The sequence below is a fragment of the Cupriavidus oxalaticus genome (assembly GCF_016894385.1).
Lineage (GTDB): Bacteria > Pseudomonadota > Gammaproteobacteria > Burkholderiales > Burkholderiaceae > Cupriavidus > Cupriavidus oxalaticus.
Window position 1 is genome coordinate 2,651,193 of the sequence record NZ_CP069812.1, and the last position, 57,671, is coordinate 2,708,863.

47 protein-coding genes and 1 tRNA gene (2 of these 48 cut by a window edge) are annotated in these 57,671 nt (G+C 67.2%); 23 read left to right on the plus strand and 25 right to left on the minus strand.

What is annotated here, in order from left to right; genetic code table 11:
- From JTE92_RS24705 to JTE92_RS24735, 7 genes are all read left to right on the plus strand, one after another.
- Positions 1-687 carry the 3' portion of a malate dehydrogenase gene (locus tag JTE92_RS24705; RefSeq protein ID WP_063238349.1) on the plus strand. Its footprint begins 297 nt before the window's first position, so the window shows 687 of its 984 coding nt (coding positions 298-984); its start codon lies beyond the left edge, outside the window; the stop codon is at positions 685-687.
- A 127-nt stretch (positions 688-814) separates the two neighbouring features.
- Complete coding sequence (locus JTE92_RS24710) at positions 815-1,795, plus strand: HpcH/HpaI aldolase/citrate lyase family protein (RefSeq protein ID WP_063238350.1); 981 nt, start codon at positions 815-817, stop codon at positions 1,793-1,795.
- Positions 1,796-1,840: 45 nt separating this feature from the next.
- Entirely contained in the window at positions 1,841-3,022 is a 1,182-nt protein-coding gene (prpC, locus tag JTE92_RS24715; RefSeq protein WP_204620465.1) for a bifunctional 2-methylcitrate synthase/citrate synthase, read from the plus strand.
- Positions 3,023-3,189: 167 nt separating this feature from the next.
- Positions 3,190-3,771 (plus strand): hypothetical protein, encoded by a 582-nt coding sequence (locus tag JTE92_RS24720; RefSeq protein ID WP_063242058.1) that lies wholly within the window; start codon positions 3,190-3,192, stop codon positions 3,769-3,771.
- Positions 3,772-4,061: 290 nt separating this feature from the next.
- A complete protein-coding gene (gene acnA, locus JTE92_RS24725) occupies positions 4,062-6,767 on the plus strand; it encodes an aconitate hydratase AcnA (protein WP_063242057.1) in 2,706 nt (901 codons plus the stop codon).
- A gap of 214 nt (positions 6,768-6,981) precedes the next feature.
- Positions 6,982-7,131 carry a hypothetical protein gene (locus JTE92_RS24730; protein ID WP_167525712.1) on the plus strand — a complete coding sequence of 50 codons (150 nt, stop codon included), beginning with the start codon at positions 6,982-6,984 and terminating at the stop codon, positions 7,129-7,131.
- 106 nt (positions 7,132-7,237) lie between these two features.
- Complete coding sequence (locus JTE92_RS24735) at positions 7,238-8,440, plus strand: DUF2863 family protein (protein WP_063242056.1); 1,203 nt, start codon at positions 7,238-7,240, stop codon at positions 8,438-8,440.
- A 63-nt stretch (positions 8,441-8,503) separates the two neighbouring features.
- On the opposite strand, the gene trmB is transcribed toward JTE92_RS24735, so the two are convergent.
- Positions 8,504-9,190 carry a tRNA (guanine(46)-N(7))-methyltransferase TrmB gene (gene trmB / locus JTE92_RS24740; RefSeq protein ID WP_063242055.1) on the minus strand — a complete coding sequence of 229 codons (687 nt, stop codon included), beginning with the start codon at positions 9,188-9,190 and terminating at the stop codon, positions 8,504-8,506.
- A 127-nt stretch (positions 9,191-9,317) separates the two neighbouring features.
- On the opposite strand from trmB, the gene JTE92_RS24745 reads away from it, so the two are divergent.
- Complete coding sequence (locus JTE92_RS24745; protein ID WP_063242054.1) at positions 9,318-10,943, plus strand: ABC transporter substrate-binding protein; 1,626 nt, start codon at positions 9,318-9,320, stop codon at positions 10,941-10,943.
- A 92-nt stretch (positions 10,944-11,035) separates the two neighbouring features.
- Here the strand turns inward: JTE92_RS24745 and JTE92_RS24750 are convergent, their stop codons facing one another.
- From JTE92_RS24750 to JTE92_RS24780, 7 genes are all read right to left on the minus strand, one after another.
- Positions 11,036-11,908: a class I SAM-dependent methyltransferase gene (locus JTE92_RS24750; RefSeq protein WP_063242053.1), complete on the minus strand. Its 873-nt coding sequence runs from the start codon at positions 11,906-11,908 to the stop codon at positions 11,036-11,038.
- A gap of 50 nt (positions 11,909-11,958) precedes the next feature.
- Entirely contained in the window at positions 11,959-12,711 is a 753-nt protein-coding gene (locus JTE92_RS24755) for a tetratricopeptide repeat protein (protein ID WP_063242052.1), read from the minus strand.
- Between the two features lie 109 nt (positions 12,712-12,820).
- Positions 12,821-13,951 carry a PLP-dependent cysteine synthase family protein gene (locus tag JTE92_RS24760; protein ID WP_063242051.1) on the minus strand — a complete coding sequence of 377 codons (1,131 nt, stop codon included), beginning with the start codon at positions 13,949-13,951 and terminating at the stop codon, positions 12,821-12,823.
- A gap of 126 nt (positions 13,952-14,077) precedes the next feature.
- Entirely contained in the window at positions 14,078-14,515 is a 438-nt protein-coding gene (locus tag JTE92_RS24765; RefSeq protein WP_063242050.1) for a universal stress protein, read from the minus strand.
- A gap of 214 nt (positions 14,516-14,729) precedes the next feature.
- Positions 14,730-15,233: a DNA-deoxyinosine glycosylase gene (locus tag JTE92_RS24770; RefSeq protein WP_063242049.1), complete on the minus strand. Its 504-nt coding sequence runs from the start codon at positions 15,231-15,233 to the stop codon at positions 14,730-14,732.
- 106 nt (positions 15,234-15,339) lie between these two features.
- Complete coding sequence (gene htpG, locus JTE92_RS24775) at positions 15,340-17,241, minus strand: molecular chaperone HtpG (protein ID WP_063242048.1); 1,902 nt, start codon at positions 17,239-17,241, stop codon at positions 15,340-15,342.
- Positions 17,242-17,380: 139 nt separating this feature from the next.
- On the minus strand, positions 17,381-18,919 hold the full coding sequence (locus JTE92_RS24780) for an aminotransferase-like domain-containing protein (protein ID WP_063242047.1): 1,539 nt from the start codon (positions 18,917-18,919) through the stop codon (positions 17,381-17,383).
- Positions 18,920-19,069: 150 nt separating this feature from the next.
- On the opposite strand from JTE92_RS24780, the gene JTE92_RS30680 reads away from it, so the two are divergent.
- The 8 genes from JTE92_RS30680 to JTE92_RS24815 all read left to right on the plus strand — a co-directional run bounded on the left by JTE92_RS30680 (position 19,070) and on the right by JTE92_RS24815 (position 27,394).
- Complete coding sequence (locus tag JTE92_RS30680) at positions 19,070-19,204, plus strand: hypothetical protein (protein WP_255286420.1); 135 nt, start codon at positions 19,070-19,072, stop codon at positions 19,202-19,204.
- Positions 19,201-19,848, plus strand: coding sequence for a LysE family translocator (locus JTE92_RS24785; RefSeq protein ID WP_063242046.1), 648 nt, complete (start codon positions 19,201-19,203; stop codon positions 19,846-19,848). The genes JTE92_RS30680 and JTE92_RS24785 overlap by 4 nt, the downstream gene beginning before the upstream one ends.
- Positions 19,849-19,986: 138 nt before the next feature.
- Complete coding sequence (locus JTE92_RS24790; RefSeq protein ID WP_063242045.1) at positions 19,987-20,910, plus strand: DMT family transporter; 924 nt, start codon at positions 19,987-19,989, stop codon at positions 20,908-20,910.
- Positions 20,911-20,925: 15 nt separating this feature from the next.
- Positions 20,926-21,381: a RidA family protein gene (locus JTE92_RS24795; RefSeq protein WP_063242044.1), complete on the plus strand. Its 456-nt coding sequence runs from the start codon at positions 20,926-20,928 to the stop codon at positions 21,379-21,381.
- A gap of 77 nt (positions 21,382-21,458) precedes the next feature.
- A complete protein-coding gene (locus JTE92_RS24800) occupies positions 21,459-22,649 on the plus strand; it encodes an aminotransferase-like domain-containing protein (protein WP_063242043.1) in 1,191 nt (396 codons plus the stop codon).
- A gap of 33 nt (positions 22,650-22,682) precedes the next feature.
- A complete protein-coding gene (locus JTE92_RS24805; RefSeq protein ID WP_063242042.1) occupies positions 22,683-23,327 on the plus strand; it encodes a glutathione S-transferase family protein in 645 nt (214 codons plus the stop codon).
- Positions 23,328-23,708: 381 nt separating this feature from the next.
- The gene (locus JTE92_RS24810; RefSeq protein WP_063242041.1) at positions 23,709-25,391 is read left to right on the plus strand and encodes an L-lactate permease; all 1,683 of its coding nucleotides are present in this window, start codon (positions 23,709-23,711) and stop codon (positions 25,389-25,391) included.
- A 173-nt stretch (positions 25,392-25,564) separates the two neighbouring features.
- On the plus strand, positions 25,565-27,394 hold the full coding sequence (locus JTE92_RS24815) for an ABC transporter ATP-binding protein (RefSeq protein ID WP_063242040.1): 1,830 nt from the start codon (positions 25,565-25,567) through the stop codon (positions 27,392-27,394).
- A gap of 75 nt (positions 27,395-27,469) precedes the next feature.
- Here JTE92_RS24815 and parC read toward each other — a convergent pair whose 3' ends face one another.
- From parC to JTE92_RS24830, 3 genes are all read right to left on the minus strand, one after another.
- Positions 27,470-29,809 (minus strand): DNA topoisomerase IV subunit A, encoded by a 2,340-nt coding sequence (parC, locus tag JTE92_RS24820; RefSeq protein WP_063242039.1) that lies wholly within the window; start codon positions 29,807-29,809, stop codon positions 27,470-27,472.
- A 69-nt stretch (positions 29,810-29,878) separates the two neighbouring features.
- Complete coding sequence (locus tag JTE92_RS24825; RefSeq protein WP_063242038.1) at positions 29,879-30,691, minus strand: lytic transglycosylase domain-containing protein; 813 nt, start codon at positions 30,689-30,691, stop codon at positions 29,879-29,881.
- A gap of 163 nt (positions 30,692-30,854) precedes the next feature.
- Positions 30,855-32,846, minus strand: coding sequence for a DNA topoisomerase IV subunit B (locus JTE92_RS24830; protein WP_063242037.1), 1,992 nt, complete (start codon positions 32,844-32,846; stop codon positions 30,855-30,857).
- A 344-nt stretch (positions 32,847-33,190) separates the two neighbouring features.
- On the opposite strand from JTE92_RS24830, the gene JTE92_RS24835 reads away from it, so the two are divergent.
- On the plus strand, positions 33,191-34,402 hold the full coding sequence (locus tag JTE92_RS24835; RefSeq protein WP_063242060.1) for an MFS transporter: 1,212 nt from the start codon (positions 33,191-33,193) through the stop codon (positions 34,400-34,402).
- Between the two features lie 446 nt (positions 34,403-34,848).
- Positions 34,849-35,874 carry an IS110 family RNA-guided transposase gene (locus JTE92_RS24840; protein ID WP_063242165.1) on the plus strand — a complete coding sequence of 342 codons (1,026 nt, stop codon included), beginning with the start codon at positions 34,849-34,851 and terminating at the stop codon, positions 35,872-35,874.
- A gap of 1,002 nt (positions 35,875-36,876) precedes the next feature.
- On the opposite strand, the gene JTE92_RS24845 is transcribed toward JTE92_RS24840, so the two are convergent.
- Positions 36,877-38,808 (minus strand): ATP-binding cassette domain-containing protein, encoded by a 1,932-nt coding sequence (locus tag JTE92_RS24845; RefSeq protein ID WP_063241803.1) that lies wholly within the window; start codon positions 38,806-38,808, stop codon positions 36,877-36,879.
- A 603-nt stretch (positions 38,809-39,411) separates the two neighbouring features.
- On the opposite strand from JTE92_RS24845, the gene JTE92_RS24850 reads away from it, so the two are divergent.
- Positions 39,412-40,305: an amino acid ABC transporter substrate-binding protein gene (locus JTE92_RS24850; protein ID WP_084254803.1), complete on the plus strand. Its 894-nt coding sequence runs from the start codon at positions 39,412-39,414 to the stop codon at positions 40,303-40,305.
- A gap of 124 nt (positions 40,306-40,429) precedes the next feature.
- Entirely contained in the window at positions 40,430-41,608 is a 1,179-nt protein-coding gene (locus tag JTE92_RS24855; protein ID WP_063241805.1) for a benzoate/H(+) symporter BenE family transporter, read from the plus strand.
- Between the two features lie 25 nt (positions 41,609-41,633).
- Here the strand turns inward: JTE92_RS24855 and JTE92_RS24860 are convergent, their stop codons facing one another.
- Complete coding sequence (locus JTE92_RS24860) at positions 41,634-42,137, minus strand: hypothetical protein (protein ID WP_063241802.1); 504 nt, start codon at positions 42,135-42,137, stop codon at positions 41,634-41,636.
- A gap of 255 nt (positions 42,138-42,392) precedes the next feature.
- Between JTE92_RS24860 and JTE92_RS24865 the strand changes: the two genes are divergently transcribed.
- On the plus strand, positions 42,393-42,725 hold the full coding sequence (locus JTE92_RS24865) for a DMT family transporter (protein WP_063241801.1): 333 nt from the start codon (positions 42,393-42,395) through the stop codon (positions 42,723-42,725).
- 350 nt (positions 42,726-43,075) lie between these two features.
- On the opposite strand, the gene JTE92_RS24870 is transcribed toward JTE92_RS24865, so the two are convergent.
- Positions 43,076-43,150, minus strand: a tRNA-Arg gene (locus JTE92_RS24870).
- Positions 43,151-43,251: 101 nt separating this feature from the next.
- Positions 43,252-43,425, minus strand: a complete 174-nt coding sequence (locus JTE92_RS24875) for a hypothetical protein (protein WP_157096942.1) — start codon at positions 43,423-43,425, stop codon at positions 43,252-43,254.
- A gap of 340 nt (positions 43,426-43,765) precedes the next feature.
- Here JTE92_RS24875 and JTE92_RS24880 point away from each other — a divergent pair, with 340 nt between their 5' ends.
- Entirely contained in the window at positions 43,766-44,059 is a 294-nt protein-coding gene (locus JTE92_RS24880) for a hypothetical protein (protein WP_063241800.1), read from the plus strand.
- A gap of 97 nt (positions 44,060-44,156) precedes the next feature.
- Positions 44,157-44,933: a PP2C family protein-serine/threonine phosphatase gene (locus JTE92_RS24885; RefSeq protein WP_084254802.1), complete on the plus strand. Its 777-nt coding sequence runs from the start codon at positions 44,157-44,159 to the stop codon at positions 44,931-44,933.
- Positions 44,934-44,942: 9 nt separating this feature from the next.
- Here JTE92_RS24885 and JTE92_RS24890 read toward each other — a convergent pair whose 3' ends face one another.
- The 10 genes from JTE92_RS24890 to JTE92_RS24935 form a co-directional block, all read right to left on the minus strand.
- Complete coding sequence (locus JTE92_RS24890; RefSeq protein ID WP_063241798.1) at positions 44,943-46,289, minus strand: sigma-54 interaction domain-containing protein; 1,347 nt, start codon at positions 46,287-46,289, stop codon at positions 44,943-44,945.
- Positions 46,286-49,417, minus strand: coding sequence for a peptidase domain-containing ABC transporter (locus tag JTE92_RS24895; protein ID WP_232353316.1), 3,132 nt, complete (start codon positions 49,415-49,417; stop codon positions 46,286-46,288). Before JTE92_RS24895 ends, JTE92_RS24890 begins: the two co-directional genes overlap by 4 nt.
- Positions 49,398-50,150 carry a peptidylprolyl isomerase gene (locus tag JTE92_RS24900; protein WP_063241797.1) on the minus strand — a complete coding sequence of 251 codons (753 nt, stop codon included), beginning with the start codon at positions 50,148-50,150 and terminating at the stop codon, positions 49,398-49,400. The genes JTE92_RS24895 and JTE92_RS24900 overlap by 20 nt, the downstream gene beginning before the upstream one ends.
- A gap of 59 nt (positions 50,151-50,209) precedes the next feature.
- Positions 50,210-51,589: a beta-barrel domain-containing protein gene (locus JTE92_RS24905; RefSeq protein ID WP_063241796.1), complete on the minus strand. Its 1,380-nt coding sequence runs from the start codon at positions 51,587-51,589 to the stop codon at positions 50,210-50,212.
- Positions 51,586-54,228 (minus strand): FHA domain-containing protein, encoded by a 2,643-nt coding sequence (locus JTE92_RS24910; protein WP_063241795.1) that lies wholly within the window; start codon positions 54,226-54,228, stop codon positions 51,586-51,588. The genes JTE92_RS24905 and JTE92_RS24910 overlap by 4 nt, the downstream gene beginning before the upstream one ends.
- 251 nt (positions 54,229-54,479) lie before the next feature.
- On the minus strand, positions 54,480-55,907 hold the full coding sequence (locus tag JTE92_RS24915; protein ID WP_063241794.1) for an efflux transporter outer membrane subunit: 1,428 nt from the start codon (positions 55,905-55,907) through the stop codon (positions 54,480-54,482).
- Between the two features lie 236 nt (positions 55,908-56,143).
- Positions 56,144-56,413 carry a hypothetical protein gene (locus JTE92_RS24920; RefSeq protein ID WP_063241793.1) on the minus strand — a complete coding sequence of 90 codons (270 nt, stop codon included), beginning with the start codon at positions 56,411-56,413 and terminating at the stop codon, positions 56,144-56,146.
- 50 nt (positions 56,414-56,463) lie between these two features.
- Entirely contained in the window at positions 56,464-56,733 is a 270-nt protein-coding gene (locus tag JTE92_RS24925) for a hypothetical protein (protein WP_063241792.1), read from the minus strand.
- Positions 56,734-57,146: 413 nt separating this feature from the next.
- On the minus strand, positions 57,147-57,575 hold the full coding sequence (locus JTE92_RS24930; RefSeq protein ID WP_063241791.1) for a DUF4399 domain-containing protein: 429 nt from the start codon (positions 57,573-57,575) through the stop codon (positions 57,147-57,149).
- A 50-nt stretch (positions 57,576-57,625) separates the two neighbouring features.
- Positions 57,626-57,671: the 3' end of a DUF4399 domain-containing protein gene (locus JTE92_RS24935; protein ID WP_063241790.1), read on the minus strand. 380 nt of this gene lie beyond the right edge of the window; 46 of the gene's 426 nt are visible here — the last part of the coding sequence; the start codon falls outside the window, past its right edge; it ends in the stop codon at positions 57,626-57,628.

Genomic DNA, 57,671 nt, shown 5'->3' on the forward strand with positions numbered 1-57,671 from the left:
AAGGACCTGCTCGAAGCCAACGCCCAGATCTTCACGGTGCAGGGCAAGGCACTGGACGAAGTCGCCAGCCGCAACGTCAAGGTGCTGGTGGTCGGCAACCCGGCCAACACCAACGCCTACATCGCCATGAAGTCGGCACCGAACCTGCCGCGCGAGAACTTCACCGCCATGCTGCGCCTGGACCACAACCGTGCCCTGTCGCAGATCGCCGCCAAGACCGGCAAGCCGGTGTCGTCGATCGAGAAGATGTTCGTGTGGGGCAACCACAGCCCGACCATGTACGCCGACTACCGCTACGCGACCGTCGACGGCCAGAGCGTCAAGGACATGATCAACGACCCGGTGTGGAACAACGACGTGTTCCTGCCGACCGTCGGCAAGCGCGGCGCCGCCATCATCGAGGCGCGTGGCCTGTCGTCGGCCGCCTCGGCCGCCAACGCCGCCATCGACCACGTGCATGACTGGGTGCTGGGCACCAACGGCAAGGTCGTCACCATGGGCATCCCGTCGAACGGCGAATACGGCATCCCGGCCGACACCATGTTCGGCTACCCGGTGACCTGCGCCAACGGCAAGTACGAGATCGTCAAGGGTCTGGAGATCGACGCCTACAGCCAGGAAAAGATCAACATCACCCTGAACGAACTGGAAGAAGAGAAGGCCGGCGTGCAGCACCTGCTGGGCTGATCTTCAGCGCGTTCCAGGAAAGACCGGGGTTCCGCAACGATTCAAGAATCGGCGCGGACCCCGGTTTTTTTCATATCGGGGCGCTATGATGTGCCCTCCCGTCCAACCCCAACCCAACTGAATTCCCGTGCATCCATCCGAGGTCTTGTTCCAGGGCGAAGCCATCCCGGTCCAGTTGCCGGTGTGTGACCACTATGCGGGCAGCGAAAAGCTGATGCGCAAGTCGCTTGCCCTGCAGCAAGAGCTTGGGCCGGTCTTCGACATCACCTTCGACTGCGAGGACGGCGCCGCCGTTGGCCAGGAGCGCGAGCATGCCGAGTTGTGCGCGCAGCTGGTCAACAGCACGCTGAACGCGCACAACCGCGTCGGCGTGCGCATCCATGACCCCTCCCACCCGAGCTGGCGCCAGGATGTCGACGTGCTGGTGCGTGCCGCCGGCGCCCGGCTGGCCTACGTGGTCGTGCCCAAGGTGACCGACGTGGTCGAGGTCGCGCGCGTGACCGACCATGTCAACCAGGTGGCGCGCAATGCCGGCATCGCCCGCCATATCCCGATCCATGTGCTGATCGAGACACACGCCGCGCTCGAGCAGGCCTTCGATATCGCCGCGCTGGTGCAGGTGGAATGCCTGAGCTTCGGCCTGATGGATTTCGTCTCGGCGCACCACGGCGCGATTCCCGGCGATGCCATGCGCTCGCCGCAGCAGTTCGAGCATCCGCTGATCCGCCGCGCCATGCTCGAAATCTCCGCTGCCTGCCATCGCCACGGCAAAGTGCCGTCGCACAATGTCAGCACCGATGTGCAGGCGCCGCAGCGGGCGGGCGACGATGCGCTGCGCGCGCGCGCCGAGTTCGGCTACCTGCGCAAGTGGAGCATCCATCCGGGCCAGATCGAGCCGATTGTCACCGCCTTCCGGCCGGGTGCGGAAGAAATCGGCGCCGCCAGCCAGATCCTGCTGGCGGCCCACGAGAACAACTGGGCGCCGATCCGCCACGACGGCCAGTTGCACGACCGTGCCAGCTACCGCTATTACTGGTCGCTGCTGCAGCGCGCCCAGGCCACCGGCACGCCGCTGCCGGACAATGTGGAAGCGCTGTTCTTCGCCTGACACCGCCACAATAACAAGTCACGGACGCGACCGAAGGAGACCCGGATGTCCGCTTCGAAGACCGCAGCACCGGCCGCCACAACAGGGCCCACGGCACCGAAAGCCAAGAAATCCGTCGCGCTGTCCGGCGTCACCGCCGGCAATACCGCGCTGTGCACCGTCGGCCGTACCGGCAACGACCTGCACTACCGCGGCTATGACATCCTCGATATCGCCGAGACCTGCGAGTTCGAAGAAATCGCCCACCTGCTGGTGCACGGCAAGCTGCCGACCAAGTCCGAACTGGCCGCCTACAAGGCCAGGCTGAAGTCGCTGCGCGGCCTGCCCGCCAACGTCAAGGCCGCGCTCGAATGGGTGCCCGCCAGCGCCCACCCGATGGACGTGATGCGCACCGGCGTGTCGGTGCTGGGCACCGTGCTGCCGGAAAAGGACGACCACAACACCCCGGGCGCGCGCGACATTGCCGACCGCCTGATGGCCAGCCTCGGTTCGATGCTGCTGTACTGGTACCACTACAGCCACAATGGCAAGCGCATCGAAGTGGAAACCGACGATGACTCCATCGGCGGCCACTTCCTGCACCTGCTGCACGGCGAGAAGCCGTCGGCACTGTGGGAAAGCGCCATGAACACGTCGCTCAACCTGTACGCCGAGCACGAGTTCAACGCCTCGACCTTCACCGCCCGCGTGATCGCCGGCACGGGTTCGGACATGTACTCGTCGATCGCCGGCGCGATCGGTGCGCTGCGCGGCCCCAAGCACGGCGGCGCCAACGAAGTCGCGTTCGAGATCCAGAAGCGCTACGACAACCCGGACGAGGCCCAGGCCGACATCACCCGCCGCGTCGAGAACAAGGAAGTCGTGATCGGCTTTGGCCACCCGGTGTACACCATCAGCGACCCGCGCAACCAGGTGATCAAGGAAGTGGCGAAGAAGCTGTCGAAGGATGCCGGCTCGATGAAGATGTTCGACATCGCCGAGCGCCTGGAAACGGTCATGTGGGACATCAAGAAGATGTTCCCGAACCTGGACTGGTTCAGCGCGGTGAGCTACCACATGATGGGTGTGCCGACGGCGATGTTCACGCCGCTGTTCGTGATCGCACGCACTTCGGGCTGGGCCGCGCACATCATCGAGCAACGCATCGACAACAAGATCATCCGCCCCAGCGCCAGCTACGTGGGCCCCGAAAACCGCAAATTCGTGCCGATCGGCAAGCGTAAGTGAACCCGGACTAACCGGACACCCGGATTATGTAACCAAAGGCCAGCGCACTTCGCCGGCCCAGGCAAATCGTAGAGAATAGCGGCGGACTTCCATCCCAGGCGCCGCCCGATGTGACGGCGGCGAACGACAAACAGACCAGATTTCAGAATCCGAGAGGCACTCACAAAATGAAACATCTCGTACTTGCAGCCTGCATCGGCGCGTTCAGCCTGACCACTGCCACCGCCGTGATGGCGCAGGAGCCGGCCAAGAAGCCCACGGCTGCCAAGAAAAAGTCCTCGACCAAGAAGAAGGCAGCAGCCGGCACCGCCGCCGCTGCCGGCGCCGCCGCCGCTGTCACCCCGACCGGTGAAAAGTGGCAGTGCGAACTGGGCAACAGCCTCTATATCTCGGGCGACATGCTGCGCGACGAAATCCTGACCGTGCACTGGCAAGGCCGCGACTACAAGCTGCCGCGCCAGTCCACCGTGACCGGCGCCGACCGCTACTATGACGCCCGCACCGGCCTGGACCTGGTGGTGATCCCGGGCAAGGCCATGCTGTTCAACAAGAACCTGGGCCAGCGCCTGGCCGACGACTGCCAGAACGCCGCCATGCAGGCAGGCGCCGCAGCCCCGACCCAGGCCGGCGGCCTGCGCGCCCCGGTTGGCGCCCCGTTGCTGGTCACGCCCCCGGGCGGCCCGACGATCCAGCCGCAGCAGGCGCAACAGCCTGACGCGACCCAGCAGAGCGCGGCGCCGAAGCAGTAAATCCCTGCAGGGTGCCGGCGGCCGCCTGAATTCCGGCCGCCGGCACCCTTTTGCCTTGCGGGCGGGGCCACCCGCCGGGGGACGCTGTCGCGCCGCAAGAGGCACGGCCGCGGCCCGGCCGATCGAGACCGGGTGGCGGCAAAGCCGCGCGGCGGTTAGAGTATGCAGTTGCAGTGCGCTGCCGACCTCGGACCGCGGTCACATGCCGCGGCAGCGCACCGGGGGTCTGAATCCAGTTTCAGAGGTCCGAGCCAAATGCCATCGCATCATCCTTCGATCGGAGTACGGCAATGCCCCACAACCTCAAGAACACGCTAAAAGAATTCAAGATCGGCGCTTCCGGCAAGGGCCAGTTCTATTCCCTGCCGCAACTGGCGCAAGAACTGGACCTGGACATCGGGCGCCTGCCGGTATCGATCCGCGTCGTGCTGGAAGCCGTGCTGCGCAACTGCGACGGCAAGAAAGTTACCGAAGAACACGTCCGGCAGCTCGCCGGCTGGAAGCCGAATGCCGAGCGTGTCGACGAGATCCCGTTCGTCGTGGCCCGCGTGGTGCTGCAGGACTTCACCGGCGTGCCGCTGCTGGCCGACCTGGCCGCGATGCGCAACGTGGCCGAGAAGATGGGCCAGGATCCCAAGAAGATCGAGCCGCTGGTGCCGGTCGACCTGGTGGTCGACCACTCGGTGCAGGTCGACCATTTCCGCGAAAAGAAGGCGCTGGACCTGAACATGCAGCTGGAATTCCAGCGCAACAACGAGCGCTACCAGTTCATGAAGTGGGGCATGCAGGCGTTCGACACCTTTGGCGTGGTGCAGCCGGGCTTCGGCATCGTGCACCAGGTCAACCTGGAATACCTGGCGCGCGGCGTTCATAAGAAGGATGGGGTCTACTACCCTGACACGCTGGTCGGCACCGATTCGCACACCACCATGATCAACGGCATCGGCGTGGTCGGCTGGGGCGTCGGCGGCATCGAGGCCGAGGCCGGCATGCTGGGCCAGCCGGTGTACTTCCTGACGCCGGACGTGGTCGGCGTGGAGCTGACCGGCCGCCTGCGCGAAGGCGTCACCGCCACCGACCTGGTGCTGACCATCACCGAGATGCTGCGCAAGGAGAAAGTGGTCGGCAAGTTCGTCGAGTTCTTCGGCGAAGGCACGGCCAGCCTGTCGGTGCCGGATCGCGCCACCATCGGCAACATGGCGCCGGAATACGGCGCCACCATGGGCTTTTTCCCGGTCGACGAAAAGACCATCGATTATTTCCGCGGCACCGGCCGCACCGACGAAGAAATCGACGCCTTTGAAGGCTACTTCCGCGCCCAGCAGATGTTCGGTGTCCCCCGGGCCGGCGACATCGACTTCAGCACGACGCTGAAGCTGGACCTGTCCACGGTGGCGCCGTCGCTGGCCGGGCCCAAGCGCCCGCAAGACCGCATCGAGATCGGCAACGTCAAGAGCACCTTCGCGTCGCTGTTCAGCAAGCCGGTGGCCGAGAACGGCTTCAACAAGGATCCGGCCGAGCTGGACCAGCCCTACCGCACCAGCAACGGCATCGAAGTGAAGAACGGCGACGTGCTGATCGCCGCCATCACCTCGTGCACCAACACCTCCAACCCCAGCGTGCTGCTGGCGGCCGGCCTGCTGGCCAGGAAGGCGGTGGAAGCCGGGCTGGAAGTGGCGCCGCACATCAAGACCTCGCTGGCGCCGGGCAGCCGCGTGGTCACCGAATACCTGAAGGCCGCGGGCCTGCTGCCGTACCTGGAAAAGCTGGGCTTCGGCGTGACCGCGTACGGCTGCACCACGTGCATCGGCAATGCCGGCGACCTGACGCCCGAGCTGAACGAGGCGATCGTCCAGAACGACCTGGTGGCGGCCGCGGTGCTGTCCGGCAACCGCAACTTCGAGGCGCGCATCCACCCGAACATCCGCGCCAACTTCCTGGCTTCGCCGCCGCTGGTGGTGGCCTACGCCATCGCCGGCAATGTCACGCGCGACCTGATGACCGAGCCGGTCGGCAAGGGCAAGGGCGGCCGCGACATCTGGCTGGGCGACATCTGGCCGACCTCGGAGGAAATCCACGCGCTGATGAAGTTCGCGATGGACGCCAAGACCTTCAAGGGCAACTACGAGCAGGTCAAGAAGCCGAGCAAGCTATGGGGCGCGATCCAGGGCACCAAGGGCCAGGTCTACGACTGGCCCAGGTCGACCTATATCGCCGAGCCGCCCTTCTTCCAGGACTTCAGCCTGGAGCCGCCGGGCGCCACGGCCAGCGTGCGCGGCGCGCGCGCGCTGGGCATCTTCGGCGATTCGGTGACCACCGACCATATCTCGCCGGCCGGCTCGATCAAGGACACCTCACCCGCGGGCAAGTACCTGCAGGAGCATGGCGTGCTCAAGGCCGACTTCAACAGCTACGGCTCGCGCCGCGGCAACCATGAGGTGATGATGCGCGGCACCTTCGCCAACGTGCGCATCAAGAACCTGATGATCCCGCCCAAGCCGGACGGCGCGCGCGTGGAAGGCGGCCTCACCATCCACCAGCCCACCGGCGAGCAGATGTCGATCTACGACGCGGCCATGAAATACATCGCCGAGGGCACGCCCACGGTGGTGTTCGGCGGCGAGGAGTACGGCACCGGCTCGTCGCGCGACTGGGCGGCCAAGGGCACGCAGCTGCTGGGCGTGAAGGCCGTGGTGGCGCGCAGCTTCGAGCGGATCCACCGCTCCAACCTGGTCGGCATGGGCGTGCTGCCGCTGCAGTTCAAGGGCAGCGACAGCGCACAGACGCTGGGTATCACCGGCAACGAGACCTTCGACATCGAAGGGATCGAGGGCGATCTCAAGCCGCAGCAGGATCTGGTGCTGGTGATCAAGCGCGCGAACGGCGATGTGCAACGCGTGCCGGTGCTGCTGCGCATCGACACGCCGATCGAGGTCGACTACTACAACCACGGCGGCATCCTGCCCTTCGTGCTGCGCCAGTTGCTGGCCGCCTGACGCCCGCGGTTCGCACAAGCAAGCGCCGCCTGCCGGCCCGATATGTGGGGCCGCGGCAGGCGGTGTTTGTCATGGCGCGCCGTGTGAGCCGGGAATCACGCGCGAGCGTGTAAGTTCCACGCAAGGCAGTGCTGCCACACTTTGTCCCAAAGAACAGTGGTCGCAATGACCCGGAGGCGGGACCACCCCGCTTCAGACAGACACTGGAGACAACATGGCAAAGATCATCATCGCGTTCATCGTCATTGCCGGCGCGGCCCTCTACCTGCTGACCAAGGGCGGCAGCGACGTTTCGATGTCCGGCGAGCAGCACGGCGTCGAGACCCACGCACCGGCGGCGCCGGCAGCCAGCGAACAGAAATAAGATCGATTCTCCGGCCTCGCCAGCGGCAAGCGCACGCATCGTGCGGCCCGCTTGTCAACGCAACGAGTAGAATACCGTTTTACGCATAAACGGACGGTTTCTTTCTATGGCAGGTTTTCGCCCCAAGGCTTCCCCACGTCTTTCGCCCGACGCCGAGCGGTTGGTGGCCGATGCGCTCGCCCTCGACGCATCGGGCAGCCGCATGGAGGATGGTTACTGGGAACGGCGGCTGTCGCAGCGCCTGGGCCGCCTGTTGAAGAACGGTAGCCAGACCGCGCTGGACGCGGCGCTGGAACACCTGTTCAAGCACAACGCCGACGCCTCGGACGTGCTGGCCGAGCAGGCCGAGACGCTGGCCGAATCGGCCACCATCGAGGTCGATGGCCAGCGCTACGACGCGCTGCTGATCGCCGCGCCGATCCTGGCGCACACGCGCTACGCCATCCCCTCGGGCGCGCTCAAGCCGGAACTGGCCCAGACGCTGGCCGTGCACTTGCAGGCACATGTGCTGGCTTCCGCCACCAAGGTGGCGCTGTCGCCGTACCTGTACAGCATCGACCAGCTGCCGCGCACCCACAGCGACACGTTTGCGCTGACGCACAAGCTGGCCGCGGCCGCGCTGGCCGGCTCGGTGCCCAAGGTCGACCTGCGCGACCTGCCCGAGACCGCGCCGATCCTGGCCGACCCGCGCTACCTGCTGGCCGTGGTGGTGGCCCCGCACGAGCAGGCGCTGTTCCGCTGGCAGGAAGATGCCAAGGAGCACCATGCCGAGCGCTCGGTTTGCCTGGAGCAATGGCGCAGCCAGGTCCAGCCGTCGGTGGCGCTGCTGCTGCCGGGCTGCGAGTTCGAGCTGCTGCTGCCCGACGCCTTCTTCCTGTCGTGCCGTGAATCGGACAAGAGCATCCGCCCGCTGACGGTGCGCGCCGCCGTCAACTACCTGGCCGGCACGCTGGATATCTCCGCCGGCCAGCTGGCAGCGGTGGTGGCGGCGTTCGGCGAGGAAGTGGTCGAGGAATACCGCGTCGGCTTCACCATGCGCGGCGAGAAGGACGTGATCTACGGCATCGTCTGGCCAGTCTATGGCCGCGAAGCCGGCGAAGTCGATGCCGACGAGAAAGGCAACCCGCTCGAGCAGATCTGCGAAGAATTGCGCAATGCCGGCGTGGAAGACATCTTCCGCCACGCGGCATTGTTCGATCCGGAATACTGCGAGGATTGCGGCACGCCGCTGTATGCCGACCGCAATGGCGAGATCGTGCATGCGGAACTGCCGGAAGACGCGCCGACGCAGCAGCCGCTGTTCCATTGAGCGCCTTCCGCCCAAGCAAGCAAACGGCCCACATCGTGGGCCGTTTTTGTTTCCTGGCTGTCTTCAGGCGCCGCGCTCGCTGACGCAGCGCCAGAGCCCATGTCCCGACGCCGCGTACTTGCGCTCGAACGGCGTCATCGCCTGCGCCGGCTGCCAGGGCTCGACCAATTGCGCCGGACGCCCCACCAGCGCCAGCGCCTGCGCGAACTCGTCGATATAGACCTGCCAGTTGCTGCGGCACTCCAGGTAATCGCCGCACGCCGCCAGCGCCGGGAACACCGCATGGCCCTGCCAGCGCCGCCCCAGGTGGCCGATCTTTGGCCACGGGTTCGGATACAGCACGTAGTGGCGCGCCACCGGCACCGCGTCGGCCTGCAGCATGCGCCAGACATCGACCAGGTCGGCCCGCGCCCAGCAGAAATTGGCCGGCATCGCCGCCTCGCCCCACCAGTCCTTGCCGGCGGCCAGGCGCTTTTCGGACTGGTCGACGCCGATCACGTAATGGTCCGCAAACGCCGTCGCCAGGCGCAGCGTGCTTTCGCCCACGCCGCAGCCGGCATCCAGGATCAGCGGCGCGCCGCCGGCCTGCTGCCAGTTGTCGAGCGCTATGCTCAGCGCGCGCCGGCTGGCTTCGCCGACGGGCTTGCGGAACGGTTCGGCCAGGTGGCGCGCGACACGCGCGGCCAGGTGTTCGTGGACATCGGACTGCGCCGAGACAATGGTGCGGGAATTGGCAAACATGGCCTCCATTCTACCGGCGCCAAACCCGGCAGCTTTGCATCGGAGGCTGCAACCATGCCACTTTAGCGGCACAATGCGGGACAAACCGCCTGAGAACCCGTCCACAAGCGCCGGACCCGTACGAGGAGCCAGTCCCATGCCATCGACCACCGCCACGCCCCGCCAGCCCGCCCGCCGCACCCTGTTCCACGCCACCGCCGCGCTGGTGCTGGGCAGTGCCGCCTGTGCCGCCCTGGCGCTGGTGCCCGCCGGCGCCGCCCACGCCGAGGACCTGCGCATCGGGCTGGCCGCCGACGTCACCTCGATGGACCCGCACTGGAACAATTCCGGCCCCAACAACGCGATCGCGCTGCATGTCTTCGAATCGCTGGTGTTCATGGACAAGAACGCCCGCTATATCCCCGGCCTGGCGCTGTCGTGGAAGCCGGTCAATGCCATCACCTGGGAAATCAAGCTGCGCCCCAATGTGAAGTGGCACGACGGCTCGCCCTTCACCAGCGAAGACGTCAAGGCCTCGCTGGAGCGCCCGGACAAGCTGACCAACAGCCCCGGCTCGTTCACCAGCTACACCAAGCCGATCGCCCGCATCGACACGCCCGATCCGCTGACGGTGCGCCTGACTATGAGCGTGCCCAACTACGCCAACCTGGCCAACGACCTGAACAGCGTGCCGATCATGCCGAAAAAGGTTGCCGCCACGCTGACGCAGGCCGATTTCGACTCGGGCAAGGCCATGATCGGCACGGGGCCGTTCAAGTTCGTGCGTTTCGCGCGCGGGCAGGAAATCGTGATGGAGCGCAATCCCAACTACTGGGGGCCCAAGCCGGAGTGGGACCGCGCCGTGTTCCGCATCATCACCGACAACGGCGCGCGCAGCTCGGCGCTGCTGGCAGGCGATGTCGACGTGATCGAAAGCGTGCCGTCGGCCGACGTGGCCAGGCTCAGGCAGAATCCGAAGTTCAAGGTCGAGCAGCAGGTCTCGTGGCGCACCATCTTCTGGCAGATGGACCAGTCGCGCGACAACCCGCCCTTCGTCACCGACAAGGCCGGCAAGCCGCTGGGCAAGAACCCGTTCAAGGACGCGCGCGTGCGTGCCGCGATCAGCAAGTCGCTGAACCGCGACGCCATCGTCAACCGCATCATGGAGGGGCTGGCGGTGCCGGCGTCGTCGATCGTGTCGCCGCAGATCTTCGGGCATCCGGGCACCAAGCCCGAAGCCTATGATCCGGAAGGCGCCAAAAAGCTGCTGGCCGCCGCGGGCTACCCGGACGGCTTCGGGCTGACGCTGCACGCCACCAACAACCGCTACCTGAACGACGCCGCGGTGGCGCAGGCCACCGCCAGCATGCTGACGCGCATCGGCATCCAGACCAGGGTCGAGACCCTGCCGGTGGCGGCCTATTTCACGCGCGCGCGGCAGGGCGACTTTGCCTTCCAGATGCTAGGGTGGGGTTCGGCGGCGGCAGATGTGGCGCTGCGCTCGATCACGGGCACGCCCAATCCCAAGACGGGATATGGCACGTGGAACTGGGGCAAGTACAGCAACCCGCAGCTGGACCAGCTGATCGAGAAATCGCTGACCACCGTTTCCAGCGAGAAGGCGCGCGAGGAGAACGCACGCACGGCGGCCAAGTTTGCGCTGGCCGACCACGCGATCATTCCGTCGCACAGCCAGCTGGCGATGTGGGCGATGAAGAAGGGACTGAAGTATGAGGCGCGGACGGACGAGTGGTCGCTGGCGCAGTTTTTCCACAAGGAGTGAGGGCATCCGCCTGCTGGCGGTTTGCTCTTGCTTGGGCTAGCTCGGGCGGCTTGGGCGCACCCAACACCGCTCTCCCCTTTTTGCGTTTTTGCTTAGATCCTCAACCGCTCTTCCTGCCGCGCATTCGCCGCGTGCAGCTTCCGCACCCAGTCCCGCGCCGGCAGCCCCGTGGTGGGCTCGACCACGTCGGCGCGCGCTTCCAGCACTTCCCACGCCACATCGATCTCCGGGCCGTTGAACGCCATTGCAATGATGTTGCCGTCATGCACCTCCGGAAACACCAGCACCCGGTTGTCGAAGGCTTCGCAGATGCGCTCGATATTCTTCGGGAAGCTGTCGTGGTCGCCGAACAGGTTGATGGTCATCACGCCCGGCGCCTTCAGCGTGCGGCGGCAGGCGCGGTAGAACGCGGTGGTGTCGAGCACCGGGCCGCGCGCGGTGGCGTCGTACAGGTCCACCTGCAGCACGTCGATGGCATCGGCGTGGGTGCCGTCCATCACGTAGTCCCACGCGTCCTGCTCGCGCACGGTCAGGCGCGCGTCGTCCTGGCGCAGGCCGAACATGCTGCGCCCGGCGATGATCACCGCCGGGTTCAGCTCGACCGCGGTCACGCGCGCGCGGCTGAACTGGCGGTGGCAGAACTTGGTCAGCGCCGCGGCCCCCAGGCCGAGCTGCACCACGTGGAACTCATCCACCGAAGGCGACAGGAACAGCAGCCACGCCATCATCTGCTGCGCGTATTCGAGTTCGATCGCATCCGGCTTGCGCAGGCGCATCGCGCCCTGCACCCACTCCGTGCCGAAATGCAGGTAGCGCACGCCGTCCAGTTCCGAGAAGGTCACCGGCGCAAAGCGCGGCGTCATGCGTTTTTCTTCGCGCGCAGGTGTCTCGCCACGGTTGCGGGTGCCACGTGCCGGACGGCGCGAGGCCACGGCTTCAATCGATTTGCGTTTCAGTAGGGTCATAGTGTCGAGAAATACATCGGCTGCCGTACACGGGGCGCTGGGCAAGCGCCTCACTTGCCCAGCGCCGCCTGCGCGCGCTGCAGCCACTCGCGGTTGTGTTCGCGGGCATGGCGCGGCCAGTGGCGGGCGTCGTGGACGATTTCGGCATAGAGCTCGCGCGCGCGTTCGCGGTCGGCGGCATCGGGCTGCTTTGCCAGCCAGTCGGCAAACAGGCAGCGCGGCGCAACATCGCTGGCGCTGGTCAGCGCCTGCTCGAACGCCGCGCGCGTACCCGGCGCGCCGGTGGCAGCCAGCGCGCGAGCATACAGCAAGGCGGGGCCGGGCTGCTGGCGCGCATGCGGGCTGGCGGCAAAAAGCCTTTCCAGCGTCAGCAGCGCGGCGGCCGCGTCGCCGGTGGCGAACTGCGCCTGCGCCAGCCCCTGCAGCAGCGCCGGATCGGAGGCAAACGGGCCGTTGGCCGCGGCCTGGTAGTGCTGCAGCGCCTCGGCCGGCTCGCCGGCTTCGAGCAGTGCGGCGCCCAGGCGCATGCGGTGCGCCACGGTCGGGGCACGGTCAAAGTCGGTGCGGGCCTCGCGCACCGCGCGGTTGGGGTCGACCAGCTGCGAGATGGCACGCGTGGCCACGCGCGCGCCGCGCGACTGGCGCAGCTCGGGCAGGAAGATCGCAAAGAAATAGACCAGGCTGCCCAGCCCAGGGAACAGGAACAGGATCAGCAGCCAGTACATGTTCTGGTGCGTGCGCACCGCATGCACGGCGAAGAACAACGCAACGATGATATGGATGCTGATACCGAAGATACGCATGAATAAGTCACCCTATGGGGTCATTGGGTCATCAGTGGAGCAAGGATCGGCGCCGAAGCGCTGGCCGCCGGCATTTTGACAGAAAGACGGCGGCACGATTCCCCTGCATTCAGCCCGGAATGCCGGCGCCGGCCGGCTGCAGCCCCGCCACCACCTGCGGCGTAAGCACCGCCTCACCCTTCACCGCGCGCGCCACCAGCGCATCGGCGGCGTCGATGGCGATGCGCTGCTCGGCATACCAGTCTTCGTCGTAATAGGTATTGCCATAGCGATCGCCGCTGTCGCACAGCAGCGCGACGATGGCACCGGCCTGCCCTGCCGCCCGCATCTGCTGCGCCAGGTACAGCACGCCGACGAAGTTGGTGCCGGTCGAGCCGCCGACGCGGCGGCCGAAGCGCCTGGCCAGGTAGCGCATGGCGGCAAACGACAGCGCATCGGGCACCTTCAGCATGGCGTCGATGCAGCTGGGGATAAACGAGCGTTCCACGCGCGGCCGGCCGATGCCCTCGATGCGCGAGCCGGTCGGCAGCGACAGGTCCGGCTCCGGCTTGCCCGCCAGGCTGCTGCGGAAATAATCGAAGAACACCGAGTTTTCCGGATCGACGCACAGCACGCGCGTCTTGTGGCGGCGATAGGCGACGTAGCGGCCGAGCGTGGCGATGGTGCCGCCGGTGCCGCCGCTGGACACCAGCCAGGCCGGCACCGGGTGCTCCTCCTCGGCCATCTGCTTGAAGATGGATTCGGCGATATTGTTGTTGGCGCGCCAGTCGGTGGCGCGCTCGGCGTAGGTGAACTGGTCCATGAAATGGCCGCCGGTCTCCTGCGCGATGCGGTGCGACGCGGCATAGATCTCCGACGGGCTGTCGACAAGGTGGCAGCGCCCGCCATAGAACTCGATCGCCTCGAACTTGGCGCGCGAGGTGCCGGCCGGGATCACCGCCACGAACGGCAGCCCCAGCAGCCTGGCGAAATACGCCTCGGAAATCGCGGTCGAGCCGCTGGAAGCCTCCACCACCGTGCTGCCCTCACGCAGCCAGCCATTGCACAGCGCATACAGGAACAGCGAGCGCGCCAGCCGGTGCTTCAGGCTGCCGGTCGGGTGGCTGGATTCATCCTTGAAGTAGACGCGGATGTCGGGGTAGCCCGGCAAATCCAGCGGGATCAGGTGGGTGTCCGCGGAGCGGTTGAAATCCGCCTCGATCTTGCGGATGGCTTCATGGGTCCAGTCGGAAAGTGGCATGGCGGCTTGCGGGCACGGTGGCCGGGCATTGGGACAGGCCGTCAGCATGCCAGAAGCGACCACGACCGGCAAAAATACGGCCCCGCGCCAGCCCGCAAGCCGGCGGTTGGCCGCAAGGCCGCAAGCTTACCGGTAGACCAGCACCGGGATCTTGCTGTGCGTCAGCACCTTCAGGGTTTCGCTGCCGATCAGCAGCCCCTGGACCCCGCGTCGTCCGTGCGAGGCCATCACGATCAGGTCGCAGTCCTTTTCTTCGGCGGCCTTGATGATGGCTTCGTAGGGATGGTCGTTGACGGCGTACGTGGTATCGCACTTCACGCCTGCGGCGCCGGCCTCGTCGGCCAGGCCGCGCAGGTAGCGGGTGGCATCTTCCCAGGCCTTCTTCACGTAGGTTTCGCGGGTGCCCTCCAGCATTTCGACCTGATAGGTCAGCACGTGGTAGTTCGGACAGACACGCACCACGGTGATCTGCGCGTCCGTTTCCCGCGCCAGCACGATTGCCTTGCGAAAGGCAGATTCAGACAGGTCGGAGCCATCGACCGCCAGCAGGAGATGCTTGAACATGATTGCCCCCTTGCTCGCCTATTACGCTCACTTTCGATGCATCATCGCCCTGCGGCCGAAAGTGTGAGCCGCAAGGCGCACGACAAGGAGCGATCGATACCCCCGGTTTCGAATGATTCGTCACTCGATTGCAGTATAGGGGCACCATGGCCCACGGCAATACGGGATGCATCACACGTGCGCGGTCCCAAGCCGAGGAGGAAGGCGAGCCGGGCTACGCCACCAAGGCGCGCCACAGCGCCAGCTTCTGCTCGAAATTGCGCGCCGCGTGCGCGGGACTGGATGAAGGCAGCACCACCGTCTGATAGCCCTGCGCGGCAAACTGCGGCGCGAAACGCCCGGATGTGCCGCCGTTGAAGCCGACGCGCTCGAGCGCCGGCGCCAGCTGGCGCAGCCGCGTGAAATCGTTGGCCTGCGGGTAGCGGATATTGCTGTCCAGGCTGCCTTCGCGCATGCACGCGCCAAGCACGTCCCAGACGCCGATGCGATGGGCCAGCAGCCGCACCAGCCGTTCGGCATACGGCAGCGCCGGCATCGGCTCGCCGGTGAGCGCGGCCATCAGCGGCCAGAACTGGTTGCGGGGATGGGCGTAATACTGGCGCGCGGCAAGCGAGGCGGCGCCGGGAAAGCTGCCCAGCACCAGCACGCGGGTGTGGGTGTCGATGACGGGCGGCAGGCCCTGGTGCAGGTCGGCCTGGGGCGGGATGGTGTCTGGCATGGCAAAGAGCTCGGGCTGCCGGCAGCGCGAACGGCAGCGAGGGTTGTCTCCCCTCTCCCATTTATGGGAGAGGCGGGGGAGCGGGGAGCAAACCAGCAGCAATGCCTCAGGCCAGCAGCTTGTTGACGCGCTGCACGTAGGCGGCCGGGTCTTCCAGCATGCCGCCTTCGGCCAGCAGCGCCTGGTCGAACAGCACCTGCAGGCGGTCGCTGAAGGCATCGCCCTCCGGAAGATCGCGCAGCTTCTTGACCAGCGCGTGCTCCGGGTTCAGCTCCAGGATCGGCTGGGCGTCCGGCGCCTTCTGGCCGGCCTGCTTGAGCAGGCGCTGCAGGTAGCCACTCATGTCGCCCTCGTCCGACACCAGGCACGATGCCGACTCGGTCAGGCGCAGCGTCACGCGCACGTCCTTGGCCTTGCCGGCCAGCACGGTCTTGGCGCGCTCGACCACGTCCTTCCAGTCGGCCTCGGCCTTCTCCTGCTCGGCCTTCTCGGCTTCATCGGCCAGCTTGCCCAGGTCGAGGTCGCCGCGCGCCACCGACACCAGTTCCTTGCCGTCGAATTCGCGCAGGAACGACAGCATCCACTCGTCGACGCGGTCGGTCAGCAGCAGGACTTCGATGCCCTTCTTGCGGAACACTTCCAGGTGCGGGCTGTTCTTGGCCGCGGACCAGGTGTCGGCCGTGACGTAGTAGATCTTGTCCTGGCCTTCCTTCATGCGGCCGACGTAGGCGGCCAGCGCCACGTTCTGCTCGGCGGTGTCGTTGTGCGTCGAGGCGAAGCGCAGCAGCCTGGCCACGCGCTCCTGGTTGGCCTGGTCTTCGCCTGCGCCTTCCTTCAGCGCCTGGCCGAACTGCTGCCAGAAGGTGTCGTACTTGGCGCGTTCGGCTTCGTCCTCGCTGTCGGCCAGCGACTCCAGCATCGACAGCACGCGCTTGGTGCAGCCTTCGCGGATCGCCTTGACGTCGCGGCTTTCCTGCAGCAGCTCGCGCGACACGTTCAGCGGCAGGTCGGCGGAATCGACCACGCCCTTGACCCAGCGCAGGTAGCCCGGCAGCAGTTGCTCGGCGTCGTCCATGATGAAGACGCGCTTGACGTACAGCTTCAGGCCGGCCTTGTGGTTGCGGTCCCACAGGTCGAACGGCGCGCGCGCCGGGATGTACAGCAGCTGGGTGTATTCGCTGCGGCCTTCGACGCGGTTATGGGTCCAGGCCAGCGGCGTCTCGTTGTCGTGCGCGATGTGCTGGTAGAACGCGGTGTACTGCTCGTCGGTGATGTCGGACTTGCTGCGGGTCCACAGCGCGCTGGCCTGGTTGACGCTTTCCCACTCGTCGGTGCGCTTGTAGCTGCTGGCCTCGGCATCCCACACTTCCTTGGGCATGCGGATCGGCAGCGAGATATGGTCCGAGTATTTCTGGATGATGCTCTTCAGGCGCCAGGCCGACAGGAAATCGTCCTCGCCCTCGCGCAGGTGCAGCGTGATGGTGGTGCCGCGCTCGGCACGCGCGATCGCGTCGACGCTGAACTCGCCGTCGCCGGTGCTTTCCCAGCGCACGGCCTCCTCGGCGCCCACGCCGGCGCGGCGGGTTTCCACCGTGACCTTGTCGGCGACGATAAAGGCCGAGTAGAAGCCCACGCCGAACTGGCCGATCAGCGCGGCGTCCTTCTGCTGGTCGCCGGACAACTGCTGGAAGAATTCCTTGGTGCCCGAACGGGCGATGGTGCCGAGGTTGCGGATCGCCTCGTCGCGGCTCATGCCGATGCCGTTGTCGGTGATCTTCAGCGTGCGCGCCGCGGCGTCGGCCTCGATGCGGATGGCCAGGTCGGCGTCGTTTTCCAGCAGGGAGGGATTGGCGATCGCCTCGAAGCGCAGCTTGTCAGTGGCGTCCGAAGCATTCGAGACCAGCTCGCGCAGGAAGATTTCCTTGTTGCTGTACAGCGAGTGGATCATCAGGTGCAGCAGTTGCTTCACTTCCGCCTGGAAGCTCATCGTCTCGTGCGGTGCGGTCATGGTTCTCCTCTTGAATCTCGAAAAACAGGGGAATCTGGGATGGTCGGGTGGCCGTCGGGGGCCGGTGACGGCAGAAATAGGGCCGCCCGGGCCATTTTTCAAGGCCCGGGGAATGTAACGCGTGCAGGGCAACGAGGGCTCAGAGCCGCTCCAGCTGGCGCGCGAGGAAGCGCAGCATGTCCGGGTCGCCGCTGCTGGCGACATTGAAGCGCATCCATCCCGACGGCATCTGCGACGGCGAGAACAGGCTGCCGGGGGCGAACAGGTAGCCCTCTTCATGCCCGGCGGTGGCAATCGCGTTGGTATCGCGGCCGGTATCCGCCCACAGGTACATGCCGGCGTGCTGGCCCGGGAACAGGCGCAGGCCCAGCCGCTCCAGTTCGCGCCGGGTTTCGTCGCGGGCGCGGTCCAGCCGGGTGCGCACGCGCTCGACATGCTTGCGGTAATGCCCCTCGGTCAGCACCTTGTACAGCACCCGCTCGTTGATCTCGGGCGAGGCCAGGCCCGCCAGCAGCTTGCTGTCGGTCAGCGCCGATGCCATCTCCGGGGGCGCGGCGATAAAGCCCACGCGCAGGTTGGCCGCCAGCGTCTTGGAGAAGCTGCCCAGGTAGATCACCCGGCGCAACTGGTCCAGGCTGGCCAGCCGGGTAGCGGCGTGGCCGGGCGGGCACAGGTCGCAGTAGATATCGTCCTCGACGATCAGGAAGTCGTACTGCTCGGCCAGCTTCAGCAGCTGGAACGCCTTGGCGGCGGACAGCGAGGTGCCGGTCGGGTTGTGCAGCACCGAGTTGATCACGAACAGCTTCGGCCGCCGCGCCTGCACGATGCGCTCCAGCGCCTCCAGGTCCGGCCCCTCGGCGGTGTACGGCACGCCGATCACCTGCGCGCCCTGCGCGGCAAAGCGCGCGAACATCACGAACCACGCCGGGTCACCGACCAGCACGGCGTCGCCGGGCTGCAGGTAAAGCCGGGCGATCAGGTCGAGCGCCTGGGTAATGCCGGAGGTCAGCACGATCTGCTCGGCGCCCGCGCGGATCTCCAGCTCCTCCAGCCGGGTGCGCAGCTGCTGGCGCAGCGGCAGGAAGCCCTGCGGCGTGCCGCTGGCCAGGAAATGATTGCCCGGCTGGCGCCCCAGCCCGCGCAGCGCGCTGGCGATCAGTTCGCCGTCGAGCCACTCGTTGGGCAAGAAGCCCAGCCCCGGCGCCTTGTGCGCCTCGGCGGTATGGAACATGCTGCGCAGCAGCCAGGTGACGTCGATATTGCGCGCCTCGGCCGCGTTGGACGACACCGGCGCGGCGGGGACGGCCGGCGTACGCTCGCGCACGTAGAAGCCCGAGCCACGGCGCGATTCGAGGTAGCCAAGCGCCACCAGCCGCTCATAGGCCTCGACCACGGTAAAGCGCGAGATGCCTTTTTCCTGCGCCAGCTGGCGGATCGACGGCATGCGCATGCCGGCGCGGAACACGCGTTCGTCGATGCGCATGCGGGCCCATTCGGTCAGTTGCTCGACCAGCGTCATCTGTGCCGAGGGGATGGGGTCGGGCAACCGCTCCGTGGGCGGCAGAACCAGGCGCAGCGGGCGTCCCTCGGATGGTGCGGTGGTGCCGCGCGCGCCGCTTCCGCCATGCTGCTGGGGGTTCGCGGCGGTAGTGGCCGCGTCCCGGGTGTTCGTATCCATGTGCTGCTCCTGCAACTGTACTGAAGACGATCCGCACAACTGTACCGGTACTGTACCGACTACCTTGGCTACCATCAAGCCTGACGCTGGCGCACTGTCAGCCCGAAACTGAAACCCCCGCAAGAAACAAGAATCCCCAAGGAGACACCGATGTCCGCGACCCGCAAGCGTTCCGAAGACGATCGCTGCCTCGGTCCCCGCACAGCTGCCACGCTCGCTGCCAGCCCCGAAGGCATCGGAAGGAAGCGCCGCGCCAACCGCCGCGTGCTGGAGGCGTTCGCATGACCGCCGCAACCTCTGGCCTGCTTACCGGTTTGACGGCGGCGCAGTTCCTGGCCCTGCTGACGCTGCTGACGGTCGGCCTGTTCACGCCCGGCCCCAACACCACCATTGCCGCGGTGACCGGCGCCAACTTCGGCCTGCGCGCGACGCTGCCGCACTGCCTGGGCGTGGCGTTCGGCTTTGCCAGCATCCTGGCCCTGTGCGCGGTGGGCGTGGGCGCGCTGATCCTTGGGCAACCGACGCTGTCGTCGGTGGTGCACCTGGCCGGCGTGGCCTACCTGCTGTGGCTGGCGTGGAAGATCGCGCGCAGCACGGCGCTGGCCGAAAAGCAGGTGCTGCGCCCGCTGAACGTGTGGCAGTCCGCCGTGCTGCAGTACGCCAACATCAAGGCGTGGATGCTGGCGCTGGCGGTGGCGGCGTCCTACATGGCAGGCGCCCCCGCGCCGCTGCAGCGCATGCTGCTGGTGTGCGGCGTGTTCGCACTGCTGGGCTTCGTCAGCAACGGCGTGTACGGCGTGCTGGGCGCGGCGCTGCGGCAATGGCTGCGCCAGGGCGAGCGCGTGCGCTGGTTCAACCGTGCCATGGGCGCGGCACTGGCGCTGACCGCGCTGTGGATCGCCGTCAGCGCCCGGCCCGGCGTGCATTGAATCGAACGACAAGAAACACAGGAACACAAGAGGCCAACCATGCCCGCTTCCTCCCGCACTTCTCCGCACACTTCCCTGCACACTTCTCCGCACACCTCCTCGCCTGCTTCGATACCCGCCGCGCCCCCTTCCGGAGGCATGCTGCTCGGCTTCATCGGCGTGGCCATCTTCAGCCAGACGCTGCCGTTCACGCGCCTGGCGGTGGCCGAGCTGGACCCGATTTTTGTCGCGCTGGCGCGCGCCGTCCTGGCCGCGCTGCCGGCGCTGGCGCTGCTGGCCATGCGCGGTGCGCTGGCCGCGGCACGCCGCCCGCGCGGCGGCCAGTGGCCGCGGCTGGCCGTGACGGCGCTGGGCGTGGTGGTGGGCTTCCCGGTGTTCTCGTCGCTGGCGATGCGCGAGGTGCCGGCCAGCCACGGTGCCATCGTGGTCGGCCTGCTGCCGCTCGCCACGGCCGTGTTCGCGGCCTGGTTCGGGCGCGAGCGGCCGTCGGCGGGGTTCTGGCTGTCGGCCGTGGCCGGCAGCGCGCTGGTGGTCGGCTTTGCCGTCTGGCAGGGCGCCGGCGGCCTGCAGCACGCCGACTGGTACCTGTTCGCCGCGGTGGTGCTGGGCGCACTGGGCTATGCCGAGGGCGGCAAGCTGTCGCGCGAGCTGGGCGGGCTGGAAACGATCAGCTGGGCGCTGGTGGCATCGCTGCCGGTGCTGGTGCCGGCGGTGGCCTGGCTGGCGCTGCGCGACCTGCCGGCGATCGCCGCGGCGTCGCCGCGTGCCTGGGCCGGCATGGCCTATGTTTCGGTGTTCTCGATGTTTATCGGCTTCCTTTTCTGGTACGCCGGCCTCGCAAAAGGCGGCGTGGCCCGCGTCGGGCAGATACAATTGCTGCAGCCGTTCCTGACGCTGGCGGGCGGTGCGCTGATCCTGGCCGAGCCGCTTGACGCCCCCACCATCGCCTTCGCGGTGGCGGTGATCGCCGTCGTGGCCGTCGGCCGCCGCGCCGCCGTGCGCCAGAGCGCACCTGCCCCCGCCCCGGAAACGTCCCCGGTCCTTCCAGGACGCATTCACTGACCAGGAGTCCAACGCATGTCCGTCTACGACACCCTTGCCCGCCTCGGCGTCGAACTTCCGACCGCCAATGCCCCTGCCGCCGCCTATGTGATGGCCGCGCAGACCGGCAACACCGTATTCCTGTCGGGCCATATCGCCCGCAAGGACGGCAAGGTATGGACCGGCAAGCTGGGCCAGGACATCGACACCGAATCCGGCAAGGCCGCCGCGCGCGCCATCGCCATCGACCTGCTGGCCACGCTGCACGCGCACGTGGGCGACCTGAACCGCGTCACCCGCATCGTCAAGGTGATGAGCCTGGTCAACTCCACCCCGGAATTCACCGAGCAGCACCTGGTGACCAACGGCGCGTCGGAATTCCTGGCCGAAGTCTTCGGCGACCAGGGCAAGCACGCGCGCAGCGCCTTCGGCGTGGCGCAGATCCCGCTGGGCGCCTGCGTCGAGATCGAGATGATCGTCGAAGTGCAGTAATTTCCGCCGGCCGGGCGACCGCGACCGGCCGGCCTTGCCACACAGAAACACCCTTCCCAGACCACAAGAGACACATCATGAAATGGGCCATTTCCCGCCGGGCGCAGCAACTGACCAGCTCGGCCATCCGCGAAATCCTCAAGGTCACCGAGCGTCCGGAAGTCATTTCCTTCGCCGGCGGCCTGCCCTCGCCGGCATCGTTCCCGGTAGCGGCCATGGAGGCAGCGACGGCCCGCGTATTTGCCGACAACCCGCAGGCGGCATTGCAATACGCCGCGACCGAAGGCTACCTGCCGCTGCGTGAATTCGTCGCCAGGCGCCACGGCGTGGACGTCGAGCGCGTGCTGATCGTCACCGGTTCGCAGCAGGCGCTGGACCTGATCGCCAAGGTGATGATCGACCCGGGCAGCAAGGTGATGGTGGAAACCCCCAGCTACCTCGGCGCGCTGCAAGCGTTCTCGCTGTTCGAACCCGAGTTCGTCTCGATCCCGACCGACGACAAGGGCCTGGTGCCCGAGGCGCTGACGCCCGAGCTGACCGCCGGCGCGCGCTTCCTGTACGCCCTGCCCAACTTCCAGAACCCGACCGGCCGCCGCCTGCCGCTGGAGCGCCGCCAGGCACTGGTGGCACGCGCGCAGGAACTGGGCGTGCTGGTGGTGGAAGACGATCCGTACGGCGCGCTCAGCTACACCGGCGACCAGCTGCCGACGCTGCTGTCGATGAACCCGGACGGCGTGATCTACATGGGCTCGTTCTCCAAGATCCTGGCCCCCGGCATGCGCCTGGGCTACGTGATCGCCCCGCCCGAGCTGCACTTCAAGCTGTGCCAGGCCAAGCAGGCATCGGACCTGCACACGCCCACCTTCACGCAGCGCGTGGCCTACGAGACCGTGCGCGATGGCCTGCTCGACCGCCATATCCCGACCATCCGCGAGCTCTACAGCAAGCAGTGCCAGACCATGCTGGACGCGCTCAAGCGCCACATGCCCGAAGGCGTGACCTGGAACACGCCCGAAGGCGGCATGTTCATCTGGATGGAGCTGCCCGAGGGCCTGGACAGCATGGCTATCCTCGAAGAGGCGGTGAAGCGCAACGTGGCCTATGTGCCGGGCGCGCCGTTCTACGCCAGCAACCCGAAGCGCAATGCGCTGCGCCTGGCGTTCGTCACGGTGCCGCCCGAGCGCATCGAGCAGGGCGTGGCGATCCTGGGCGAGCTGTTCCGCGAGTCCATCGCCGCCGCTGCCGCCAGGCAAGCGCGCGCGGCCTGACGCCGACCGGGCACGCGTATTCCAGGAGCCGACATGCTGCGTATCTGGGGCCGACTCTCCTCCATCAACGTGCAGAAGGTGGTCTGGTGCGCGCGCGAGCTGCACCTGGACCATGAGCGCGTCGATATCGGCGTCAACAAGGGCGACCTCGACACCGAGGCCTACGTCCGCCTGAACCCGAACCGCCAGATCCCGGTAATTGAGGACTTCCGCGGCACGGACGTGGGCGGCGAGCCCTTCGTGCTGTGGGAATCGAATGCGATCGTGCGCTACCTGTGCGCGCGCTATGGCGAGGGCACGCTGTGGCCCGAAGACGTCAAGGCGCGCGCCTCGGCCGACCGCTGGATGGACTGGCAGACCACGGCCTTCAGCCCGGCGATGGTGACGGCATTCCTAAACCTGGTGCGCAAATCCGCGGACGAGCGCGACGAGGCCGCGATCCAGGCCTCGTGCGTGCGCACCGAGCCGCTGGCCGACTTGCTCGACAAGGCGCTGGCGGGCCGCGAGTTCATCGGCGGCGACCGCTTCACCATGGCTGATATCTCGCTGGCCTGCGCCGCGCACCGCTGGATGGGCCTGCCGCGCCAGCACCAGCCGCGGCCGAACCTGGAGCGGTGGCTGTCGGCAATGCGCGCCCGCCCCGCCGCCGGCGGCATCCTGGAACTGCCGCTGCGCTGAGCGGCAGTTTTTCCTTCTCCGGCTTTACCTGCCTGCTTCGCGGCGCCCCTGTCCGCCTGCCCTCCGCCATGGCTGCCCGGCCAGTCATTCTGGCAACGCGCAGGCTGGCAGACTTTTGCAACAAGCGCCCTTTAGAGTACGCTGGCCGGTGTGCCGGGTACGCCCCAAGTGCGCTGCAATGCCCAGGGAAACCCTGATCCCTGAATGTGGCTCATGCCTGGCATGACGCAATGTACGGCAGCGAACACGGAACCCGTTCCTACAATCGCTGGTTCTTTCCCGCGCGCGGCGGACACCGCACGCCGGTGCAAAGCGCATGCGGATTGCCCAGGGCACGCAGACCGCCCGGGCGCCCGAGCCAACCTGAGGAGGATTTCGATCGTGTGGAGTCAAGTCTATGACCCGCTGGGCAATATGGCGCTGTCGACCATTGCCGCGGGCATTCCGGTCGCCGTGCTGCTGGCAGCGCTGGCGTTCTTTCATATGCAGGCACACCTGGCCGCCGGGCTGGCGCTGCTGATCGGCATCGTGGTCGCATCCACGGTGTTCGGCATGCCTGCGGCAATGGCCGGCAAGGCCGCGGGACTCGGCATCGTGTCCGGGCTGTTCCCGATCGGCTGGATCGTGCTGAACATCATCTTCCTGCACCGGCTCACCACGCTGAACGGGTCGTTCAAGGTGCTGCAGAACTCGATCTCCGGCATCACCGAGGACCGCCGCCTGCAGCTCCTGCTGGTGGCGTTCAGCTTCGGCGCGTTCTTCGAGGGCGCGGCCGGCTTCGGCACGCCGGTGGCCGTGACCGGCGCCATCCTGATCGGGCTGGGCTTCTCGCCGCTGGCCGCCTCGGGGCTGGCGCTGATCGCCAATACCGCGCCGGTGGCCTACGGCGCGCTGGGCGCGCCGATCATCGGCCTGGCCTCGGTGACGGGGCTGGACCTGCTCGACCTGTCGGCCATGATCGGCCGCCAGCTGCCGTTCTTCTCGGTGATCGTGCCGTTCTGGCTGATCTGGGCCTTTGCCGGCTTCCGCGGCATGCTGGCGATCTGGCCGGCGATCCTGGTGGCGGGCGTGAGCTTCGCCATCCCGCAGTTCCTGGTGTCGAACTTCCACGGCCCGTGGCTGGTGGACGTGATCGCGGCGCTGGTGTCGATGGGCGCGCTGACGCTGTTCCTGAAGGTCTGGCATCCGAAGGAAATCTGGACCTCGACCAGGATCCTCGGCCGCCACGACGACTCCAAGGTCGACCACCCCGAAGCGTTGGAAGCCGATGCACGCGCCAGCGCCGCCGCGGCCGGCATCTCGGTGGCCAAGGCCTGGATGCCCTGGGTGATCCTGACGGTGTTCGTGTTCGTCTGGGGCATTCCCGAGTTCAAGAAGCTGATGGATAGCCTGTGGGCCTGGAAATTCCCGATCCCGGGTCTCGACAAGGCCATCGTCAAGGTACCGCCAGTGGTGCCCAGGGAAGTCATCGAAGGCGCCGTGTTCAACTTCAACGTGCTGTCGATGGCCGGCACCGGCATCCTTGTCTCGGCCATCGCCGGCGGCCTGCTGATGGGCTACTCGGTGCCGCGCCTGTTCAAGGAGTACTGGGAAACCATCAAGCTGGTGCGCTACTCGCTGCTGACCATCTGCGCGATGTTCGGCGTCGGCTACCTGACCCGCTACTCGGGCCTCGATGCCACGCTGGGCCTGGCTTTCGCCCACACCGGCGTGTTCTACCCGCTGTTCGGCACCATGCTGGGCTGGCTGGGCGTGGCGCTGACCGGCTCGGACACGGCCTCGAACGTGCTGTTCGGCGGCCTGCAGAAGACCACCGCCGAACAGCTGGGCCTGTCGCCGGTGCTGATGGCGTCAGCCAACAGCTCGGGCGGCGTGATGGGCAAGATGATCGACGCGCAGTCCATCGTGGTGGCCTCCACGGCGACCAAGTGGTACGGCCACGAGGGCGACATCCTGCGCTACGTGTTCTTCCACTCGGTCGTGCTGGCGATCCTGGTGGGCCTGTTCGTGACGCTGCAGGCCTACGTGCCGCCGTTCACGCATATGGTGATCCACCATCCCTGATTGCCCTGCTGCTGCAGCCGTTTCGGCATGGCGTTTCAGACAAGGCCCCGCCCCTGGCGGGGCTTTTCCATTGGGCAACGCGCGTATCATGTTGCGTCTGATCCGCCGCAAGCGCCCCCCGGGATCCCACAAGGATGATTGGGCGTGCCGTGGCACACAACGGGGAACCTGCCATGTTGCGTCGCCTGGAAAGACTGATCGACCCCTTCCGCCACATGCCCGACCGCGAGCCGCCGGGCCAGGTCTTGCGTTTCTACACCTGGTACCTGCGCGAAGTCTGGGGCGTGTTCGTGCTGCTGTTGCTGGTGGGCCTGGTCGGGGCGCTGATCGAGGTGGCGCTGTTCAGCTTCCTCGGCCGGCTGGTCGACATGGCGCAGACCACGCCCGGCGCGGAATTCTTCAGCCGGCATCGCAATGAACTGATCTGGATGCTGGTGGTGGCGGTGCTGCTGCGGCCCGTCTTCTTCGGCCTGCACGACGTGCTGGTGCACCAGGTCATCAACCCCAGCCTGTCCAACCTGATCCGCTGGCAGAACCACCGCTACGTGCTCAAGCAGAGCCTGTCGTTCTTCCAGAACGACTTTGCCGGGCGCATTGCCCAGCGCATCATGCAGACCGGCTTCTCGCTGCGCGACTCCGCCGTGCAGGCGGTCGACGCGCTGTGGCACGTGGTGATCTACGCGGTCAGTTCGCTGGTGCTGTTCGCGCAGGCCGACTGGCGGCTGGCGCTCCCGCTGCTGCTGTGGATCGCCTGCTACGTGGCCGCGCTGCTGTACTTCGTGCCGCGCGTGAAGGAGCGCTCGGTCGTCGCCACCGAATCGCGCTCGCGGCTGATGGGGCGCATCGTCGACGGCTATACCAATATCACCACGCTCAAGCTGTTCGCCCATACCCGCCAGGAAGAAGACTACGCGCGCGACGCCATGGCCGAGCAGACCGACAAGACGCGGCAGGCCGGGCGCATGGTCAGCGGCATGGACGTCACCATCACCGCGATGAACGGCGCGCTGATCGCCGGCACCACCGGGCTGGCGGTGTGGCTATGGAGCACCGGGCATGTCACCACGGGCGCGATCGCGCTGACCACCGGGCTGGTGATCCGCATCAACAATATGTCCGGCTGGATCATGTGGGTGGTCAACGGCATCTTCGAGAACGTCGGTCAGGTGCAGGACGGCATGAAGACCATCGCCGTGCCGCGCAAGGTCACCGACCGCGCCAATGCGCAGCCGCTGCGCGTCACGCAGGGCGAAGTCCGCTTCGAGCAGGTGAGGTTCCACTACGGCAAGGGCTCGGGCGTGATCGAAGGCGTCAACCTGACCGTGCGGCCGGGCGAGAAGATCGGGCTGGTCGGCCCCTCCGGCGCCGGCAAGTCGACGCTGGTCAACCTGCTGCTGCGGCTCTATGACGTGGAAAGCGGCCGCATCCTGATCGACGGGCAGGACATCGCCGAGGTCACGCAGGAAAGCCTGCGCGCGCAGATCGGCATGGTGACGCAGGACACCTCGCTGCTGCACCGCTCGATCCGCGAGAACCTGCTGTATGGCAAACCCTCCAGCACCGAGGCCGAGCTGGCCGAAGCGCTGCACCGCGCCCGCGCCGACGAGTTCATTCCCGGCCTGGTCGATGCCCACGGCAATACCGGGCTGGAGGCGCAGGTAGGCGAGCGCGGCGTGAAGCTGTCAGGTGGGCAGCGCCAGCGCATCGCTATCGCGCGGGTGCTGCTGAAGAACGCGCCGATCCTGATCCTGGACGAAGCCACCTCGGCGCTGGATTCGGAAGTGGAAGCGGCGATCCAGGACAGCCTGGAAACGCTGATGCAAGGCAAGACGGTGATCGCCATCGCGCACCGGCTGTCGACGATCGCGCGCATGGACCGGCTGGTGTTGCTGGACAACGGGCATATCGTGGAGAGCGGCACGCACGCGGAATTGCTTGCGCATGGGGGGCTGTATGCGCGGTTGTGGGCGCATCAGACGGGGGGGTTTGTGGGGGTGGATTGATAATCTGGCCCGCTGGATGGAGGGCTCCCTCTCCCGCTTGCGGGAGAGGGGAGCAAACCCTCGCTCCGGCGAAACTCAATTACCGCCCGGCGCCTCCACCCGCACCGGATCGATCCTCGGCTCCTTCAGCCTGGCCTCGATCTGCTTGCCCTTGCGCGCGCGCTTGCCGACATACGGCAGCAGCGACTGCCCGGCCAGCTTCTGCGACGAAGGCTTGCCGCCACGGCCCGCGCCCGACAGCATCAGCCCCGGCGCACCCACGGCCACCGCCTGCAGCAGCTTCTCTTTGGGCTCCAGCTCCATCAGGATCACGCCGCGGCCACCGGCCGACAGCACCTTCACCTCGTCCAGCGCTACCAGCAGCAAGCGGCCGTTGCCCGACAGGCAGGCCGCATGCGTGGCCTCGTCGCCGATCGGCGCCGGCGGCAGCGGGGCATCGCCGTCGTCCAGCGTCAGGAACGACTTGCCGCCCTTCTGCCGGCCGGTCATGTCGCCCACCGTGGTCTGGAAGCCGTTGCCGCCAGCCGTGGCAATCAGCACGCGCTGGGTGGGGCTGCCGGCAAAGGTGTGCGCCACCTGGCTGCCGGACTGCAGCTCGATCAGCGTGGTGATGGGCACCCCGTCGCCGCGCCCGCCCGGCAGGCTGGAGACCGGCACGGAATAGACCCGGCCATTGGTGCCGAATACCAGCAGCACGTCGACCGTGCGGCAGTCAAAGGTGTTGTAGAGCGCATCGCCGGCCTTGAAGGTGAACTGCTGCGGATCGTGGCCATGGCCCTGGCGCGTGCGCACCCAGCCCTTCTGCGACATGATCACCGTCACCGGCTCGTCGATCACGCGCACTTCGGCGGCGGCGCGGCGCTCTTCCTGGATCAGCGTACGGCGCGGGTCCTTGTCTTCCGGGCTGTACTGCTTCGCGTCGGTCTCGATCTCCTTGATGATGCGGCGGCGCATCATGGTCTCGGACTTGAGCAGTACGTCCAGGTCGGCCTGCTCTTCGCGCAGTTCCTTCAGTTCCTTCTCGATCTTGATCGCTTCCAGCCGCGCCAGCTGGCGCAGGCGGATTTCCAGGATGTCCTCGGCCTGGCGGTCGGTCAGCTCGAAGGCTTCGATCAGCGCCGGCTTGGGCTCGTCGCTCTCGCGGATGATGCGGATCACCTCGTCGATATTGAGCAGCACCAGCATCCGGCCTTCGAGGATGTGGATGCGGTCCTCGACCTTGCCCAGGCGATGGCGCGTGCGGCGCGTGACCGTGTCGAAGCGGAACGCGATCCACTCGCGCAGGATCTCGCGCAGGCCCTTCTGGCGCGGGCGGCCATCCGTGCCGATCATCACCAGGTTGATCGGCGCGCCCGACTCCAGGCTGGTATGCGCCAGCAGCGCCTGGATGAACTCCTGCTGGTCGATGTTCTTGCTCTTGGGCTCGAACACCAGCCGCACCGGCGCGTCCTTGCCGGACTCGTCGCGCACCGCATCCAGCACCGCCAGCACGGTGGCCTTGAGCTGCTGCTGATCGGGCGTCAGCGCCTTCTTGCCGGCCTTGATCTTGGGATTGGTGATTTCCTCGATCTCTTCCAGCACCTTCTGCGCGGACGTATTCGGCGGCAGTTCGTTCACCACCATCTGCCACTGGCCGCGCGCCAGTTCCTCGATGGTCCAGCGCGCGCGCACCTTCAGGCTGCCGCGGCCGTTCTCGTAGATCTGGGCGATGTCCGCCGCCGGCGAGATGATCTGGCCGCCGCCGGGATAGTCCGGCCCCGGCATCAGCGCCAGCACCTCGGCCAGCGAGATATTCGGGTTGCGGATCATCGCCACGGTGGCCGCGGCGACTTCGCGCAGGTTGTGCGGCGGGATCTCGGTGGCCATGCCCACCGCGATACCCGAGGCGCCATTGAGCAGCACGAACGGCAGCCGTGCCGGCAGCAGCTTCGGCTCCTGCATCGAGCCGTCGTAGTTGGGGATGAAGTCGACCGTGCCCTGGTCGATCTCGTCGAGCAGCAGCCGCGAGATCGGCGTCAGGCGCGCCTCGGTGTAGCGCATCGCCGCCGCGCCGTCACCGTCGCGCGAGCCGAAGTTGCCCTGGCCGTCGATCAGCGGGTAGCGCAGCGAGAAGTCCTGCGCCAGGCGCACCAGCGCGTCATAGGCGGACTGGTCGCCGTGCGGGTGGAACTTGCCCAGCACGTCGCCGACCACGCGCGCGGACTTGACCGGCTTGGCATCGGCGCGCAGGCCCATCTCGTGCATCGCGAACAGGATGCGGCGCTGCACCGGCTTCTGGCCGTCGGCCACTTCCGGCAGCGCGCGGCCCTTGACCACGCTGACGGCGTAATCGAGGTAGGCGCGCTCGGCGTAGCGGGCCAGCGTCAGCGAATCGGCCGGCTCTTCAGGTTGAAACGTGATGTCTTGTTGTTCCATGGATAGGCAAGAATTCGGCGCGCCATGTTGCAGCAGCGCGCCGGGTTGCTTGTGGTTCGGTCATGCCGGTCAGGGCATGTTGCGCCGTCCGCCGAGCACCATCTTCACGCGCGGGCCGTCGGCACCGGCACTGGCGCGCATGGGCCCCGCGCCTTGCGCGGGCTGGTAGAACCGGTAAAACTGCAGCACGGTGCTGACATACTGCTGCGTCTCGCGGTACGGCGGAATCCGGTTGTTGTAGCGCTGCACCGCGCCCTCGCCGGCGTTATACGCCGCCAGCACCAGCTCCAGGTTGTTCGGGAACAGCTGCATCAGCCAGCGCAGGTAGCGCACGCCGGCGGTGATATTGGTGCGCGGGTCGGCCAGCTTCTGCTCGACCGTGCGGCGCTGGTCGGCGCTGACGCCGAAGCGCGCGCCGGTGTCGGGAATCACCTGCATCAGCCCGATCGCGCCCTTGGGCGAGACCGCGCCGGGGTTGAAGCCCGACTCCACCGCCATCACCGCCTTGACCAGCGCCGGATCGACGTCCTGCCTGCTGGCGATCTGGTGGATCAGTGGCTCGACGGTCTTGATGTTGGGATGGTTGACGACGTAGCGGTAGAGCTTGTGCTGCTCGAGGTCGATGTCATCCGCGCCGTCCGCGCCGACGGGCGCCTTGCCCCGCTGGATCGCCGCCAGCCGCGCGCTGTCGAGCTTGCCGCCGTCCTTCATGAACAGCTTGTAGCGCGCGTCGAGCTTCTGGTCGGCGAAGTGGGCAACACCGTCGGCATCGATATAGCCCCACAGCTCGGCATGCGCCGCCGGCACGAAGGCGAGCCCGGCCAGCGCCAGCACGGCGGCTACCGCGTTGCGCCATGGATTGCCGGGAGGTCTCTTCGTCATCGTGCGTTCCAGCAAATTCAGTTGGGCACCTGCCGAATCTCCCGTCATTCCCGCGAAAGCGGGAATCCAGCGTCTTAAAAGCCGCTGGGTCCCCGCCTTCGCGGGGACGACGAGCAGGTGAACTGGGCGATTATCTACCCAATCGCCGGCCGGTGCTCCCCAATCAGATATCGGCCTCGACCTCGTTGCCCTTCTCTTCCAGCCAGCTGCGGCGCTGCGCGGCCTCGCCCTTGCCCATGAGCATGTTCATCATCTCGACGGTCTGCGGCAGGTCGTATTCGCCCAGCGTCACGGGCAGCAGGCGGCGCGTGTCGGGGTTCATGGTGGTTTCCCACAGCTGCTCGGCGCTCATCTCGCCCAGGCCCTTGAAGCGCGAGATCTGCCAGCTGCCGTCCTTGACGCCGTCCTTGACCAGCTTGTCCTGGATGGCGACCAGTTCGCCTTCGTCCAGCGCATACAGCTTCTGCGCCGGCTTCTTGCCACGCGCGGGGGCATCGACGCGGAACAGCGGCGGGCGCGCCACATAGACGTTGCCGGCCTCGATCAGCTTGGGGAAGTGACGGAAGAACAGCGTCAGCAGCAGCACCTGGATATGCGCGCCGTCCACGTCCGCGTCCGACAGGATGCTGATCTTGCCGTAGCGCAGGTTGGACAGGTCGGGCTCGTCGTTGGCGCCGTGCGGATCCACGCCGATCGCCACGGCGATGTCGTGCACCTCGTTGTTGGCAAAGAGGCGGTCGCGCTCGGTCTCCCAGGTGTTGAGCACCTTGCCGCGCAGCGGCAGGATGGCCTGGAATTCCTTGTCGCGGCCCATCTTGGCCGAGCCGCCGGCGGAATCGCCCTCCACCAGGAACAGCTCGTTGCGGGTCACGTCGGTGGACTCGCAGTCGGTCAGCTTGCCGGGCAGCACGGCCACGCCGGAGCCCTTCTTCTTCTCGACCTTCTGCGCCGCGCGCGTGCGCGCCTGCGCCTGGCGGATCACCAGCTCGGCCAGCTTCTTGCCGTATTCGACATGGTGGTTCAGCCACAGCTCCAGCGCCGGGCGGCTGAAAGTGGAAACCAGCCGCACCGCATCGCGGCTGTTCAGGCGCTCCTTGATCTGGCCCTGGAACTGCGGGTCGAGCACCTTGGCCGAGAGCACGAACGAAGCGCGCGCGAACACGTCTTCGCTCATCAGCTTGACGCCCTTGGGCTGCAGCGCATGCATCTCGATAAAGCTCTTGACCGCCTGGAACAGGCCTTCGCGCAGGCCGGATTCATGCGTGCCGCCGGCCGGCGTGGGAATCAGGTTGACGTAGGACTCGCGCACCGGCGCGCCGTCCTCGGTCCAGGCCACCACCCACGAGGCGCCTTCGCCATCGGCAAAGCCTTCCTCGCCGGGATTGGCGTCGGGGTCGGCGAAATGCTCGCCCTCGAACATCGGTATCACCAGCTCCGAGCCACTGCCTTGCGCCAGCGCCTCGACCAGGTAGCCCTTCAGGCCCTGGTCGTACTGCCAGGTCTGGGTTTCGCCGCTCTTCTCGAGCACCAGCGTGACCTTGACCCCCGGCAGCAGCACGGCCTTGCTGCGCAGCAGCCGCTGCAGCTCTGCCTGCGGGATCGCCGCCGAATCGAAATACTTGGCGTCGGGCCACACCTGCACGCGCGTGCCGTTCTTCTTCTCGCCGCGCTCGAGCTTGCGCGAGGCCAGCGGCGAGGTCACGTCGCCGCCGGAGAAGGTCAGCGTCGAGTTCATGCCGTCGCGCCAGACGGTCACGTCCAGCCGCGTCGACAGCGCGTTGGTCACCGACACGCCCACGCCGTGCAGGCCGCCGGAGAAGGCATAGGCGCCGCCCTTGCCCTTGTCGAACTTGCCGCCGGCATGCAGCCGGGTAAAGACGATCTCGACCACCGGCACGCCTTCTTCCGGGTGGATGCCCACCGGGATGCCGCGGCCGTCGTCCTCCACGCTGACGCTGCCGTCGCGGTGCAGGGTCACCAGGATTTCGGAGCCGTGGCCGCCCAGGGCCTCGTCGGAGGCGTTGTCGATCACCTCCTGCACGATATGCAGGGGGTTGTCGGTCCGGGTGTACATGCCGGGGCGCTGCTTGACCGGCTCCAGGCCCTTCAGGACCCGGATGGAAGATTCGCTGTACTGACTGGTTTTGCTCGCCATGGAGTCGCTACGAAAGTGGATGTCCCGGCTGCCGCGGGCGTACAACTGTGCACGCGCCGGGGCACCGGGCACTGCATTGTAATGGATGCGCGGGGCGGCATTCCCGCTGGAAAGCGCCGGCGGCTGCCGCCAGCGTGCGCGCCGCCTTTGCCGCGGCGCCGGCACTTTTTGCCGCGCCGCCGGCATCAATGGGGTGGCGTACGCGTTTTCCGCGTCCGGGGTAAACTCGCCACCACCCGGCCCACGGCAAGCCAGATTGCCGTCCCGGCACGGTCCACAACAAGCACAGACAATCCATGCCGGCGCCGCGCCACCGCGCGGCCAGCCGCACACCGAGCCAAGACATGCAAAACCGACAACTTTCCCTGACCACCGTGCTGGTGTGCGGGGGCCTGCTCGTCACGTTATCGATGGGCATCCGCCACGGCTTCGGCCTGTTCAACCTGCCGATCACGCAGGCGCACGGCTGGAACCGCGAGACCTTCGCCTTCGCGCTGGCGCTGCAGAACCTGATGTGGGGCGCCAGCCAGCCCTTCGCCGGCGCACTGGCCGACAAGTTCGGCGCGCTGCGCATCATGCTGGTCGGCGTGGCGCTGTATGTGGCGGGCCTGGTGGTGATGGCGCTGGCGACCAGCGGCACGGCCTTTGCCACCGGCGCCGGGGTGATGATCGGCATCGCCCAGTCCGGCACCACCTACAGCATCGTCTACGGCGTGATCGGCCGCGTGGCCAGCCCCGAGAAGCGCGTGTGGGCGATGGGCATCGCCGCCGCGGCGGGCTCGTTCGGGCAGTTCCTGATGATCCCGGTGGAACAGGGGCTGATTTCCGGCCTGGGCTGGCAGAACGCGCTCTATGTGATGGCGCTGATGGCCTGCGTGATGCTGCCGCTGGCGCTGACCCTGCGCGAGCCGAGCGAGATGGCGCACGGCGCCGGCCAGCACCAGACCATCGGCCAGGCGATCCGCGAGGCCTTCGGCAACCGCAACTACCAGTTGCTGACGCTGGGTTACTTCGTGTGCGGCTTCCAGGTGGTCTTTATCGGCGTGCACCTGGCGCCGTACCTGAAGGACCAGGGCCTGACCGACCCGAAGGTGGCGGTCGTGGCGCTGGCGCTGATCGGGCTGTTCAATGTGTTCGGCACCTATACCGCCGGCGCGATGGGCCAGCGGCTGCCCAAGCGCTACCTGCTCGCGTTCATCTACCTGGCGCGCGCGGTCGTGATCGCCGGCTACTTGCTGTTGCCCCTGACGGTGGCCAGCACCTGGGTGTTCGCGGCGCTGATGGGCTTCCTGTGGCTGTCGACGGTGCCGCTGACCAACGGCATCATCGCGCAGGTGTTCGGGGTGAAGTACCTGTCGATGCTGTCGGGGGTGGTGTTCTTCTCGCACCAGATCGGCAGCTTCCTGGGGGCGTGGCTGGGGGGCTATCTCTATGACCGCACCGGTGGCTACAACACCGTGTGGCTGATCTCGATCGGGCTGGGGGTGCTGGCGGCGCTGGTCAATCTGCCGATTCGCGAGCAGGCGCTGGTGCGTGGTCAGGCGGCGGCGGCGTGATGGCTGAGACTCGCGCGCGCGTGGCGAAGGCGGCCGGGCTGGCGGTGCTGGGCGGGCTGCTGGTGCTTGGGTTCGTGGGGTATTTGCGGCCTTCGTTTGTGGTTGAGCTTAGTAATATGGTGTTGGCTTGGTGTGGGTGAGGTTGCCGTGGAGCCGCCGCTTTCGCTGTTTGTGACATGCTGCCGGCTGTTTAGGCGCTGGCCTGTCGCGGTTAATGACATGCTGTCGGCTGTTGAACCGCCTGGTTCCGCCCTCCTGGGCGGGTCACTTTTTTGGCCGAGCGCCAAAAAGATGGAATGAACGCGCCCCGGCCTGCGATCAAAGGTGCCGGTAGTCGGTTATGCATCCGGGAAACGTGACAGGGTAGGCGGGTCCCCCCTCACGAAACGGCATCGATGTGCCAGAGTGGGAGTGTGACCAACCACGCGAGGATGGAGGGACCCGAGATGAATACTACGACTTACGGTCTGGACATTGCAAAGACTGTCTTCCAGCTCTATTGGGTCGAGCCTTCGGGCAAGTGTTTCAATCGTCGCTTCAGTCGGTCCAAGCTGCTGGAGTTCCTCGCGAATCGCGAGCCTGGACGCATCGCGCTGGAGGCCTGTGGCAGTGCGCACTGGTGGGCCCGCCAAGTGCGAGCCTTGGGTCATGAGCCGGTGCTGCTGCACGCCCGGTACGTGCGACCGTTCGTGCAGACGAACAAGACCGATGCGGCCGACGCCCGTGCTATCTGGACCGCAGTCCAGCAGCCGGGCATGCCGGTCGTGGCAGCAAAGACCGAGTCCCAACAATGTGTGCTCGGCCTGCACGCCATGCGCCAACTGCGCGTGAAGATGCGCACCATGCTGGTCAACCAGCTGCGCGGCATGTTGTTCGAATTCGGGATCCGGATCCGTCCCGGGCTACGAGCTGGCCTGAAGGAAATCGTACAAGGGATGGACGAAATCGAACGGGGCGTGCCGCCCCTGCTGTTCGAGTTCGTGCATGAGCAATTGCAAAGCATCGAAGGGCTCGATCGAGAGATAGCTCGCCTGGATCAACGCATTGATGCCTGGGGTCGGCAGAATCGGGCCTGCAAAACGATTCTGGCCATTCCTGGCATCGGCATGCTGACCGCCACGGCCATGGTCGCCACCATTGGCGACGCGCGCACCTTCAAGTCCGGGCGGCAACTGGCGGCGTATCTTGGCCTGGTGCCCAAACAGACCGGCACCGGGGGCAAGGTCTGGCTGAGCGGCATCAGCAAACGCGGCGACCCCTACCTGCGCACCTTGCTGATTCATGGCGCTCGGGTCGTGCTGAGTCACCTGCGCAGAAAGAACCAGCCGGGCTGGAGCCTGCTGCTCGCGCAGCGACGGCCGAAGAACGTCGCGGCGGTTGCCTTGGCCAACAAGACGGTGCGTACCATCTGGGCCCTGTTGACCCACGATCGGGCCTATGACCGAGACTACGTCTCGGTCAGGCCTGCCTGACGGCAGGCTGAGCTAGCAAGGAAGGAACCCGTCCACAGGTTGCGACGGTAATGTCAGCGTGATGGCAAAACAGGTTGGACCGCGGGAGTGCAAGCTCAATTGGTTACTGGTGCTCAAAGCACGGCAAAAAGATAGGGACACTCCCGGTGAAATCCATCAGGGCCCGCAGGCATGGCCTGCATCGCAAGGCCGGATATAAGTCTGCAGCCAATCCTGTCCAAGCCTGATGTTGGCGTTACCTTGCAAACCGGGGCGCGTTCATATAAGTAACCAAAAAGCGCGTTTACGGCCCTGCGGGCGGTCACTCTTATCGTAGTGTGCCTGGGATTTCGTACGGGGCTTGGCTTCGTTGCAGAGCGGGACTGCCTGACGCCTTGGTGCGCCACGGTGGCGCGGGATCGACGCGATGGTTGAACGAGCCCAGAGCTGGGCGTGGCCCCTGCTGCTGCCGTCAACGCGGGGACGCCTACGGCTGCGCTGCGCGCCGGCAGCATCTCAGGTCAGGGGCTCTGGCGCGGAACGCATCGCTGCGCTCGCTTGGCGATTTCGCTGATGAGCCCACAGGCCCTTCCCTGCCCGTTGTTTGCTCCCCTCTCCCGCGAGCGGGAGAGGGGCGGGGGTGAGGGCCAGAGCCCCCACGGAGTGCCAGCGCACGAAACCTACGATACTGATCGCGCGCAGCGCAGCCGAAGGCGTCCCCGCGTTGACGCCGGCAGCAGGCGGCCTACGCCCGGCATGGGGATCGTCCAATAGTGGGTCGACGCAGCCACGATCCCAAACTCACCTGGCGTAGCAGGTCCGAACCACCACCCACATCGAACGGAAATCACCACCGCCCGAACCACCCACACCGATGAATTGATAGCCAGCCGCTCAGGCGACGCGCTTTTTGGTTATTTTTTGGCGCTCGGCCAAAAAGTGACCCGCCCAGGAGGGCGGAACCAAGCGGTTCAACGGCCGACAGCATGTCATCAACAGCGACAACGCAACTTCAAAAAATCATTATCCCCCTTCCCCCTTAACCTTCCCCTCCAACACCTCCCACCTCTCCAACGCCTCCAGCAATTCCATCTCGATCTCATCATGCCGCGTGGCCAGCTGCGCAGCCTTGGCCGCGTCGCTGACATAAAGCGAGCCATCCTCCAACTGCCCCGAAATCGTCTTCTGCTCGGTTTCCAGCGCGGCGATGCGCTCCGGCAGGCCATCCAGCTCGCGCTGCTCCTTGTATGACAGCTTGACCGAACGATTGGCGCCGCGCGCCTCGCGCGACTCCTTGCCCCTGGCCGGCTCGGCCGCCTTCGGCTCCGGCTTGCGCGCTGCCTGGATCGCGGCGGCGCGGGCCGATTGCTCGACCCAGTCGGAATAGCCGCCCACCGACTCCCGCCACACGCCTTCGCCCTCGGCGGCAATGGTGGACGTCACCACGTTGTCCAGGAACGCGCGGTCGTGCGAGACCAGGAACACCGTGCCGCTGTAGTCCTGCAGCAGTTCTTCCAGCAGCTCCAGCGTATCGATATCGAGGTCGTTGGTCGGCTCGTCCAGCACCAGCACGTTGGCCGGCCGCGCGAACAGCCGCGCCAGCAGCAGGCGGTTGCGCTCGCCGCCCGACAGCGACTTGACCGGCGAACGCGCGCGCTCCGGCGCGAACAGGAAATCGCCCAGGTAGCTCATCACGTGCTTGCGCTGGCCGTTGACCTCGACCCAGTCGCTGCCCGGGCTGATGGTGTCGGCCAGCGACCTTTCCAGGTCGAGCGCGGTGCGCATCTGGTCGAAGTACGCCACCTGCAGGTTGCTGCCGTTGCGCACCGTGCCGCTGTCCGGCGCCAGCTCGCCCAGGATCAGCCGCAGCAGCGTGGTCTTGCCGGCGCCATTGGGGCCGATCAGGCCGACCTTGTCGCCGCGCATGATGGTGGCGGTGAAATCGCGCACCACCACCTTGTCGCCATAGGCCTTGCTCACGTCGGTCAGCTCGGACACGATCTTGCCGGAGCGGTCGGCCTGCGACACCTCCAGCCTGACGTTGCCCTGGACTTCACGGCGCGCGGCGCGCTCGGTGCGCATCGCCACCAGCCGCTGGATGCGCGACACGCTGCGCGTGCGGCGCGCCTCCACGCCCTTGCGGATCCAGACTTCTTCCTGCGCCAGCAGCTTGTCGAACTTGGCCTGCTCGACCTGCTCGGCGGCCAGCATTTCTTCCTTGCGCGCCTGGTAGGCGGCGAAGTTGCCCGGAAAGGACACCAGCCGGCCGCGGTCCAGCTCGACGATGCGGGTGGCCACGCGGTCCAGGAAGGCGCGGTCGTGGGTGATCAGCAGCACGCTGCCGCGGAACGCCAGCAGCAGGTCTTCGAGCCAGCGGATCGCTTCGACGTCGAGGTGGTTGGTGGGCTCGTCCAGCAGCAGGATGTCGGGTTCGGCCACCAGCGCCTGCGCCAGCGCCACGCGCTTCTGCAGGCCGCCGGAGAGCGCATCGACGCGCGTGTGCGAATCCAGCCCCAGCCGCGCCAGCGTGGTTTCCACGCGGGTGCGCAGCTGCCAGGCGCCGGCGGCGTCCAGCTCGGACTGCAGCCGGTGCAGTTCGGCCAGCGCGGCTTCGTCGTCGTGGTGCTCGGCGACGCGATCGGCGGCCGCCTCGTAGCGCACCAGCAGGTCGTGCGCGTCGCCCATGCCCTGCGACACCGCGTCGAACACGGTGATGCCCGGCTCGAACTGCGGCTCCTGCGGCACGTAGGCGCTGGTCACGCCGCTCTGGCGCGCGATCAGCCCGTCATCCGGCGCCGACAGCCCGGCCACGATCTTCAGCAGCGAGGACTTGCCCGAGCCGTTGCGCCCGATCAGCCCCACGCGTTCGCCGGCCTCCAGCGAGAAATCGGCGTGGTCGAGCAAAGCCACGTGCCCGAAGGCGAGCTGGGCGTCGGTGATGGAAAACAGGGCCATGGGAAAAGACGACGAATGGGAAGACGGAGCCGGATGGAACGGAGACGGTTGCCGGGCATCGCGCGGCAGCCCGCATTGTAGACGACCCCGGCCACAGGTGGCTCCGGACAAGCGGCTCCGGACAAGCGGCCCCGGCAGGCGGCGCACAAAAAGAAGGGCCCGCGCATTGCGGGCCCAAGAGTCTCTCCTCGGTGCCCTGCTCGCAAGGCACGCAAGCAGAATATCAATGCGCCCTGTCCCGCTCCAGTCGGACAACTCCGTAAGGGAAAGCCCCGTCAACCCGGGCGCGCCCGCGTTGCTCGCCGGGCACGCCTGCCGCGCCGGCAGTTGTCCGCACCGGGCACGGCATGGAACAATGGCTTGTCCTGCACCCCGGGTGCCGGCACGACAATCAAGACCACGCAGAGCCGGCGCCAACAGCCGGCCAGAAGGCGGAACGGGTGGTTGGCCTTCGGCCACCGCCCGCGCCGGTTCCAGTCATTTTTGTACGGGGGTTACATGTTCGATCCGGGTCCGGGGCGCCTGCCTTCCTGCGGGAAGCGCGCGCCCGTCTTGTCATGCCCTGCCTTGGCCGCGCTGGTGTTGGCGCTGCTGGCCACGGCCATGCCGGCACCAGCGGCCGCCACAACCACCACAACCGCCAACACCGACCCTGCCGCCACGGCGCCACCCGACGGCGCGCCGGTGCTGCGCCGGATCCGGCAGACCGGCGCCATCCGCATCGCCCACCGCGAAAGCTCGGTGCCGTTCTCCTTCGTCGCCGACGGCAAGCCGGTCGGCTATGCCGTCGACCTGTGCCTGAAGGTCGCCGACGCCGTGCGCGGCGCGCTGAAGCTGCCGTCGCTGCGCGTGGACTGGGTGCCGGTCACGCCCGCCAGCCGCATCCCGGCCATCGTCGAGGGCAAGGCCGACCTGGAATGCGGTTCCACCACCAACAACCGCGAGCGGCGCGAGCAGGTCGCCTTCACCATCCCGCACTACATCGCCGGCAGCCGCATGCTGGTCAAGGCGGCGTCGGGCATCAACAGGTGGCCGGACCTGCGCGGCAAGACCGTGGTCTCGACCACCGGCACCACGCCGCTGGCCACGCTGCGCAAGATGGATGAGTCCGGCGCGCTGCAGCTGCGGCTGGTCGAGGCCAGGGACCACGCCCAGGCCTTCGCCATGGTCGAGGGCGGCAAGGCCGATGCCTTCGTGATGGACGACGTGCTGCTCTATGGCCTGCGTGCCAACGCGGCGCACCCGGACGACTACCGCGTCACCGGCGACCTGCTCACCATCGAGCCCTACGCCATCATGCTGTCGCGCCACGACACGGCCTTCAAGCAGCTGGCCGACAAGACGCTGGTGGCGTCGATCTACGACCAGGACACGCAGCGGCTGTACCGCAAGTGGTTCCAGGCACCGATCCCGCCGCACGGCACCCGGCTCGATATCCCGATGAGCTACCTGCTGCGCGACTCGTTCAAGTTCCCCAGCGACAAGGTGGCGGACTGACGCGGCCAGGCCAGGGGAAGGCGCGGCGGATGGTACGGCCAGGGCACTCGTGCGAAGATGTCGGCCTGCCTATGTGCGTGCCCCGTTCCGCGCCTTTTTCCGCGCCTTTTTCCGCGTCTGCCCGATGACCACCGCTTCCCTGAAATTTTCCGACCTGTCGGTCTCCGCGCTCGTCGCGGGGCTGGTCGCCACGCTGACGGGCTATGCCAGCTCGCTGGTGCTGATGATCCAGGCCGGCCAGGCCGCGCACCTGACCGACGCGCAGGTCTCGTCGTGGATCTGGGCGCTGTCGATCGGCATGGGCGTCACCACCCTCGGCCTGTCGCTGGCGTCGCGCATGCCGATCGTGGTGGCCTGGTCCACCCCCGGCGCCGCGTTGCTGATCGCCAGCCTGCCCGGCGTGCCTTATCCGGAGGCGATCGGCGCCTTCCTGATGGCCGCGCTGCTGATGGTGGCCGCCGGCATGACCGGCTGGTTCGACAAGCTGATGCGGGCGCTGCCGGCGAGCATTGCCTCGGCGTTGCTCGCCGGCATCCTGTTCCGCATCAGCGTGGATGTGTTCGTGCAGGCGCAGCACCAGACCGTGCTGCTGCTGGCGATGTTCGCCGCCTACCTGCTGGGCAGGAAGCTGTGGCCGGCCTACGCGGTGCCGGGCGTGCTGGTCACCGGCGCGGCGGTGGCGGGCGTGCTCGGCCAGCTCGACTTTTCCAGCCTGCGGCTGGAACTGGCGGTGCCGGTGTGGACCACGCCGGCGTTCTCGCTGTCCGCCTTCATCAGCATGGCGATCCCGCTGTTTATCGTCGCGCTGGCGTCGCAGAACATCCCCGGGCTGGCGGTGCTGCGCGCTGACGGCTACCACGTGCCGGCCTCGCGCCTGATCACCGTGACCGGGCTGGCGTCGGCCGTGCTGGCGCCGTTCGGCTCGCACGGCATCAACCTCGCGGCGATCACCGCCGCCATCTGCACCGGCCCGCAGGCCGACCCGGACCGCAACCGCCGCTATACCGCCGCGGTGGTCTGCGGCATCGGCTACCTGGTGGCGGGCACGCTGGCCGCGAGCATCGCCGCGCTGTTCGCTGCCTTCCCCAAGGCGCTGGTGGTCGGCGTCACGGCGTTTGCGCTGCTGGGCTCGATCGCCAACGGCCTGACCGTCGCCATGCAGACGCCGGCCGAGCGCGAAGCCGCCCTGCTGACCTTCATGATCACCGCCTCGGGCATGACCCTGGCTGGCATCGGCTCGGCGTTCTGGGGCGTGGTCGGCGGCATGCTGGCGTTCTACGTGCTGCGCCCGCGCTCGGCCTGAACGGATTGAACGGCCCCAGGCGCCGCTACAGCATCAGGAAGGCAACGTCGGCGGCACGGACCTCATCCGGCAGCACGCCCTTGCGGCGCTGGAACAGGATGTGCTGCAGCACGCGGTCGCGGTGCGTGGCAAAGGTCTGCGGATCCAGCCGCAACGCCATGCGGGCGTAGTGCTCGGCCATCAGCTTGTAGACCCGGTGGCGCACCAGCAGCATCTCGTTCTCGGCCTTGAGCCGGCTCATCGCCCCGGTGTGGTCGTCTTCCAGCTGGCGCATGCCGACCACCACCCGCGCATGCATGCCCCGGTAGCGGTCGATTTCCGCATGGGCCTTGCGCAGCTCTTCACGCAGCGACCGGACCTCCTGCATCAGCTTCAGGTTGTGCTGCACGCCGCGCTGGATGCGCGTGGCTTCTTCCAGCGCATGATCCGCCGCGGCGATGGTGTCCTGCCACGGCGTCGCGTCCGGCGCCGGCTCCCCGAACTGCGTCGTCGGCCAGACGGCCGTGTCCTCGATGCCGGTGTGATTCATACCGCTCCCCTTACCCCAACAAGCCAGCCGCCGGCATCGTAAGGTTCGTGCCGGCTTGGTCAGGCCTCAACTACCGCGACTGCCTGGTAACGCATGCCCGAGAAGGCCTGCTTTGTTCTGTATTTTGTTCCATTCAAAACCGCATTGGCGCTTTGCACAACCACCGCAACGGAGGGACGCGGCTTTGGCGCAACATGGCGGCGGCGCTAAGATGCCGGTTCGGCGCCTTGCCGCCCCCATTTTCCAGCACTGCCCATGAACGGATACCTGCTCCTCGCCCTCGCCATCGTCGCCGAAGTCATCGCCACCAGCAGCCTGAAGGCCTCGCAAGGATTTACGCGGCTCGTGCCCAGCGTACTGGTGGTGGGCGGCTATGTGGCGGCGTTCTGGCTGCTGATGATGGTGATGCGGACCGTGCCGGTAGGGATCGCCTATGCGATCTGGAGCGGGGCCGGGATCGTGCTGGTGACGCTGATTGCGATCGTGCTGTACCGGCAGATCCCGGACCTTGCCGCTTGCCTGGGGATCAGCCTGATTATTGCCGGCGTCGCGGTCATCCAGCTGTTTTCGAAGACCAGCGCGCACTGAGCCAGCGATGTGCCCGGCGGACCGCTTACCGCACCTCGCACGGCCCAGGTGTACATGTCACAGTGGATCCCGGCGGTACTATGACCGTACGGCCGCTCGGAGGCGGATCGGAAACGGTTCGCTGCACCGAGATACAGCCGGCAAGCCCGAGAAGCCCGAGAAGCGGCAACAACGCTAGTGAACGTACGAGAAGTCCGACGCGCGCCATGGTGATCTCCCTGTCTGGCAAGGGCCGCTGCCGGCAGGTGGCCGGAACGCAACCTTTGCCCTTGCGGAAGTATAGGCAACGCAAGGCGCAATCAGCCCGGCTGGTGATTCGGCCCGGGATGAGAAGAATTTGCTGATGGATATGGTCCCGCCGACAGGAATCGAACCTGTATCTAGCGCTTAGGAGGCGCTCGTTCTATCCATTGAACTACGGCGAGGGGACCCTGAAGCAGGAGGGGAGTATATCAAAATCCTCTTGCCGGAAGTCACCCGGCACAGGCGCCCCCTCCATCCAAGGATTCCGCGCCGCGACCGTGTCTCAGTGCGACTGGATGTCCGCCGCGAACGCCAGTGCCTGTCCCAGCGACTCGCATTCGATAAGGTTGCCGAAGTCGTCTGTCACGCATATGTCCCGATGCCCCCAGAAAGGTGTCCTCACGATGCTCAGCCCAAGGCGGTTCAGGGGTTCGACGATGGTCAGCACGATCAGCATGACGCCCTCGCAATGTTGCGTGAGGGCTCAGTGTGGCTGCACGGCACGTGCCGCATCGGTGGTCTGCGTCACATAACACACGAATATGACGATGGAAGCCGGCTTTTTCCCGCCAGCACTCCCGTGATGGGAAAAAGCCGACATCTGCTCGCGCAAGTGTCGGCGCCAGGCCAACGCAAATTGCCGGCCGCTGCTGGCGCTACGCCGTGCCGCCACCCCGTGGGCCGCGCCGGACGGCGCTCCGGCGCCAGCCCGGCCAGCTGCCGCCGTCCGTGGCACGCGCCTTGCTCTGTTCCGGTACCGCACCGGCACCACGCCGCTACCACCCGGAGACAGAAACATGGCCACCCTAGCTATCCACGACCTTGCCAGCTGCCGCGAACTTGCTTCCGACGCCATGGCCCGTGTACGCGGCGCCGGCGGGCAGTGGGTGTTCGGGTGGATCCGCCCGTTCGTGCCGTCGTCGCCGGTGCCGGCCGGCGCAGTGTTCAACTTTTACGAGATCAACTACAGCTTCTATGCTGATCAGATGAACAACCAGTTCCAGAACATCGATATCCGCAACAACGCGCCCAACGCCAATATCAATGTCCAGGGCGACCAGGGCGCGAGGAACGACGGTCGCCTGGTCTGAGCGCCCGTCGTGGCATGCCCCGGCGCGACGGGGCACGAAGAAGGGGCGCGACGAAGGGGCGCAAAGAAGGGGCGCGATGCGCGAACGGAGGCTAGATTTGGGTTTCGATTCGCACTTCCAGTGGACCTCGGCGGCCTGCACCGACGTCGGCCGCGTACGCGAACGCAACGAGGATGCGTGCCTGGACCTGCCCGCGCAGCAGCTGTGGGCGGTCGCCGACGGCATGGGAGGACACGCCGTCGGCGACTTCGCCAGCCAGGCCGTGGTCCAGGCGCTGGCGGCGCTGCCGCCGCAGCCGCTGCTGGAAGACCGGATGGAGGCCACGCGCGCGGCGATGCAGGGCGTCAACCTGGCGCTGGTCGACGAAGCCGCGCGGCTGGGGGTGCGCTGCATCGGCAGCACGGTGGTGGTGCTGCTGGCCGGCGACCGCCGCTGCGGCTGCCTGTGGGCCGGCGACAGCCGGCTGTACCGGCTGCGCGGCGGCGAGCTGGTGCGGCTCACGCGCGACCATAACCAGGTCGAGCGCCTGCTGGCGCGCGGCCTGATCACGCCCGAGCAGGCGCGCCACCATCCCGCGCAGAACACCATCACGCGCGCCGTCGGCGCCGCGGCAACGCTGGCGCCGGAGCAGCTGCTGACCGAAGTTGCCGATGGCGACATCTTCCTGCTGTGCAGCGACGGCCTGAGCAATGAGGTCGACGACCCCGACATCGCCGCGGTGCTGGCGCAGCAGGATCCGCCGCAGGCCGCGCAGACGCTGCTGAAGATGGCGCTCGATGCCGGCGGGCGCGACAACATCTCGGTGGTGGTGATCCGCGCCACCGATCCCTACGGCTCGGACAAGACGCTGGTCAATCCCGAGCTGGACACCTGAGCGCCGCCCCTACCCTTTGCTTCCATCCGCCTGCCGGCTGGCACGGAAATCCTTGGAATGGATGCCGTGCTTCTTCAGCAGCATCTGCAGGTGCGAGCGGTTCATGTCGCAGCGCCGCGCCAGCTCGGCAACGGTGCCGCCGACCTCCTGCAGCCCGCGCTCCAGGAAAGCGCGCTCGGCCTCGTCGCTGGCCGCGCGCTTGGCCTCGCTGAGCGAGGCCGGCATGGCGATGTCCGCCCCTGCGGATCCCATGCTCCCCACCACCGCCAGCGCGGCTGGTCTGGGCCGGATGTCCTGCGGCAGCTGCGCCAGGTCGGCGGTGTCGCCGGCCAGGCATGACAGCCGGTACATCAGGTTGCGCAGCTCGCGGATATTGCCCGGGTAGTCGTAGTGCAGCAGGAAGTCGCGCAGCCGCGGCGTCAGCCTGACCGGCGCGCGCTTGAGCATGCTGGCGGCCTCGTCGCTGAAGTAGGACACCAGCAGCGGGATCTCGTCGTGCCGCTCGCGCAGCGCGGGCAGGCTGACATGGATCACGCTCAGGCGGTAGAACAGGTCCTCGCGGAAGGTGCCGGCCTCGCTCATCTTGCGCAGGTCCTTGTTGGTGGCCGCGACGATGCGCGCATCGACCGAGATGATCTCGTCCGAGCCCACGCGCTGGATCTCGTGCGCTTCCAGCACGCGCAGCAGCTTGACCTGCCCCGTCAGCGGCAGCTCGCCGATCTCGTCGAGGAAGATCGTCCCGGTATGCGCGCTTTCGAACTTGCCGCGCCGGTCGTTGCTGGCGCCGGTGAAGGCGCCCTTCTTGTGGCCGAACAGCTCGGATTCGAGCAGGCTGTCGGGGATCGCGCCGCAGTTGACAGAGATGAAGGGCTTGTCGGTGCGCGAACCGTTGGCGTGGATCACCTTGGCCATCAGCTCCTTGCCGGTGCCGCTCTCGCCGTCGATCAGCACCGGCAGGTCGGTCGGCGCGGCTTTCTCGGCAATTTCCAGGGCTTCCAGCAGCCTGGGGTTGTCGCCAAAGGTGCCCTCGAAGATAAAGCTGCGCTCCATCAGCGCCTGGCGCCGCTCGCGCGGCATGCGTTCGACCTCCTGCTGCGGCGGCGCGCTTTCGCCGGCGCTTCCGGCCGCGGCTTCGGCGGATGACGCTGCCTGCACGAAGCGCTCCTTGTGCGACAGCCCCATGACCTCGTCGCGCAGCGTGGTGGCCTGCTTGAGCAGCTTCTCGATCTCCGGGCGGTCGAGGCGCGAGGCCCAGCGCAGCGTCGAGCGCAGGATCTCGATCTTCTCGATCAGCCCGGCGAACGACACCGGCGAGGTGACCGAGGCGGGGGTGGCACCCTGGTTATATAGCTTCATGCTGCGCTCAGTTGCTTCTGCACCAGTTGGTAATACATGCCCTTGCGTTCCAGCAGCTCTTCATGCCGGCCCTGCTCGACGATCGCGCCTTCATACAGCACCAGGATCTTGTCGGCCTGCATGATGGTGCTGAGCCGGTGCGCGATGATGACCGCGGTGCGCCCGCGCAGGATCTCCTGCATGTTCGCCAGGATATTGCTCTCGGATTGCGTGTCGAGCGCCGAGGTCGCCTCGTCGAACACCAGCAGCCGCGGGTCGTGGTACAGCGCGCGCGCGATGCACAGCCGCTGGATCTGCCCGCCCGACAACCCCATGCCGCGCTCGCCCACCACCTGCTCGTAGCCGAGCGGCAGCTTGCTGATAAAGGCATGGGCATCGGCCATGCGCGCCACTTCCTCGATGCGGCGCCGGTCGGGGCTGTCGTCGCCGCAGGCGATGTTCTCGGCGATGGTGCCCGAGAACAGCAGGTTGGACTGCATCACATAGCCAACCTGCGCGCGGTAGAACGCGGCGTCGATCACGTTGAGGTCGTAGCCGTCCACCGACATCGAGCCCTCGGTCGGCTTGTAGAAGCCCACCAGCAACTTGGCCAGCGTGGTCTTGCCCGAACCGCTGCGCCCGACGATGGCGACCATCTCGCCCGGCTGGATGGTAAAGCTGATGTTCTCCAGCACGTAGGGCGTGTCCTCGCCGCCATAGCGGAAGTACAGGTCCTTCATCACGATCTCGCCCTGCAGGTCGGGCAGCATCACGCGCGACAGCACATCCTGCGGCTTCTGCTCGGGCTCCAGGTCGAGCACGTCGCCGAGCCGTTCCATTGCCACGCCCGCATCGTTGAGCTGACCCCACAACGCGACCAGGCCCATCAGCGGCGCCAGCACGCTGCCCATGAAGGCATTGAAGGCGATCAGCTGGCCGATGGTCAGCTCGCGCTCCAGCACCAGTGTCGCGCCCACCCACAGCACCGCGATGGTGGTGGCCGCGTTGAGCAGCTGGCTCACCAGGCCCACCAGGATATGGAAGGCCTGCGCCTTGTATTGCGATTCCAGCGCCTTGGTGTACTTGCGCTCCCAGCGCAGCCGCACCGGACGCTCGATGCCCATGCCCTTGACGGTTTCGGCGCCGCCCAGCGTTTCCATCAGGTAGGCCTTGGCATCGGTCGAGGTGGCAAAGACCTCGCGCGCATACGTCTTGATCCTGGGCGTCACCAGCACCGTCAGCGCCGCGATCGGGATCACGAAGGCGATCAGCAGCAGCGTCAGCTTGACGTTGTAGAGGAACATGATGGTGAAGTAGATAAACACCATCAGCAGGTTCAGCGCCGTGGTCACCGTCGACTCGGTCAGGAAGGCGCGGATGGTCTGGTTCTCCTGGAAGCGCGCGAAGATGTCGCCGGTCTTGCGCTTGGCGAAGAACGACAGCGGCAGCGACAGCGTGTGCTTGAAGAAGTGCGACATCATGGCGAAATCCATGTTGCGCACCATGAAGTTGGCCAGGTACGCGCGGATCGTCGACATCAGCTGCGAGAACACGTTGGAGATGATCAGCCCCACGATCAGCAGGTGCAGCAGCCCCACGTTCTGGTGCACCACCACGCCGTCGAGGATGTTCTGGATGATCAGCGGCGGCACCACGCCCAGCATCTGGATCACGAAGGTCGCCAGGAACAGGTGCGCCAGGATCTTCTTGTACGGCGCCAGGTAGCCGATGAAGCGCAGCCACGGCGAGCGCTGCACCGACAGCTGCGTCATGCTCTCGCCCGGCGCGAACAGCAGGCAGGTGCCGCTCCAGCCGCGCTCGAACTCTTCCGCGCTCATCTTGCGGAAGCCGATGGCGGGATCGGCCACCCACACCCAGCGCGACGAGATGCCGTACACCACCACGTAGTGGTAGCCCTCCCAGTGCACGATGAACGGCAGCTCGAAGCCCATCAGCGAGTCGCGCGTGCATTGCACCCCGCGCGTGGTGAAGCCCAGCGACTCGCCAGCGCGCGCCAGGCTGTCGAGCGTGGCGCCCTGCGTGGTCACGTTGGCCAGCTCGCGCAGCTTGCCCAGCGTCATCGGGATGCCGTAGTGCCGGCAGATCATCGCCAGGCAGGCCGCGCCGCAGTCCATTTCCTCGGCCTGCTCGACCAGGCCGAAGCGGCGGATCAGCTTCTCGCCCAGTTCCGGCTTCGAATGCAGGTCCAGCAGCACGGGGCGCTTGCGCCGCTCGGCCAGCTTCTTCTGCCGGTGCAGCTCGCGGTCGAGCGCGCGGATGCGTTCCTCCAGCACCTCGCGCAGGCGCGGGTTGCGCTCCAGGATCAGCTGCACGGTCTTCTCGGGAATGACCAGCAGGCGCACGTCGGTCTCGGCGACGGCCGCTGCCAGCTGCTCCTGCCGCATCACGCAGGCGCGCTCGCCGAAGATATCGCCCTGCCCGAGTGTCGCCAGGGGAAACTCGCTGCCCTCTTCGCTGCGCACCACGCGCACGGTGCCCTGGCGCACCACGTACAGGCGCCGGTCCTCGCGCCCGTCCTGCTTCAGGATTTCCTTGCCGGCGCTGACGCGCTTGACGCCCACGCTGCGCACGGCATCGGCCAGTTCCTGCTTGTCGAGCTTGCCGCGCAGGTCGAACAGCCGCGCGACAAAGCCGCCGGCCGAACTGATCGCGACATAGCTGGTGACAAAGGCCAGCGCGGCCGGGTTGCCGGCGACCACCGGCTCGGCCACGCTGCGCGGGATCATCAGCAGCTCGGTCTTGCCCGAGGCGCGCACCGACGACTCGTGCCGGTACTCGCGCAGCAGCGCGATATCGGCAAAGACCTCGCCGGCCTTGCGCACGCCCATGCTGATTTCCTTGCCGTGCTCTTCGTTGAACACGCGCACGGATCCCGACTTGACGATGAACAGGCCAGGCGCCGCATCACCGGCATTGCAGACGGTATCGCCAAAGCCAAAGGTCAGCACCTGCGCGGCATCGGCCAGGCGCGCCAGCTCCTCCGGCGTCAGCACCGACAGGATTTCGACCCCGGCCAGGAAAGTGGCCAGCGCGGATCCACCCTCGGGCAGCCTCTCCGGCGGCGGCGGGGCAGCCGGGGCAGCAGCGGCGGCGGCTTCGCCAGACTCGCTAGCGGGCTTCGATGACATGTTCCTGCGCCCTGCCCATCAGCCAGTCTTCGCGCAGCAGGCGCCGCACTTCCACCGCGACCTCGCTGTCGAGGGTGGCGGGATGCTTGGCGCGCACCAGGAAGACTTCGAAGAAAGAGCGGTCCGGCGCGGGGAACGGCCCCAGCAGGTCGCCCGGCTCCGCGTTGAACACCTTGGCCTCGATATCGGTCTTGAGCGAGCCGCGCAGCACCTTGCCGATCTCGCCGCCGTGCTCGCGCGTGTCGGCGATCGAATGCTCGCGCGCCATCTCGGCGAACGCCTCGGGATCGTCCTGCAGGTAAGAGATCAGCTCCTTGGCCTTGCCCTCGCTGTCGACCACGATATGGCTGACCTCGATGCTGTCGAAGCGCGGCGAGTTCAGCGCAAAGTACTCCTGCACCGCGGCGTCGCTGCAGACCTGCTCCATCATCCGCTCCTGGTACAGGTTGTCGGTGATGAACGCCTCGAACTCGTCGAGGCTGACGTTGAGCGCGTCGAGATAGTGGTTCATGTCGGCGGCGCGGTGCAGGCCCTGCACGCGGCGGAACTGGTCGGCGCGCTCCTGGATTTCCTCGGGCGTGACCACCATGCCCTGCCGCTTCGCGGCGTGCACGGTCAGCTTGTCGCGCACCATCTGCTCGACCAGCCCTTCGAACTGCCCGGTCAGCTTGAGCAGCCGCACGAATTCCTCGACGCCGAGCACCTCGTCGTCGATACGGACAATGCCAGTCATGTCTAGGCTCCTTGTTGACTCTTGACGGCCCGCTGCGTGCGCACGGGCATCCGGATCGATCAGCCAGCCACCTCGCGGAAGGGGTCGAGACCCAGGTCGATCAGGCGGCGCTCGCGCACCACGATCTCCGCCGTGGCGGTCATGCCATAGCGCAACGGATACTTGTTGTCGGCCACGGTGTAGTAGTCGCGCGCCAGGCGCACCCTGCCCTCGTAGACCGGCTGCTTGTCGGGGCCCGGCTTGGTCGCGGGCGAGATGAATTCCAGCGTGCCTTCGATGATCCCGTAGCGCTGGTACGGGAACGCGCTGAACTTGAGCTTGACCAGCAGCCCCTCGCGCAGGAAGGCGCGGTCGCGCTCGGCAATGACGATCTTGACCACCGGGCGCGCATCCTTGGGCGCGATCCCGCCCAGCGGCGTGTTGGCCTGCACCTTGTCGCCGCGCTGGGTGGAGGTGACATCGGTGATCACGCCCGACACCGGCGCCAGGATCAGCAGGAAATTGTCCTTGTCGATATTCTCGAAGCGGATGCGCGCGGCCGCATCGGCCACCAGCCGCGCGGTCTGGACCTGCAGGCGCAGCTTGTCCTCGGTGCTGGCGATCTCGCGCAGCGCGGCGTCGTACTGCACGCGCAGCCCGGCCAGGTCCTGCCCGCTGCTTTCGAGCAGCGCACTGGCCTGGGTCATCTCGCGCGACAGGCGGGCATCGAGTTCGCTCAGCCGCGACTGCGCCACGCGCAGGTTGTTCTCGGCGTCCTGCGCCGCGGCGCGCTTGGCATCGAGCTGCGACTGCGACACGCCGCCGCCGCCGGGCAGCGCCAGCAGGCGCGCATAGCGGTCCTGCTCCTGGCGCGCGAACTCGCGCGCGCGCCGGGCGTTTTCCAGGTTGCTGCGCGCCTCCTGCAGCTGCGCGCGCTGTTCCTCGGCCAGCCGCGTGGTGCCTTCGGCCAGGCGATTCTCGTGCTGGCGCGTGGCCACGTCGATCTGCTGCTTGAGCGCGTTGGCGCGGCGTTCCATCAGCGCCTTCTTCTCCGGGAACTGCTTCCAGTCGCGCTCGGAATCCTCCAGCTTGAGCTGCGCCTCCAGCGCATTGGCGGCGGCCTCGATCGCCCCGCGCGCGTTCAGCCGCGCCAGCACGTCGTCCTTGGACACCGGCTGGCCTTCGGCGACATACAGGTCGGCCAGCTCGCCGTCGACCGGCGCATAGAAGCGCCGCACTTCCGATTCGGGCGCCAGCGTGCCTTGCGCGGTGACGATGACGTCGGCGTGGCCGACGAAGGACCACACCAGCCCGCAGATCACCAGCGCAAACGTGGTGACGATGGTCAGCATGCCCAGCCGCGACGGTTCCGCGGTCAGCAGGCCGATGCCTTCGGCGCTGTGGTCTTCCAGCGCTTCGGACAGCGGCTTCAGGCCGGCCTGGCGGGAATCGTCCTTCATGGCTGCCTCGCTGGCTGCGGCGACGCGGCGGTGGCGTCGGTGGTGGCGGTGGTGGCGGTGGTGGCTGCCTCCGCGGGCACCTTGCCGCTGTCTTCGCCGCCGATCAGCTCGAGCTTGGTCTTGAGGACGCCGGGATCGAGCACGGTGCGCAGCTCGCGCAGCGCATGGCGCTGCTGGTCGGCCTCGGCGCGGATTTCTTCCTCGACCTTGGCCAGCTGCGCCAGGTCCGCACTTTCGCCGGCGCGCAGCTGCGTAAAGATGCGCATGCCCTGGCGCGCATCTTCCTGCGCCTGCGACAACAGCCGGGCCTGCGCGCGGAACCTGGGCGAGATGCCGGGCTCGAGCCGCTGCTCGCTGCCGATCACGCCGTTGCTGCGGTATTGCTTCCAGGCGGCAACGGCGCTTCCCATCAGCTCGCGCGCACGCCGCAGCGCACTGTCGCGCACGCCGTTGACATCGGCTTCCACCGCGCTGGCGAAGAACTTGTCTTCATCGGCGTCGAGCATGGCGTAGAAGCCGAGCAGGCGGTCTTCATAGCCCTTGCTGCCGCGCGCGGACTGCAGCTCGGCAAACTGCGCCGCCACCTTCTGCTTGTGCGCGAGGTCGCGCGCGAGATCATCGCTCCACGCACCGCCTTGAATCTGCCTGAATCCCGCCAGTGCGGCGTTGCTGTCGCCCTTCTGCCACGCGCTGGCGGCGCTGGCGTACTGCGTTGCCATCGCCGGCGGCGGCAGCCGCGGCGCCAGTTGCGCGAACTGCGCCTGGAACGGCGGCGTGGCGAAGCGGCTGTCGGCCAGCCGCGCCACCAGCGTGCCGGGGCGGCGCGCGCGCAAGGCCTGCAGCAGTGCGGTGTAGCGGTCCAGGTCGCCCTGCACCTGGTCCAGGCCCGCCAGGCGCGGGTATTTCTCGCGATAGTCGGCGATCACCGGCTGCAGCGCTTCGGGGCGGTCGCGGCCGAGTTCGGTGGCGATGCTGGTGTCGAGCCGCGCGATCGCCGCGAGGTAGACCGACGCATCGTTCTGCAGCCGGCGCACGTCGCTGAGCGCATCGGCATAGAGGTCGCGGAATGCCGGCACGTCGGCGGCGATGCGGCCCAGCGCGCGCTGGTGCGCGATGGTGTCCTGGTTCCAGTGCGCCAGCAGCTGGCGGATCGGCGCTTCGTCGGCGTAGAGGCGGATCGGCGCATCGGCGCCGCGCTGCGCGGCATAGCGCTCGAGCCGGCCGATCCATTCGAGTTCGGCCACCAGCGGCCGGGCGTCGGCGTTATGCGCGCCGAGCTGCCGCATCTGCGCGAGCGCGGCATCGGCGCCGCCGAAGTCGCCGGCCTTGAGCTTCGCGGCCCAGCCGGGCACGAAGGCGCGCAGCAACGCTTCGGTGCCGAGCGCCTGCACTTCGGTGTCGTCGGGATGGCGCGCGAGGTAGCCGTCGGCCGCCTTCGCGGCGCCGGCGTAGTCGCCCGCCGCATGCAGGGTCTGCACCGCGCGCTCGTCGGCGCCATGCCAGTAGAGCGCCACGCCGGCCAGCGCGGCCAGCAGCAACAGCGCGCCGCCCCAGCGCGCGGCGCGCCGCAGGCGTGCGCCGTCGTCGAGGCCGAAGCTGCGCGCCGCCTCTGCCAGCAGCAGCGCGACACGCCCGCGCTTGCGCGGCGGATGCGCGCGGTCGGGCGCGGCGGTCGCGGCCGCGGCCTGGGCTTCGGCGTCGGCGTTGACTTCATCTTCCTGGTGCGAGGCGTAGTCGACACAGAAGATGTCGAGGAAGGAATCGGCGGCACCGACAAAGGTGGTGCGGTCCTCCTCGTCTTGCGCGGCCGGTGCGGCCGGTGCGGCCGAGGCCGCCGGCATCGGCACGGCAGGCTCCAGCGTGGTCCGCGTCGCGGTGGCATCGTCATCGCCGGCGCGGCGGACCTCGGCCTTGTAGACGAAATGGCTGCCGCCGAACGCTATGCGGTCGCCGTTGTCCAGCGGCACGCCGTGGTCCGCCAGGCGCCTGCCGTTGACGAAGGTGCCGTTGGTGCTGCCCAGGTCTTCCACGAACGGGACGCCGCCCTTCAGGTACACGTGCGCGTGCCGGCGCGACAGGTAGTTGACCTGCTGCGGATAGTTGTCGCGATAGCGCGCAAAGGCATCGTCGGCCTTGCTGATCAGGTACGGGAAGCCGTCGACATGGATCGGCTGCAGCCCGACATCGCTGCGTTCCGGCAACAGCGTCAAGGCGACCCGCGGCGGTTCCGGCTGCGGTGCGCGCGGCGACAACCGCACGCGGAACGACAGCGCGGGACCGAAGGCCACCTCGTCGCCATCGCGCAGCTGCGCCGGCTGCAACGCCACCGCCGCGCCATTCACGCGCGTGCCGTTCTTGCTGCCGAGATCGGCGACATAGACCGCACCCTGTTCGGCAAAGATGCGCGCATGGCGCCGCGACAGCGGCGCCGCGAGGTCTTCGGGATAGGCGGCGAATGGCAGCTCGGTGCGGCCGACCGGGAACAGGTCTTCGTCGATGCGGATCTCGCCCAGGTCCGGCCGCGAGACCGGCGTCAGGAACACATCGAATTCCCTTGCCAGATCCTGGCTCGACTCCCGAGCGATCCCCTGGGCCATTTTCACCGGCATTTCCATGATCAGTGCTTCGTCAGGAGCCATGTTTCCAGGGAGCCAACAGCACGGCTGCCGCGGCGGCCGGCCAAGGGGGGTGAAGCGACTAAGAACATAGTAGGCGACGGCTTAGGCTAGTCAATCGGCTGCGGCGCGCGTGCAGGCGCGTATTTTCACGGAACTGGGCAGGGAAAGAGACAAGGGCTGCACGCACCACGCGAGGCATTGCGCAACGCGTTGCGTACGCATGCGTCACACGGCGCACGAGGTCCGGCCCGCGCCGCGCGGCAGCGAGTGCACTATTGCGGCTGGCTGGCCGCCGTGTTGCGCACTTCGGTGTCGGGCCAGCCGCCGCCAAGCGCCTTGTACAGCGTGACAGTGTCGGCCAGGATCTGTTGGTGGACCGCCAACAATTGCAGCTGGGCGTTCAGCAGCGAGCGCTCGGTCTCGAACACCTCGAGCTGCGAAACCACGCCTTCCCTGAGCTGCGCCTCGATCTGCGCCGAGACCACGCGCAGCTGCTCGACCTGCTGCTGCAGCTCGACGCGCTGCTTCTTGTGCGCATCGACGTTGACCAGTGCGCTCTCCACCTCTTCGAACGCCGTCATCACGGCGCGGCCATATTCGTTTTCCGCCACGCCCACCTGCGCCTCGGTGGTCTTCACGCGCGCACGCACGCTGGGATCGAGCATGGGCAGGTTGATGCTCGGCATGAAGCCGAAGGTGAAGGACTTGAGCAGGTCGCTCAGCGCAAAGCTGGCGGTGCCGCCGCGCGCGGTCAGGCTGATGCTGGGCAGCTGCGCCAGCCGCGCCTGGCCGACGATGTTGTAGGCCGCCAGCACGCGATACTCGGCCGCGACGATATCGGGCCGGCGCGCCAGCAGCTGCGACGGCAGGCCGGCCGGCACGCTCGGCGGCTGCACGCGGTCCTGCAGGCGTCCCGCCGGCACCTTGAGGTTGCCCGCGGGCACGCCCACCAGCGTCGCCAGCGCGTTCTCCGCCACATCGCGCGAACGGCGCAGCTCCAGCAGGTCCTTGTTGAGCCGGTTGATTTCCGCCTGCTGCTGCATCACGCGGATCTTGGGCACCAGCCCGTTCTGGTACATGGCCTGGTAGGTGCCGAGGATCTGCCCGTTCTTGGCGACGGTGCGCGTCTGCTGCTCGATCTGCTCGTCGAACTGCAGGATCGTGAAGTAAGTGGTCGATACATTGGACACCAGCGTCAGGTAGCCGGCACGCCAGTCAGCCTCGGTGGCGCGGAACTCGGCGGTCTGCGCCTGCACGCCCTTCTCGACCTTGCCCCAGATATCGATGTCCCAGTTCAGCTGCGCGCCGGCGTTGTAGGTCCAGGTGGACTTCTGCCCGGTGCTCTTCTCGAAGCTCGCCCCGGCGCCGATATCGATCACCGGCAGCCCGCCGGCACGCGCCTCCCCGATCTGCGCAGTGGCCACGCGGATGCGCGCGGCCAGCACCTTGATGTCGTAGTTGCCGGCCAGCGCCTGGTCGATCAGCCCGTCCAGGTACGGGTCGTTGAAGTTGTGCCACCAGTTGGGCTGCACCGCTTCCCTGGGCGACACCGTGATCGAATCCTGGCGCGACCATTCGGCCTTGGCCGGCGTTTCCGGGCGCTGGTACACCGGCGGCCGGAAATCGGCGCAGCCGGCCAGCAGCGCGGCGCATGCGGCGGAAGCGAGCCAGGCAAGGCGGCGCGAGCCTTGGGTCGGCATGACCCGGGGAGCGGCAGTAAGGGATACGGGCACGGTGCGATCCTGCGTGCGTGCGCGGCGGGCGGGACGCACTGGCGTGCCGTGGCCACGGAGGTCTGTCTGTATTGTGGTGCGCGCGGGCGCGCGCTCCAACCCCGATCTGCATCAGGCGAAATCCGATGCAGTCGGCCATGGATGGGCACATGAAGCGCGCCGCGGGGACACCCTCGCGGCGCGGCGCCATCTCAACAAGCTTCTCAACGATAGATATTGTTGCTGGCGTTCTGGTTGGTATCCACATGCGAACGGACATGGTCAAGGAAGGCCGAGCCGTTGCCATTCAGGTTGGTGACGGTCTGCATCTGCGCGATTTCCTGCGTGGCGGTGATGCTGCTGTCGAGCTTGAGCTTGATCGGGGCGTAGACCGCCGCGAAGGGCAGGTAGGCGAGACCGCCGCGCACGGCTTGCATGCGCTTGCTGTCGAGGGTTTCGGTGGCGGCCAGGTCCTTGATGGTCAGCGTGGTCATGATCGTTCTCCGGGTATCGGTATGTGTGTGGGGCAGCTATGGCGCGGGGCTCAGCCGTAGATGTTGTTGGTGGCGTTCTGGTTGGTGTGGACGTTCGACTTGACGTGGTCCAGGAAGGCGGAGCCGTTGCCGTTCATGTTGGTGACGGTCTGCATTTGCGCGATTTCCTGCGTGGCGGTGATGCTCTTGTCGATCGACAGCTTCAGCGGCATGTAGGCGGCGACGAACGGGACGTAGGCGAAGCCGCCGCGGACGGCGTGCATGCGCTTCTGGTCCAGGGTGTCGATGGTGGTCAGGTCGTTGATGGTCAGCGTGGTCATGATGGGCTCCTGGTGCGGATGGTGTTGCCTGGGTTGGATTCGAGCATCGGGTTGGTGTCGCGCTCGGTTGGGATATCGCAGGGAGCGTGCCAGGAGGGGTTGGTTGGGGGTTGGCGTGTTGTAAACGCCTGAAAATAAGGGCTTTTTTGTTCGGCCTTGCCCTGCAGGCCTCAGGTCGATGCTGCTTGTGCAGGGCGGGAGTGGTGGGCTCGGCCCAACACGTCGAGGATGAGTGTTGGGTGTGCCGTGACAGCGGGGCCGGTGTTCCGGAGGTGCCTGACGCCTTGGTGCGCCACCGTGGCTGGGATTGACGCGATGTTTGAACGAGCCCGGAGCTGGGCGTGGCCCCTGCTGCCGGCGGCAACGTAGGAACGACTTCGGCTGCGCTGCGCGCCGGTCCTACGCGGATCCTTTTACTTTACGTAGATTGTGATGCGCTTTGAATACACGGGTGGATTTGTGGGGATGTGCTTGTCATCCCCCATGATCAGCTGCAACGTATGCTTCCCGGGCGGCAGCTCCAGCATGGTCTCCGTCTCGCCCGCGCCGAAATGCAGGTGATTCCGGTCGTTCGGGATCTCCTTGTCCATCGGCGGCAACTCGACATCGATCAGCAAATGGTGATGACCCGTGTTGGGATACTTCACATCCTTGGGCGCCACCCCCATGTTCCGCAATCCAAACCATACCTTGAACGGCTTGCCGGCAGGCATCACCTGCCCGTCATTGGGCCAGCCGATATAGAGATAGGCATTCGGCGGCGCCGGCGTAGGTCCGCCCTGGGCCGCGACCGATACCAGCACGCTGGCAGCCAGCGCAGCGGCAACAAGTAGTCTGGACATAACCCTCTCCCCTGGTGACCATGCCATGCCATGCCACGCCGCACGCAACGCTAGCGCACGGTGATCGTGATTTTCTTCGAATAGATCGGCGGCTCG

Bases quoted from the DNA above. Each gene is read 5' to 3' on its own strand.
- JTE92_RS24730 (WP_167525712.1), top strand. From the start codon at position 6,982: ATGGCAAAGATCATCATCGCGTTCATCGTCATTGCCGGCGCGGCCCTC.
- JTE92_RS24840 (WP_063242165.1), top strand. From the start codon at position 34,849: ATGAATACTACGACTTACGGTCTGGACATTGCAAAGACTGTCTTCCAG.
- JTE92_RS24915 (WP_063241794.1), bottom strand. From the start codon at position 55,907: ATGCCGACCCAAGGCTCGCGCCGCCTTGCCTGGCTCGCTTCCGCCGCA.
- parC (WP_063242039.1), bottom strand. From the start codon at position 29,809: ATGGAACAACAAGACATCACGTTTCAACCTGAAGAGCCGGCCGATTCG.
- JTE92_RS24880 (WP_063241800.1), top strand. From the start codon at position 43,766: ATGGCCACCCTAGCTATCCACGACCTTGCCAGCTGCCGCGAACTTGCT.
- JTE92_RS24760 (WP_063242051.1), bottom strand. From the start codon at position 13,951: ATGCCACTTTCCGACTGGACCCATGAAGCCATCCGCAAGATCGAGGCG.
- htpG (WP_063242048.1), bottom strand. From the start codon at position 17,241: ATGACCGCACCGCACGAGACGATGAGCTTCCAGGCGGAAGTGAAGCAA.
- JTE92_RS24895 (WP_232353316.1), bottom strand. From the start codon at position 49,417: ATGTCATCGAAGCCCGCTAGCGAGTCTGGCGAAGCCGCCGCCGCTGCT.
- JTE92_RS24790 (WP_063242045.1), top strand. From the start codon at position 19,987: ATGCTGCTCGGCTTCATCGGCGTGGCCATCTTCAGCCAGACGCTGCCG.
- trmB (WP_063242055.1), bottom strand. From the start codon at position 9,190: ATGGAGGCCATGTTTGCCAATTCCCGCACCATTGTCTCGGCGCAGTCC.
- JTE92_RS24815 (WP_063242040.1), top strand. From the start codon at position 25,565: ATGTTGCGTCGCCTGGAAAGACTGATCGACCCCTTCCGCCACATGCCC.
- JTE92_RS24780 (WP_063242047.1), bottom strand. From the start codon at position 18,919: ATGGATACGAACACCCGGGACGCGGCCACTACCGCCGCGAACCCCCAG.
- JTE92_RS24905 (WP_063241796.1), bottom strand. From the start codon at position 51,589: ATGAAGGACGATTCCCGCCAGGCCGGCCTGAAGCCGCTGTCCGAAGCG.
- JTE92_RS24850 (WP_084254803.1), top strand. From the start codon at position 39,412: ATGCCGGCACCAGCGGCCGCCACAACCACCACAACCGCCAACACCGAC.
- JTE92_RS24860 (WP_063241802.1), bottom strand. From the start codon at position 42,137: ATGAATCACACCGGCATCGAGGACACGGCCGTCTGGCCGACGACGCAG.
- JTE92_RS24925 (WP_063241792.1), bottom strand. From the start codon at position 56,733: ATGACCACGCTGACCATCAACGACCTGACCACCATCGACACCCTGGAC.
- JTE92_RS24900 (WP_063241797.1), bottom strand. From the start codon at position 50,150: ATGACTGGCATTGTCCGTATCGACGACGAGGTGCTCGGCGTCGAGGAA.
- JTE92_RS24835 (WP_063242060.1), top strand. From the start codon at position 33,191: ATGCAAAACCGACAACTTTCCCTGACCACCGTGCTGGTGTGCGGGGGC.
- JTE92_RS24845 (WP_063241803.1), bottom strand. From the start codon at position 38,808: ATGGCCCTGTTTTCCATCACCGACGCCCAGCTCGCCTTCGGGCACGTG.
- JTE92_RS24875 (WP_157096942.1), bottom strand. From the start codon at position 43,425: ATGCTGATCGTGCTGACCATCGTCGAACCCCTGAACCGCCTTGGGCTG.
- JTE92_RS24755 (WP_063242052.1), bottom strand. From the start codon at position 12,711: ATGCGTATCTTCGGTATCAGCATCCATATCATCGTTGCGTTGTTCTTC.
- JTE92_RS24930 (WP_063241791.1), bottom strand. From the start codon at position 57,575: ATGTCCAGACTACTTGTTGCCGCTGCGCTGGCTGCCAGCGTGCTGGTA.
- JTE92_RS24830 (WP_063242037.1), bottom strand. From the start codon at position 32,846: ATGGCGAGCAAAACCAGTCAGTACAGCGAATCTTCCATCCGGGTCCTG.
- JTE92_RS24920 (WP_063241793.1), bottom strand. From the start codon at position 56,413: ATGACCACGCTGACCATCAAGGACCTGGCCGCCACCGAAACCCTCGAC.
- JTE92_RS24825 (WP_063242038.1), bottom strand. From the start codon at position 30,691: ATGACGAAGAGACCTCCCGGCAATCCATGGCGCAACGCGGTAGCCGCC.
- JTE92_RS24865 (WP_063241801.1), top strand. From the start codon at position 42,393: ATGAACGGATACCTGCTCCTCGCCCTCGCCATCGTCGCCGAAGTCATC.
- JTE92_RS24735 (WP_063242056.1), top strand. From the start codon at position 7,238: ATGGCAGGTTTTCGCCCCAAGGCTTCCCCACGTCTTTCGCCCGACGCC.
- JTE92_RS24910 (WP_063241795.1), bottom strand. From the start codon at position 54,228: ATGGCTCCTGACGAAGCACTGATCATGGAAATGCCGGTGAAAATGGCC.
- JTE92_RS24750 (WP_063242053.1), bottom strand. From the start codon at position 11,908: ATGACCCTACTGAAACGCAAATCGATTGAAGCCGTGGCCTCGCGCCGT.
- JTE92_RS24765 (WP_063242050.1), bottom strand. From the start codon at position 14,515: ATGTTCAAGCATCTCCTGCTGGCGGTCGATGGCTCCGACCTGTCTGAA.
- acnA (WP_063242057.1), top strand. From the start codon at position 4,062: ATGCCCCACAACCTCAAGAACACGCTAAAAGAATTCAAGATCGGCGCT.
- JTE92_RS24770 (WP_063242049.1), bottom strand. From the start codon at position 15,233: ATGCCAGACACCATCCCGCCCCAGGCCGACCTGCACCAGGGCCTGCCG.
- JTE92_RS24745 (WP_063242054.1), top strand. From the start codon at position 9,318: ATGCCATCGACCACCGCCACGCCCCGCCAGCCCGCCCGCCGCACCCTG.
- JTE92_RS24890 (WP_063241798.1), bottom strand. From the start codon at position 46,289: ATGAAGCTATATAACCAGGGTGCCACCCCCGCCTCGGTCACCTCGCCG.
- JTE92_RS24805 (WP_063242042.1), top strand. From the start codon at position 22,683: ATGCTGCGTATCTGGGGCCGACTCTCCTCCATCAACGTGCAGAAGGTG.
- prpC (WP_204620465.1), top strand. From the start codon at position 1,841: ATGTCCGCTTCGAAGACCGCAGCACCGGCCGCCACAACAGGGCCCACG.
- JTE92_RS24795 (WP_063242044.1), top strand. From the start codon at position 20,926: ATGTCCGTCTACGACACCCTTGCCCGCCTCGGCGTCGAACTTCCGACC.
- JTE92_RS24720 (WP_063242058.1), top strand. From the start codon at position 3,190: ATGAAACATCTCGTACTTGCAGCCTGCATCGGCGCGTTCAGCCTGACC.
- JTE92_RS24855 (WP_063241805.1), top strand. From the start codon at position 40,430: ATGACCACCGCTTCCCTGAAATTTTCCGACCTGTCGGTCTCCGCGCTC.
- JTE92_RS30680 (WP_255286420.1), top strand. From the start codon at position 19,070: ATGTCCGCGACCCGCAAGCGTTCCGAAGACGATCGCTGCCTCGGTCCC.
- JTE92_RS24785 (WP_063242046.1), top strand. From the start codon at position 19,201: ATGACCGCCGCAACCTCTGGCCTGCTTACCGGTTTGACGGCGGCGCAG.
- JTE92_RS24800 (WP_063242043.1), top strand. From the start codon at position 21,459: ATGAAATGGGCCATTTCCCGCCGGGCGCAGCAACTGACCAGCTCGGCC.